Here is a 57,456-nt window from a genome sequence, read left to right on the forward strand (position 1 = left end):
TGAATGGTTTTGTAGTGTTGGTGCGGATGATTGAAAACGGCATCGAGTCGGAGGCTGTTTCCCAATCCTGGCTTATAGGCGAGGTGCCCGACGCGTTGGTATTCGGGCATTTGGATGTAGAGGTATTCCAATGTTTCGGGGTAGGTCATGTTTATTCTTTTACTTAGAAAGCTCGGACAAATATATAACTATAAAGAAAAATGCACTCATTGAGTGCATTTTTTTAACTCTTGTAACGCGAGACTCCTTTAATTCTTCAGTGGAAGTACGGAGTATTGTTTCGAATAACGTAACTGCTGATCAACATAGTTTTCATCGTATGAGATCGTTACATCAGACACCTTGCCGCTTTCGTCGGTCACCAGCTTATAAACCGGATTTACAAAACCTTTGTAGGGAGCCAGGTCCAATCTGGCGTAGCGCTCCAGGATTTCTTTGTGCAACGCCTGATTCACTTTCACACCGTACGATTCCACGAGTTTTTTGCCTGCTTCGAAATCGCCTTCCGACTTGATGCGTTGCACTTCCGAAAGCAGCTTGCCAAATAGATCGCGTAGTTTCGCGTAATCGTTTACTACAACAAATGTTTTGCCGTCTTGCTGCTTTATCTCCACTACGTTTTCGGTTTTTCCGTTTTCGATCACCCAGTTCGATATAAGGGCCCTGTTGCGCATGTGTGCTTGTTCAATGTCTTTTCCGGGCTGGATGCGCGTCAGTTGTGTCATGGCACCGTTCATGATGTACTTGTAATACTCGGCTTTGTATGCCTCCGCATCGGGAAGAAGCTCCAGTTCCACCATTTTTGCGTCGCCCAGGTAATACAAAGCGAACAGATCAGCTCTGGCCTCCTCCAAAGGAGATCCATAGGCTTTCAGTGCATCGCCGTCAATACCGGGAAGTAGTTTGCCCGATCCGTGTCCAAGGCATTCGTGCAAGTCGGTGTGCAGGTTATCGGTTAACGAACCGTATTTTTTCGACAGTTCACGTTCGGCATCACTCCACATGAACTCCTCGTTGAACCCGCTTCCCTGAGCCGCATTATCGTAAGCCGATGTAATGTTGTCGATAGTCACTGATTTTGATCCGTGGTCGCGGCGAATCCAGTTGGCGTTGGGAAGATTTATTCCAATGGGGGTTGCCGGATAGCAGTCTCCTCCCAGGATGGCTGCCGTGATTACTTTTGCCGATACGCCTTTTACCTCTTCTTTTTTAAATTTGTCGTCAATGGGTGAGTGGGTCTCAAACCACTGTGCGTTATCGCTGATAAGTTGCGTACGTTTGGACGCTTCTTCGCTTTTGAAGTTCACCATGGATTCCCAGGTTGCTTTCATTCCCAGCGGATCGGTATAGGTCTCTATAAAACCGTTGACAAAATCTACGCGCGAAGCGGTATCGGTTACCCATTTAACCGAGTAATCGTCGAATGTTTTCAGATCACCCGACCTGTAATAGGAAATCAACGTGTTGATGACTTCTTTCTGCTGCTCATTTTCAGCGACACCGGCTGCTTTTTCCAGCCATCCGATAATGCGCTCAATGGCTTTGTCATACATTCCACCCAACTTCCACACTTGTTCGGATACAACACCGTCTTTTTTCACAACCTTGCTGTTTAATCCGTAGGAAACCGGCGTGAGGTTGTTCGGATCTTTCATTGTGTTGTAGAAATCTTCTACCTCTTTTTGGGTCACCCCTTCGTAGAAGTTCACTGCCGATGTTGCTACAATATCGGCTCCGGCAGACTGGTTCATTCTCTTAGGCATCACGTTGGCGTCGAACATCACCGGAAGGATTTCCTTCAATGTCAAATCGGCTGCCATTCCGTCGCGGAAAGGCATACGGCCGGGGTCCACCCCTTTGACGATCGACACGAAATAGTCCTGCGAAAATTTCGGCAGGATTTTATCTTCGGAATAGTGGTGATGGATGCCGTTTGCCATCCAAATCTGTTTCAGGTAAGTTTCGAAGTTCTTCCAGTCCTCCGAAGATTTGTCGCCCATGTAATTTTCATAAACGCCTTCGCATACCCTACGAATAGTCAGGTTGTACCGGTTATGCTGGTCGAATAGGATATCGCGTCCTTCAAGAGCTGCTTGAGACAGGTAATAGATTAATTCTTTTTGCGCTAAAGGCAAAGTCTTAAATCCCGGGACATAATAACGGAGTATTTCCACATCGGCGAACCGGTCAACTTTATACTGGAAAGTGGAATCCGGCAGATCCGGTTCAGCAGATACCTGCGAGGTTTCTGATTTGTTGCCTGTGCAGGCAGCCAACAGAAAAAGGGTTGATAGCATAAAAAAAACTTTTTTCATTTTTTATTATAGATTTGTTTAGTTTGGATGCAAAGATAATAAATTTAACTTCACAAATTATACGTAAAAATTACGTTTTTTGTTGGAAAATTGTAACTTTGGACTTTCGAAATGATACTTTATCTGTCGTTTTCTGGCCTCTAACGGTTGAATTCTGAATTATATATGATAACGCTCCAACTGATAAACCCGAAAAGCATTGCCGTGATCGGTGCTTCGGAGAACATCGAAAAACCCGGCGGAAAAGCACTTTATAACGTGAAAAACGGAACGTTTGAAGGAGGCCTCTATGCTGTAAACCCAAAGCACGAAAACATTCAGGGTGTGCAAACCTTCAGGAATGTATCGGAACTGCCACAGATCGATCTGGCCATCCTGGCTATTCCGGCCAACCTGTGTGTCCCGGTTATAAAAAGCCTTCTTGAAGAGAAAAATACCAAAGCTGTCGTTGTGCTCTCTGCCGGATTTTCCGAAATGGGACCGATAGGTAAAAAAATGGAGAAAGAGATGGCGCTCCTGGCGGACAAGCATCAGGCAACGCTGATTGGCCCCAACTGCATCGGGGTTATGAATCCATATCATCAGTCGGTTTTCGTCTCTCCCGTACCGAAAATGGAGTGGGGAGGCACAGCACTTGTTTCCAGCTCAGGAGCTACTTGTGTATTTATCCTGGAATCGGCATTGAGCAAAGGGCTTACTTTTTCTTCCGTATTCTCGGTAGGAAATGCAGTTCAAACCTGCGTAGAAGATGTGGTGGAATACCTGAATGAAACGTATGAGGAAGGGAAGTCGCCCCAAACAATCTTGATGTACATCGAAAGCATTAAAAAACCACAACTCCTATTAAAAAATGCGCGGGAACTTATTGGCAAGGGTTGTCGTCTGGCTGCTGTAAAATCAGGAATATCCGATGCCGGAGGCCGTGCTGCTGCCTCCCACACGGGTGCTATGCTGAATTCGGATATGGCAGTTGATGCGTTGTTCCGGAAAGCAGGCATTGTCCGATGCAACAGCCGTGGTGAACTGACGGCCATGGGGGCTGTGCTCCAACATCCCAAACTAACCGGGAAACGTATAGCCATTATCACACATGCCGGAGGCCCCGGGGTTATGCTAACGGATGTTCTCTCTACCGGCGGGATGAAGGTGCCCCGCTTATCCGACGAGCTGATGAGGAATTTGCGTGACGAACTGTTCGAAGGTGCCTCTACTGCCAATCCAATAGATATTCTCGCTACGGGGACAGCCGAACAATTGGAAAAATGCATCCGTTTTTGTGACAGGTTGGAAAGCATTGATGGAATTGTGGTTATTTTTGGTAGTCCGGGATTGTTCTCCAACATTGACACTTACCGGGTAATCCGTGAACAACAGAACAGCTGCCTTAAACCCATATATACCATACTGCCATCTATCCTTAACGCTAAGGAAGAGATGGATCAATTTGTAGATGAAGGCGGAGTATTCTTCGAAGATGAATTTGTGTTGGGTAATGCGCTGCTGAACGAAAGCCGGTATGTTGCGCCTGTTGAGGAGAAAGAGACAGGAAAGCTAAAAAATGAAAAGAAAATTAAAGCTTTATTAAAAGACAGAAAAGGGCTGATAGATAGCCATGTGGGATTTGAGTTGTTGGATCTAATGGGTGTGAGCCGTCCTAGAAATAAATTCATTTCAACGGAGGAAGAAGCAATAAATGCGGCGCAGGAATTAGGTTTTCCGTTGGTGATGAAAGTGGTGGGTCCTGCGCATAAATCAGATGTAGGGGGCGTTGTGCTGGATGTGGTAACCCTGGAGGCCGTTAGAGAAAATTTCAAACGGTTGATCGGAATAAAAAACGCTGCCGGGGTAGAAGTTTGCCAGATGGAACGGGGACTGGAAGTACTTATCGGTGTGAAAAAAGAGCCAGGATTCGGCCATATCATTACGTGTGGCTTAGGGGGGATTTTTGTTGAAATCCTTAAAGATATCCAGTATACGTTGGCACCCGTCACACGGACGGAAGCGTTGCGGATGATCCGTTCGCTGAAGTCATATAAGTTGATCCAGGGTGCCCGCGGAAAAGAGGGCATAAGCGAAGAAGTTTTTGCCGAAGTGATATGTAAAGTATCTGACCTTCTAGTACTTGTTCCTGAGATTGAAGAAATGGACTTGAATCCGCTTATGGGGCGAGGACATCATCTTTCGGCCGTAGATGTGGTGATCAAAATGTGACGGAAAATGTCGTTTATAACCCTGTTGTTCATTGCTGTTTTTCCTTTACACGCACAAGAACCGTCGGATAGTGCCGGTTCCGTTTCTGACGATGGTTTGCACAGAATTCATTTTGTTTTAAACGGACAGATAACCGGATGGGAAACAACGCAACTCTCCAATTCGGTGAATTGGCAGCCTGGTTGCCGTTTTTTGCCTGTATTGCTCGGAAACTTTAGTTGGGGAGAAAATTCAAAACTCGATGCTGAAGCATCTGTCCACCTCTATGGGCTGTTAAATTTTACAGGGTGGGATTATATCAATAAGGAAGGAAAACTAAAACCTTACCGGGTTTGGTTACGCTATTCGGGCAAAAACTGGGAGCTGCGCGGCGGTTTGCAAAAAATCAATTTCGGTACAGCCCGCATGTTTCGTCCGCTGATGTGGTTCGACGCTATGGATGTACGTGACCCGTTGCAACTGACAGACGGCGTGTACGGCATTCTGGGCAAGTATTTTTTCGAAAACAATGCTTCCGTCTGGCTTTGGTCGCTACTTGGAAACAAACGGCCAAAAGGTTGGGAGTTAATCGGTAGTGCCCGCCGTCGTCCCGAAATTGGTGGGCGATTTGAGTTCCCGGCTTTCGCCGGTGAAATGGGCGTAAGTACTCATCATCGAAAAACAGATGTGCACCATTTGTTGCCGGATGTTCCGGAGAATACGCTGCTGGACGAAAACCGTCTCGGACTGGATGGGCGGTGGGACGTGGGGGTTGGCTTGTGGTTTGAAACCAGTTTTACCCGGTTGCAGAAGAATAATTACAAGATGGCACTCCATCAGGATGCCATAAACGTAGGGATGGATTACACTTTCCCGTTAGGAAACGGATTGGGGTTAACGGTGGAGTATTTTCGTTACCATACCGGAGATGGATTTATGCGAAAAGGTATGAACTTGAACGTGATTGGAGAAATGCTCTCGTATCCGGTCTCGGTTCTGGATAACCTGACGGCAATGTTTTTCTATGTCGGTAACGATTTGAATATGTGGTTGAACTATATCAGCTGGGCCAGGACATACGATAAATGGAGTTTTTATCTGATGGGCTTTTGGAATCCTGAGATAAACTTGCCGTTGGGCGGGCAGGCAGGGGGCAAGAATCTGTTTATGGGAAAAGGCATCCAATTAATGGCGAGTTATAATTTTTAGAAACTGTAAGACGCAACATGCGGTTTCTTACGGTGAAAAACTTCGATAAAGATAAAAGCACTAAATTTATGGACAGCAAAAACAACTTGATTGTTGATGTTAACGGACTGGTTAAGAGGTTTCCGATAGGCTTTTCAGGATTCTTTACGGCGTTGAAGGGTATTGACTTAACCGTATCGGAAGGTGAGTTTATGGGCCTGGTTGGGCCAAGCGGTTCGGGGAAAACTACGTTTTTGAACATTATTGGAACACTCGATAAACCGTCTGAAGGTCGGGTAAACGTGTTGGACAAGAACGCAGGGACCCTTACTCCCAGGCAAGCTGCACAGCTGAGGAAGGAGGAAATGGGTTTTATCTTTCAAAGTTTCAACTTGCTACCTGTTTACACGGTTTTTGAAAATGTGGAGTTTCCGTTGTTGTTGCTTAACCTATCTTATGGGGAACGCAAAAAACGGGTGATGGAGACGTTGGAATGGCTGGGATTGACTTCGAAAATAAATTCCCGACCGCCTCAATTATCGGGAGGGGAGTGTCAACGGGTGGCGATTGCAAGGGCGATGGTAAAACGTCCGAAACTGGTATTGGCTGACGAACCGACTGCTAATCTGGATGCTGACAATTCGCACCGCATTCTGAAAACCATGGTGAAACTGAACGAAGAACTGAAAACCTGTTTCATTTTTGCCACGCACGATGAAAAAGTAATCAGCTACCTGAAGCGAATCGTACATTTGGAAGATGGCCGTATTGTAAAAGATATCAGCAGGCAAAAGTCGGAGTTACAATAAGAAAAGTGAGGTATGAAAATATTGAAACTAGTCTTCCGAAACCTCATTGGCAACGGGCTGAAAACGTGGCTGAACGTTTTTGTGCTGTCGATTGCGTTCGTGTTGATCATTTTTATGCAGGCGATTTTGCAGGGCTGGGATAGGCAGGCTATGTCCGATACCGTAAAATGGGAAATTGCCGACGGGCAGTATTGGAATGCGAATTACGACCCGTTTGATCCCTTTACACTGGACAGCGCTGTGTCGATTATCCCGAAACAGCTTGTCAACCAATACGAAACCGGACAAGTTGAGCCTGTTCTGATAGTTGCCGGCACTATTTATCCGTCGGGCCGGAGCATGCCGGTGTTGATGAAAGGCATCCGCTCCGGACAACAATTGCTGGAGCTTCCCACGTCGTTGTTGATGAACCCGACTGACAGCGCCGATATCCCGGCAATTATCGGATCGAATATGGCACACCAGTCTGGACTGACGGAAAACGATATTGTAACGCTACGGTGGCGCGATGCCAACGGTACTTTCGAAGCGCGGGATATTCGCATTGCCGGCGTATTCAGAACATTTGTTCCGACGGTAGACGCCGGGCAGATCTGGCTTCCGCTTGACATATTGCAGAAGATAACGCTGAATTCTGGTAAAGTTAGCCTTCTTGTTAAATCGAAAGAGGTGAGCGTCGTGCCGGTTGACGGCTGGAATTTCAAGGACGTAGATGAACTCACTCGACCGCTGAGGGAGACCTTGCGATCAAAAACCGTTGGACAAAGCGTTTTTTACGTGATCTTCCTGTTGTTGGCTTTGTTGGCTGTTTTCGATACACAAACGCTTTCCATCTTCTATCGCCAGCGCGAGATCGGCACCTTTGTGGCCCTCGGAATGACTAAAAAAGAAGTGATGGGTTTGTTTACGCTCGAAGGGACCATGAATGCTATCCTTGCCATCGCTCTCGGTGCTGTTTACGGCGTTCCCATGTTTCTTTATTTTGCTGTAAACGGTATCCCGATGCCATCCGGCACAAGTGATTTCGGGGTTGCCATAGCCGACAAGATTTATCCGGCATTTCCCCCTAAACTTATTATCGGAACCATCCTGTTTATTATTTTAATCACGGCATGGGTAAGCTATCTCCCTGCCCGGAAAATTGTAAAAATGAATCCGACCGATGCCATCAAGGGGAAAATACAATAAAGTAAACATCCGATGTCAGGCATCAGGTTTCAGAAAATTAGCCATTAGACTTCTGTCAGCGAAGCGGTCTGATACCTGGCATCTAATAAAAAAACTATGTTAAAGTTTCTGTTAAAAGGATTAATGCGGGATCGAAGCCGGAGCCTCTTGCCGGTTGTTGTTGTGACACTGGGGGTGATGATTACCGTGTTCATGCATGCTTATTTGAGCGGTGTGCTTGGCGAGAGTCTGGAAAAAACGGCTAATTTCTCCGAGGGTCACGTAAGGGTGGAAACCAGGGCCTATGCCGATAATTTTTCGCAATTGCCCAACGATCTGGCGCTTGTGGGTGTTGATACGTTGGAAAAAAGCCTTGAAAGGCTCTATCCCGAATACGATTGGGTGCAGCGGATTGATTTCGGTGGGTTGTTGGACGTGCCTGATAGTTCGGGAAATACGAAAATGCAAGGCACGGTGATGGGAAAAGGCGTCGATCTGCTGCAATCGGATGGTGAAGCCACCCGTATGGAACTCAAAAAACTGCTGGTGAAGGGACGGTTTCCTTCCAAAGCCGGAGAAATACTGGTCAGCGATGAACTTTTCGAAAAATTGTACCTAAGTCTGGGAGACAAGGTTACACTAATTTCTTCCACCATGTTTGGCGAAATGGCTATGTACAATTTTACGGTGGCCGGTTCGTTGCATTTTGGAGTAAATGTACTCGACCGGGGAATGATGATTGCCGATATACGCGACGTGAAGGCAGCCTTGAATATGGAGGATGCTGCGGGAACCCTGCTCGGTTTCTCTAAAAACAAGTTGTACAACGATAGACAAGCTGTTGCAACAAAAACAGATTTCAACAAACGGTATGAAAACGACGAAGATAAGTTCGCACCGGTGATGTCTTCCCTTTCGGACAACGGCTTGATGGGTTTCTCTTACGCTTTTATCAAAAATATCGCCGGATTCATCATTCTGGTTTTTATTTTTGCCATGTCTATCGTACTTTGGAATGCCGGTTTGATTAGCGGCTTGAGGAGATACGGTGAGTTCGGACTGCGGATGGCTATTGGCGAAAATAAATCGGAAATTTACAGGTCGCTTATCGGGGAAGCCGCATTGGTAGGAATTATCGGAACTATTTTCGGCTCAATGCTGGGATTATCGGCATCGTGGTTGATGCAGGAATACGGCATCAACGTGGGTAGCATGATGAATAACTCATCGTTGATGATTTCCGACACGTTACGAACACAGATAACTCCTTTCACCTGGTTTATCGGGTTTATCCCAGGAATTTTTTCGACGGTTATTGGAGCCATGTTGTCGGGAGTCGGGATTTATAAACGACAGACGGCTAACTTATTTAAAGAGTTACAGAATTAATTGGAATGCCTCCAAGGCGACCTGGGCAGCCAGGGCAAAATGAGAGTCGTGCGGAAACGGCTACCTGTAGACTGTGTGAAACCTTGAGGCAGGGATAAAAAAGATTTAACAACACTGAAGACATTCAAGCAATGAACAAAAAAACGATAGTAATATTCCTCTCTTTTTTCAGCCCCTTATTGTATGCACAAAATTACCCTTCGGGAAATTCCCTGTTGGACAAGATAGATGCCAATATGTCGTCAGAAACAACTGTCATGACGGCTTCGATGCAGGTGAACAGTGCACGCGCCACGCGTACGATGACGTTGAAAACATGGATGGAAGGCGACAAGAAGGCCTTTACTGAATATCTCTCGCCGGCAAGGGAGAAAGGAACCAAAATGTTGAAGCTCGATAATCAACTGTGGCTTTACTCACCATCGACCGACCGCACCATCCAGATTTCGGGTCACATGCTGCGTCAGTCGGTTATGGGAAGCGACTTGTCTTACGAGGATATGATGAACGATACACCAATGCAGGAGCAATATAATGCCGTAGTTACCGGAGAAGAAACAATAAACGGTAGAAAATGCTGGGTGGTTGACATGACCGCCAGGATAAGCGATATTAATTACTGATGTTTCGCAGTTAAAAATGAAGTTGATAATCAGAGGATAAGAGATAAAAAAAGCAGCATATTTTAGCTAATATATCATTGAAAATGATTATCTTAGCGATGGAAACCAAACCATTAAAATATGCTGCAGGACAAAGATATTAAAAAGATTCAAGAGTTGAAAGCGGACTTTACCCCCGGCAGGGTTTCCGCTGAAGATATTTTTAGCCGCTTCAAGGCGTTGAAGCTAAGCGAAGGTCTTTCTGAGTTCAAATGGTTCAAGACCCGGGGATATGATTTTAAAATGGTCCTGGCCCTGCTGGTCTCCATGGTGGTCAGTTCAGACAAGACGGTCAACTCCTATCTGAACAGCCCCACAGGTGAAGGTTCCACCATGGGCAAGGATGTGTTCTATCGCTTGAAGAACAGTTCCATCATATGCTGGCGGATGCTTATGTGGCATCTTGTGCATCGTTTTCTGACGGTGACGTCCAAAGATAGTGATGTAGATGATACCTCATCCCGTTACCTGATCTTCGATGACACCACCCTGTCTAAAACCGGGAAGCGTATAGAGAAGATCGGGAAGGTATGGGATCATGTAACCAACAGCTACGTGCTTGGATTCAAGCTGTTGGTGATGATGTACTGGGACGGTAAGTCCTCCATACCACTGGATTTCAGTCTTCACCGGGAAAAAGGGAAAAAGCAGGAACGCCCGTTTGGGATGACCAAAAAGCAGATCCGCAAGCAATACAGTTGCAAGCGTATCAAGGACTCGTACACCGCTAAACGTGTGGAAGAACTGGACACGAACAAGATTCAGATGGTCCTGCGGATGTTTTTCACGGCCATCTATCGCGGGCTTCGTGTTGATTACGTCCTGGTGGACAGCTGGTTTACTTGCGATGCGTTGATACAGGCTATCCGGAGTGTGAAGGACAAGGAAGTTCACCTGATCGGGATGTACAAGTTTGCAAAGACTAAGTTTGAGTATCAGGGTAAGAGCCTGACTCACGCCCAGATCAATAACATGCTGGGCAAACCCAGGCGCTGCCGTTCCCTGGGTTACCAGTACAAACAGGCCAGGGTGCTGTACCAAGGTGTTGAGATCTGCCTTTTCTTTAGTCGTCGGGGCAAAAATGACAAATGGAAGGTTTTGTTGACGACGGACACGAAACTGACGTTCAAGGGATTGATCGGGCATTACCAGGTAAGATGGGTTGTGGAGGTGTTCAATCGAGAATCGAAGCAATTGTTGAACCTGGGAAGATGTCAATCCAGTAACTTTGACGCCCAGGTAGCAGAAACGACCATCAGCATGATAGCCTATCTGTTATTGACACTGCGTTTCCGGTACGATAACTACGAGTCGAAAGGGGCACTTTATCGGTCAATGAACGCCGATGTGCTCAGGGAAACACTCGACAGACGGCTATGGGGGCTGTTCATCGAGTTAGTCTGCTCAGTATGCGAGGTATTGGAGATGGATGCCGATGATTTACTTGAAAAAATGTTGGCCAATCCAAAAGCAGAATCCATGATCATTGCACTGTGTTGTTCGGTGATGGTTAAGGACGATTGAGAAATTGTAAAATATAAAATGTTATAGTACAGAGATATAGATAATAATGCATTTCCCTTCTATTTCTTTGTCAATGGTTTGAGGGAAGTGCGAAACATGAGTTAATTATTACTCCCGGAAATTATGGGTCGATCAGGAACGGTTCGTCCCGATCAAGATGCAACTGTTTGCCAAAAGCGGAAAGCAATTGAAGGAGATTGCTTTATCGGATATACGGCAGATACAAGGACGTTGGTATCCAATGAAAACGGTCTACAAGGATGTGCTGAAAGACGGAAAAGGAACAGAGTTTACCATAAGCGAAATTTCGTTCAACCAACGTATTCCCGGGAATGTTTTCAATAAATCGAATTTGAAGTAGAACCATCAGTAACACAATGCCGCTGCTCCCAGAATTCCGGGATGGTTTAGTTCCGATCCCAGTATTTTCAGGTTTTTGATGGAATTGGGGTAGGGAAAGTCGTTCAAGTGTTCGTACATCGATTCTTTAAATAAAGGAAGCGATTTGGCAATCGCACCTCCGAAGATAATGGCTTGCGGATCAACGGTAAGAACAATCATTTTTACCAGTACAGCAATATGTTTTCCATATTCATGCATGATTTCCAACGCTTTTTTATCGTTCTGCCCTACTTTCCGGGCGACTTCATATCCCGTTGTACCGTAGTTGTTTGTGAAGAAAAAGCTTCCACAATATTGCTCGAGGATACCGTCCAGGTAAGGCATTTCTCCAAATTCTCCCGATCCGCAGTTGGCATCGCTCAGCAGGTTCCCTTTTTGTATTATTCCACCGCCCACGCCTGTGCCCAGAGTAATTCCGACAAAATTCTCAAAATCCCGGCCAAGTCCGTAAATACGTTCTCCCTTGGCAAAACAGTTGGCGTCGTTATCGATGTGTACCGGTATGTTGAATTCCTTTTCTAGCAGCTGCTTCAGGTGTACCTCATTCCAATCTTTGATGTTTTGTACGTGGTAAACGATGCCTTGGGTACGATCCACAACGCTCGGGACGCCAATCCCTATGGCATGGATTTTATCGGTTTTCAACTTGCGGATAATGTCTTTCAGCACAGTTAAAGTAACTTCCCCGCCTTCCGGTGCCCGTGTATCGGCCACCTCTTCTTTTACCAGGTTTTGCCCTTCTATTAAACCGCCTTTGATGGTGGTTCCACCCAAATCTATTCCGATGATCTGTTTCATTGTGTTGTATTTTAATGGTTGAGATGTACAAAACTAAGCAATATTGGTGAATTAAACGAATGTTATGGACAAAGTCTCTGGCTTAAGCGGCTTAACAGGTCGTCAAGCCTTAACTTGAGACTGAAGAAGTGAACAAAATTCCGAAAATAACGATAAACAGTGCCGGAAAATGAATAAATTTACGGTTTGGGCAAACCTTAAACCAAGTTATTCGTTATAGTCTGTAGTTTTTACATTTTAAAATCATTCCAAATAATTCACTTTCGTATGTTTTCTGACGAGATGAATGCAGCTAAAGATAAGACCTTATGATTTTTGAAGAGTTCAATCCATCGGAAGATAAGATCCTCAGAATTATCGATAACGATGGTCGTATTTTACGTCCCGACCTATTCCCGGAAATATCCGACGATACTATTGTGAAAGCCTGGAAAGCCATGCTCTTTGAACGGGTAGCCGATGAGATGGCTGTATCCTTTCAACGCCAGGGACGCATGTTCACTTATCCCCCCAACAAAGGACAAGAAGCTATTCATATTGCGGCCGGCAACGTGATACGCGAAAACGACTGGCTCGTTCCTGCTTTTAGGGAAGTGGGGCTAATGTTGGCTAAAGGCGTTACAATGAAAGAGATTTTCCTGTATTACAACGGCAACGAACAGGGGAGTAACTTTAAAAATGCCCCGCGTGTATTACCCATAAACGTTCCTATCGGTACACAGTTGCCCCATGCCGTTGGGATAGGATATTCCATTAAATACAGGAAGGAAGGCGATATTGTGTTTACTTATATTGGGGATGGCGGTACGTCGGAAGGTGACTTCAGCGAAGCGTTGAACTTTGCCGGTGTGTGGCAGGTCCCGGTAGTGTTTACCATACAAAACAACCAGTACGCTATTTCCGTTCCGGTAACCACGCAAACCAAATCCATAAATTTAGCTGTTAAATCGGTAGCGTTTGGCATTCCGGGCATCAAAGTCGACGGAAACGATTTCTTCGCCATGTACCTGGTCTACCAAAAGGCATCGGAACATGCGCGAACCGGTAAAGGGCCGGTGCTTATTGAGGCACTTACGTACAGGTGTGGCGCCCATACCACTTCCGACGATCCCAGCCGCTATCGGACAAAAGAGGAGGAGGCAGCGTGGGAGCTGTCGGATCCGTTGTTCCGGTTGAAAAAATTTATGGAACACAAAGGGATATTTAGGGAGAACGAAGAAAAGCTGAGGGAGCAGTATAAAAAAGAAGTGGAGAAACAATTTCTGGATGCTGAAAACGTTGCCCCGTATGCTTTGGAGGATGTTTTCAATTACATGTATGTGGAAATGCCTGACGACCTGAAAAAACAGAAAGAAGAATATCAACAATTTTTAGCTTGGAAAGGGAATCGAAAATGAGCGTAATGACAATGGTTCAGGCGATCAACAACGCGTTGGATATTAAGCTTGCCGAGGATAACGGTGTTGTGGTTTATGGGGAAGATGTAGGAGTTGTGGGAGGAGTATTCCGGGTAACCGAGGGGTTGCAGAAAAAATACGGTGTGGAGCGTGTGTTCGATTCGCCTCTGGCGGAGTCGGCTATCGTGGGAACAGGAGTGGGTATGGCCCTTTCCGGCTTACGGCCCGTGGTAGAAATGCAATTCGAAGGGTTTTCCTATCCTGCATTTAATCAGATAATTTCCAATGTATCGCGCATGCACAACCGTTCACGCGGAAGGTTCAGGATTCCCATGGTCATCCGGTTTCCCTACGGTGGAGGCATCAATGCCATCGAACACCATTCGGAAAGCCCCGAAGCACTTTATAGCCATATTCCCGGTTTAAAAGTAGTGGTTCCTTCAACGCCGCACGATGCAAAAGGGTTGCTGATATCTGCTATTGAAAGTGACGATCCGGTTATTTTTATGGAGCCCAAACGAATCTATAGGGCCATCAAGCAGGAGGTGGTTACCGGTAAATTTACCATTCCAATTGGAAAAGCCAGCGTGCTTACCGAGGGTACAGATGTTACCGTCGTGGCTTTCGGAGCGATGATTCGCGAATGCCAGCGGGCAATGGTAATGGCGAAGGAGGCAGGTATATCGGTGGAGTTAATCGATCTCCGGACGATCTATCCCATAGACAAGGAGACCATCCGGAACTCGTTGCAGAAAACAGGCCGGTTAGTGGTTGTGGCAGAAGCACAACGATCATTCAGCGTGGGTTCGGAGTTGATAGCCATAGCCAACGAAGAGGCTTTCCTCTACCTGGAAGCTCCTCCAAAAAGGGTGATGGGTTTTGATACCATTATTCCGTTGGCGCAAGGTGAGAAATATTTTATGATAACTCCCGAAAGGATTTTTTATGAAATAGAAAAAACGGTTAAGTTTTAAAAACAGCATGAATGAAGTAACTGTGCGAAGCGAGTAACACGAAGTGAATTTCGCCGTAGGCCAATTACAATTAATGTTCAAACCATAAATGATTAAACGAACTTAAATGAGGTATATTTTTAATTTTCCCGATATAGGAGAGGGACTCGAGGAAGGAACCATCCTGGAGTGGTACGTTACGAAAGGACAGGCGGTAAGTACGGGCGATTCCTTGGTGAAGATGGAAACCGACAAGGTAGTGGCCGATATTCCGTCACCGAGAACGGGAATAGTTGCTGCCCGGTTTGGAGAAGTAGGTGATGTCATAAAAGTAGGCAGCCCGCTAGTTGAAATTGAAATAGAAGGAGTTTTTGCGGAAGAGGCTCAGGCCGAGGCGAAAAGAGGATTTGACCCTGAACCGGAGGAGAAAGCCGAAACGGTGGTGGGTACGATGGAGGTGGCTTCGCGAAATGCTTTTTTGCCTGCGAGCAACGAAGGCACAACGGAGCAGCCTCCCGTAACGGAAAAACCACGCCGTAAAGCTTTGTCTACGCCCGTTGCGCGGGCTATGGCCAGGGATTTAGGCATCGATATAAATGAAGTCTGTGGCACAGGGCCTTCGGGGCGGGTCACAAAAGCAGATGTTGAAAACCATAAGTCCGTCAGAAAGCCATCCTCCCTCCGGGTTTCGGAACAAGAGGACGATGAGGTAACTTATGAGCCCCTTACCCAGATCCGCAAGGCTATTGCCCGGAACATGATCCAGTCCAAGCACAACGCTGCCCACATGTCGTTGTTCGAAGAAGTGGAGATATCCGATCTGGTAAGGGTTCGGGAGAAGTATAAGGGGAAATTTGCCGAAAGAGGGGTTAAGCTGACCTACCTCGCTTTTATTGTAAAGGCTGTCGTCAATGCCCTCAAGCAACACAGGCAGTTAAATTCGCAGATCGACTTGGAGAATGACCGGATGATCTTCAACAACCGCTATAACATAGCGTTGGCCGTGGATACCCCTGCCGGACTGGTGGTCCCTGTTGTTAGGGATGCCGACCGTTTAAGCATTTTTGAAATTGCTCAACGCATCGACGAAATATCGGAGAAAGCCAGAAAAAGAGACCTTACCCTGGAAGACATGAAAGGCGGAACATTTACCATTACCAACTACGGTTCCATCGGAGGAATATTTGCCACGCCGGTGATTAATTATCCCCAGGCGGCTATTTTGGGAGTGGGCAGGATCCTCAAAACCCCTGTGGTGAAAGACGATGCCATTGTTGTAGGCCGTGTAATGGCATTGTCGCTCTCGGTAGATCACCGTATCGTTGATGGGGGAGAAGTTACCCGGTTTATCAACAAGGTAATGGAATATCTTGCCGATCCCATGGCGTTACTGATGGAATAACACACCTTATTTGAAACACAAAACAACTCATAGTATGGATTACGACGTATTGATCATCGGTGCCGGACCATCCGGTTATGTAGCCGCCATCCGGGCGGGGCAGGTGGGTTTGAAAACAGCTATCGTGGAAAAACAGTATATCGGGGGAATGTGCCTCAATTGGGGTTGTATTCCTACAAAGGCTATTCTGGAAAGTGCGAAGAAGTTTAAAAAACTGGGAGAGATTGAGGATTTTGGTATTGATGGAATAGATACCGGTAAAATTGCCTTTAACTGGGACAAGGTGAAGTCAAGGTCGAAACGCATCACCCGGAAACTGACGGCAGGGGTAAATTTCCTGCTTAAAAAAAATGGCATTGAAGTGATAAGTGGAACCGCCCGAATAGGGTCGGACCGCTCTGTGTGGGTTGACGATAAAAAAATTTCGGCAAAGCACATCATCATTGCAACCGGTTCAAAGCCGAAATCGATGGGCGATGCATTCTCCAATGCTCCTGTCGTGGAGATGGAAAACCTGTTTGAAAGGGAGGCTTTTCCGGAGAACATTGTCGTTACCGGTAACCACATTTCCTCGGTCGAGATGGCCCAGTTTTTCAGGCTTATCCATAAAAACGTTACGCTGGTTACCAACAGCGGTTACTTTCTGGACGGATTGGATACCTTTCTTGTCGAGTACATCACGAAGAAACTGGCATCCGATAACATTGAACTGATCACGGATGCCTATCCGGATAAATATGAGGATGGAGGACTGACTGTTGGTGGTAAGAAAGTAAAATGCGACCTGATCGTTAATTGTAATTCGCGCAAGGCAATTATCCCGGAAAGCGAAACACCCCTGCAGCTTACGGAACGCGGATTTATCAAAACAACCGATAATTTCCAGACCAGTATCGATGGGGTCTATGCCATCGGTGATGTCGCCGGAAGAAGTTTTCTGGCACACATGGCTTCGGCTCAAGGGATTCACGTCATAAACGCCATAAAAGGGATACAAGCCCATTTTGATTACTCCACTTATCCGATAAACATGTATACCACGCCCGAAATCGCTCAGATCGGGATGACGGAACAAAAAATTAAGGAGGAAGGTTACGATTACAAAATAAGCGAGTTTCCGCTATCTGCAAATGGGAAGGCACTGATTGAAAACAATACGGAGGGTTTGATCCGGCTGCTTTCCGATAAGAAATACGGGCAGGTCCTGGGGGTTCAGGTTGTGGCTGAGAATGCCACCGATATGATTGCCGAAGCCGGCGCATACCTGAAAGTCGAAGCCACGGTTTACGACGTGGCCCATACCATTCACGCTCATCCCACCGTTTCGGAAATATTTTTTGAAGCCGGTTTCGATGCCATGGACAAGGCCATCCACAAGTGAACGGGAGAGAAAAATTTACTTCCAGAAAACAATTCCTCCCCTGAGGTTGTAAACGGCAGGAAATCCTTTTTTAACCAATACCTTGGCGGCATACATGCTTCGTGCCCCGCTGTGGCAGAAAACGGCTACAGGACAGGATTTATCGAGTTTTTCTATTTCTTGCTCAAAATCCATGGAGGAAACATCCATTAACCGGGCTCTGTTTATGGTGCCTTGCGCATATTCCTGAGCAGTCCGGACGTCTATAAGCTGAACATCCTTACCGGCGATGATTGTTTTGAAATCCGCGGGGTTAAGGGATTGGATTTGACTTCTATGATTTTTTAGGAAAGAAAAAACTGCCATACTTAGAAACTATTTTGGATTTTTTTATGTGACGATTTTTAGTCATTTTTTGACGGATTCGGGCTTTTATTTTCTTAATCCGAATCTACAACCGATTATTGTTGATTTTCAAGAGAAACCCGCATTTCGCATTTCCGGCAATCGAACGAGAGTTTTAATTTGTTCTGTTGATTGATCAGATAGAACGGCTCACGAAAACCGGCTTTCTCTTTGGTCTCACGCGGACACCAACCCAATGCAAACTTGATGCAATGTTTGGTGAACATGAGTGGAACGTTTTTTTGCTGAACTTGTTCAAATGCGGGTTGTAAAATTTTCGTCCGGTGTTGTAAGTAAAAAGAACCGCTGTTGCTGTTGGAGACGTTACCTAAGTAGGTAAGCTCTTTTTCGGGATAAGCGTGTGTTGTGGGTGGGATCGGGCTGCGTTCCTGCCGGTAATTGATTTTTCTGACCGCTAGTAAACCTGAAATCAGTTGTTTACGCCATTCTCCTAGCAGGGAGGAGGGGATGAACCACTCCTTGGAAAACCGGATGTCGATGGATTTTACGCTGAACAGGGTAGTTCCCGTTTTGGAGAGCTGAGTACGGATATTTTCCTGTTGCGGCTTTTGCGCGGTCTGCTTTTCTAGAATTACTGAAAATGTGTAGGAGTGGTTGTCCTCGTCAGAGATTTGTAATGCGAACCCGGTAGGGATCTCTCGGATAAAAATATTCGCAGCAATTTTTCGCTCCGCTGTTTTTTTGGTTAACCAGTTTTCAAAGTCGTGATCGTAATTTCTATACACCTTTGTTCCTGCGCTGAGGCCGGGCATTACGGCCGGAAAAATCCTGCCGCCTTCAGAGCGGTTTACGCGAAAACCATTTAACCCGTCTTTATCCATAAAACACAATCCGTCACCGTTGTTAATGGTGAGTGTTGTGCTTAACGAAAGCCAGTTTCTGCCCACGGTTTTTACCGTTCCTACAAATTCACCGATGGATTTGGGAGATTCGAAAGAGCCGATATCGTGTTGCCTGCCGTTGAAAAGATAGTGGGTAAATCCCCGGTTAAAACTCTTTGATAAATTGGGTGTAAAATTGATTTCGCTTCTTCCCGACGAAGCTTGCACATACTCGGGCCGTTTCCTGAAAATGCTGTCCAATCGCTGCCGGTAGGCAGCAACTACGTTTTTAACATACGTAACGTCTTTCAGCCGTCCTTCTATCTTGAGCGATGAAACGCCGGCATCCAGCAGCTCTTCGAGGTTATCGTACTGATTGAAGTCTTTTAAGGAAAGCAGGTGTGCATTTTTTCGAACAATACGCCCGTCGGCATCCTGCAAATCAAAAGGTAGCCTGCAAATTTGTGCACACTCTCCGCGGTTGGCGCTCCGACCCGTTATGGCTTGGCTGATGTAGCATTGCCCGCTGTAGGAAACACAGAGGGCACCGTGAACAAAAACCTCCAGCGCAATGCTGGTTTGTGACGAAATTTCGGCAATCTGATCCCGGGATAATTCCCGTGCAAGCACTACCTGTGTGAATCCCGCGTTTTCTAAAAACTGCACTTTTTCCACGGTACGATTATCGGTCTGCGTGCTGGCGTGGAGCGGGATAGGAGGCAGGTTCAGTTGCAAAATGCCCATGTCCTGGATGATAACGGCATCGGCGTGTATACGGTATAAATCCCGGATGAGCTTCTCCACCTGTAAGAGTTCATGGTCGTAAAGGATGGTGTTCAACGCAACATACACTTTGGCGTTGTACTGATGCGCAAATTCCACCAACTCGGCAATATCTTCGATACTGTTTCCTGCAGCCATCCGTGCACTGAATCCCGAGATACCTATGTAGACGGCATCGGCACCGTGAAGGATGGCTTCTTTTCCGATCTCCTTATTTTTGGCAGGGGCGAGAAGTTCAACGATTCGTGGAGCTTTCATCTTTCCATTCATCCAGGCGGGGTCAGGTTAAATCCCCTAACTCTTTTATCTTTTTCAAATCAAATGGAGTTGCCTGATATACAAAGTAATTAAGCCAGTTTATAAACAAAAGGTTTGCGTGGCTTCTCCACAAGACAACCGGTTGTTTTTGTGGGTCGTTATCCTTGTAATAGTTTTTGGGGAGTTCCACCGAGTCCAATCCCTTTTGCATATCACGCGTATATTCGTTGTGTAGCGTGAGGGGTGAATATTCAGAATGCCCGGTTACGTAGAACTCACGTCCACCGCGGGAGGCCACGATGTATACTCCTGCTTCTTCAGACTGTGAGAGGATAGTCAGTTCGGGGTGTTGGGAAATCTCCTCGGCAGAAACCGTCGTGTGGCGGCTGTGTGGAGCAAAAAACTCGTCGTCGAATCCGCGGAAAAGCGGGAACGCTTTATCGTTGACGGTATGTGGGAACACTCCAAAAATTTTCTTGTCCAGCGGATATTTCCGGATGCCATAAAAATGATACATCGCCGCTTGTCCTGCCCAGCAGATGTAATACGTGGAGGTCACATGCGTACGGGCCCAATCGAAGATCCCGGTCAGCTCCTGCCAATACCGCACTTCTTCGAACGGCAATAATTCCACGGGTGCGCCGGTAACGATAAAGCCGTCGTAATAGCTTTCTTTTACTTTAGGAAACGTTTTGTAAAACGTCTGCAAATGCTCGATGGGTGTATTTTTAGGCGTATGGGATTTCAATCCCAGAAACTCAATTTCCAGTTGCAGGGGAGAGTTGGATAGCAGCCTTATTAAATCGGTTTCGGTAGTGATCTTAAGCGGCATCAGGTTGAGGATGAGTATCTTCAACGGACGGATATCCTGCGTGGAGGCACGCAGGTCGCTCATCACGAAAATATGTTCCTTGCTCAGGATCTCTATGGCTGGGAGTTTATCGGGTAAATTTACGGGCATATGGTTTATTTAACTCTTATCATTTTTTTTTCTTCACACTCCATCCGAATTTTCCAATATGTTCACCCAGTCCGTAATAATTGCCGTGCGAGTAGGCGAGGAGCCTGGCGTTCTGCATATCGAATTTTCCGGTTTCGGCATCAAAATACTTGTCATCCGCCTGCACGTTTACCACATCGGCGATAAACATGTCGTGCGATCCGAGCGTGATAATTTCCTTTACGCGGCACTCGATGCAGAGCGGGGATTCTTCGATGACGGGAGCGTTTACCGCTACTGCTTTTGCAGGTGTTAATCCCGTTTCGTGGAACTTATTGTAATCCTTCCCCGAGCGTACCCCACACCAGTCGGTGGCCTGAGCCAGTTCTTCGGTGGTGAGGTTGATAACAAACTCCATGTTTCGCTTGATGATTTCGTACGAATGCCGTTCGGGACGAATGGAAATATAACACATCGGCGGATTGGTGCAAAGGGTTCCCAGCCAACTGACGGTGATTATGTTGTACTCGTCGGGATGGCTTCCGCACGATATCATTGCCGCGGGAAGGGGATAGATCAGTGTTCCCGGCTTCCAGTTCTGTTTCATTTGTATTCGTGTTACCCGGCAACTACTTTAAGACGATTTCTTCTTTCTTGATTTTCAATTCGCAATAGTGGCACTGCAACACCACATTTTCTTTGTCCACCACTTCGAAGCGGGTTTTCATCGGTTCGTTATTGGTGATGCATTTCGGGTTATTGCATTTTACAATTTCGATAATTTCATCGGGGAGTGTCACTTTTTTCTTTTCAATCACTTCGTAATCCCGGATAATGTTCAGGTTGACGTTGGGGGCAACCAGTGCAATGCGGTTTATCTCGTCTTCCTTGAAGAATTTGTTGGAGACCTTGATGATTCCCTTTGCACCCATCTTGCTACTTTTTAAGTTATTCCCGATAGTGATCCGGTTATCCAGCTTTTGTAACTGGAGCAAGGCAACCACCTTGAATAACTCCCGGGTCGGAATATGGTCGATTGCCGTTCCGTTCTCCAGTGCCGCTACTTGTAATTCTTTTCCCATCTTGTACGTTTGTTATGATAATCTACCTTATTCAATCCAGACGGATATCCAGCAAATCACAGATGACAGCCTGACGGGTATAAACGCCGTTTTCAGCCTGTTGAAAATAATAGGCTTTTGGATTCTCATCCACATCCTGATTGATTTCTTTCACACGCGGAAGCGGATGGAGTACCTTCAGGTTATCCCTGGAGTTGTTCAACATTTCATTGTGAAGAACATAGATGTTCTTTACCTTTTCGTATTCCATCAGGTCGGTAAAACGTTCGCGCTGAACCCGGGTCATGTAAAGAATATCTGCGGAAGCAATGGCTTCGGATGAAAATTCGGTATATTCCCTGTAGGGGATATTCAGGTTGTCGCAAAACACTTTGTACTTCTCGGGAATTTTTAATTCCTCCGGCGCCACAAAGTTGAACGATGGATGGAAATGGGATAATCCCTGAATGAGTGAGTGCACGGCACGGCCGTATTTCAGATCTCCCACAATGGTAATGGTGAGGTTCTCCATCGTCCCTTGAGTCTCGTAGATGGTGAATAAATCGAGCAAAGTTTGCGTGGGATGCTGGTTGGAACCATCACCGGCGTTAATGATCGGTACCGGAGAGACTTCAGATGCATAGCGCGCCGATCCTTCCAGGTGGTGGCGCATGATAATGAGGTCGGCGTAGTTGCCCACCATCATGATGGTATCTTTCAGTGATTCCCCTTTGGTGGAGCTGCTGGTGGCTGCATCGGAAAATCCGACAATTCTTCCCCTGAGCCGGTTCACGGCCGTCTCGAAACTTAAGCGTGTACGCGTGGAAGGCTCAAAAAACAATGTAGCGCATACCTTTCCCTGCAATAAATCGCGGTTGGGATTGGCTTTGAACGCTGTAGCTGCTTTCAGTATCCGGAGGATATCTTCTTTGCCGTAGTCGCTGATATTTACTAAACTTTTGGCTTTCATGTGACGTGAGGATTTACATCAAACTTCCAGATCCACATCAAACAATTCGTGCCAGGGGAGGCCTTGCTTGTTGAGCTGTTCCATGAACGGGTCGGGATTAAATTCTTCCACGTTAAACACGCCCGGTTTTTTCCATAGCCCCTGCATAAACATCATCGCGCCTATGGTTGCCGGAACTCCCGTGGTATAACTTACACCCTGTGCTCCTGTTTCCTCGTAAGCGGCCTGATGGCTGCAATTGTTGTAGATATAGTATGTCCGCTCTTTTCCGTCTTTAATTCCGCGGATACGGCACCCGATAGATGTTTCGCCCGTGTAGTTTTCTCCCAGTTCGCCCGGATCGGGCAGAACGGCTTTGAGGAACTGGATGGGTACAATCTTCTGCCCGTTATATTCCACCTCGTCGATGCGTGCCATTCCGATATTTTGAATTACGCGTAAGTGCGTGAGGTATTCTTGTCCAAAGGTCATCCAGAAACGTGCGCGCTTGAGGGTTGGAAAATTTTTCACAAGCGATTCCAGCTCTTCGTGATAAATGACGTACGACTCTTTTGGGCCTATGTTGGGATAGTTGAGCGGTTGATGGATCTCGTGCGGTTCGGTCTCTACCCATTTCCCGTTTTCCCAGTATTTCCCTTTCTGGGTAACTTCGCGTATGTTGATCTCGGGGTTGAAGTTGGTAGCAAAGGCTTTGCCGTGGTCGCCCGCATTACAGTCTACAATATCCAGGTAATGTATCTCATCGAAATGATGCTTCGCGGCATACGCCGTGAAAATGCTGGTTACGCCCGGATCAAATCCGCAACCCAGGATGGCTGTCAGCCCTGCCTCACGGAACTTGTCCCGATAGGCCCACTGCCATTTATATTCGAACTTGGCTTCGTCTTTGGGTTCGTAGTTGGCGGTGTCCAAGTAGTTTACCTCACATGCTAAACAGGCATCCATGATGGTCAGGTCCTGGTAGGGCAGCGCCACGTTAATGAGCAGTTCCGGTTTGAATTCGTTGAAGAGCGCTACCAGTTCGGGTACACTGTCGGCATCTACCTTAGCCGTTTGGATGGTAACACCCGTTCTCCGTTTAACATCTTCAGCAATGGCATCACACTTGCTTTTTGTGCGGCTTGCCAGCATAATATCCGTGAAAATCCGGCTGTTTTGAGCTACTTTATTGGCAACAACAGTACCTACGCCGCCTGCACCGATAATCAATACTTTTCCCATTTTTCCTTTTTTTAGATTAATTACATCGGATCTGGAGTTGGCGGTCACCTGTTGCGAGACGCCTGTTCTCCGTTTCCGAGGACACAAATATACGTTTATTTCATCAAATACAACCTGTTTTTCACAGGTATTTAAGCTTCATTTAGAGTTTTAAAGGGTTGTCTATACCAATAATGTTTACCTTTGTATTTCAGAAACGGAAAGACTAAAAGAGCGTTATGATACAAGACGAAATGGAACAATTGAAAGATAACGTAGCCAGTGACAGGGTAGAGAGTTTTTCGCAGCAAGTAACGAACCTGATCAGCGGCTGGTCGAAGGATTTTCTTCACGGTGCAGGTGTCCCGGACACCTACATTGGGGTTATCAACTCTATCTTCCTGTCTGTCATTCTCGTTGTACTCGTGTATGTGATGCAAACGATGTTGCGCAAGCTTATTACGGTTATTCTCAACAAAGCCGTAAAAATAAACCGTCTGACCATCAGCCGCCACTTGATAAACAACAAGTTCCCGAAATACTTGGCGATGATTATCCCCATCAGCATAATTAAGGGAGCTATTCCGATTATCTTTAACGATTTTCCCGTTGCGATGAGGCTTTCGCTCAAAGCGTTCGACCTGTTTTTTGTCTTTTACTTCATGTGGTTGAGTGTGTCGGTTATTAATGCGTTCACAGACACCCTTAAAACAAAAGACAACTTTAAGGATAAACCGGTGGAAAGTTTCGGACAACTCATCCGGATATTTGTCTACGCCATTGGCGCCATCGTCATTATATCTCTTTTTATCGGAAAAACCCCAACCACTATCCTCGCTGGTCTGGGTGCGGCATCAGCCATATTGCTGTTGATTTTTAAGGATACGATTTTGGGCCTGGTGGCGAGTATCCAGGTGTCTTCCAACGACATGGTCCGCATCGGTGACTGGATAACCATGCCCAAGTACGGTGTGGACGGCGACGTGATCAAAATAAACCTTACAACCGTTAAGATCCTGAACTTCGATAAAACCATCACCACTATTCCTCCATACTCTCTAGTTACGGAGGCATTTCAAAACTGGCGCGGGATGACTGAAGCGGGTGGCCGGCGTATCAAGAGAGCCATAAACATAAAACAATCCACCATCCATTATGTAAACGAGGAGGAGCTGGAGCATTTCAGAAAAATACAACTTCTTTCAGGCTATATCGATGAGCGAAAACAAATTATCGATTCGTTCAACGACGCAACGGGTGCTGACAGAAGCCTTCCCCTGAACGGGCGGAATTTTACCAACATGGGCCTTTTTAGAAAATACGTGGAGTTGTATCTGAAAAACCATCCCCAGGTACATCAGGAACTCTTGCTTTTGGTACGCCAGCTGGCTCCTACCGCCCAGGGACTGCCGCTGGAACTTTATCTTTTTACGGCGACTACCAGCTGGACGGAATATGAGAACATCATGTCGGATATTTTCGATCACGTAACGGCGGCTGTCCCCTATTTCGGTCTGGAAATTTTTGAGGATGTATCCAATCCCTTACGGATGTGTTCTGCAAAAACGGATACGGAAAAGATGCCGGTACCGGTAAAAAAGTAGATGAAAGCCAATAATGGGACAAATAAACAGGGGTTAACTTTGCAATGTTTTGTACCTTTGCATTTCATTTACAATAAAAATTTATGCGAAGTTTCGGAAGCGATAATAATTCGGGTGTCCATCCGCTGATGATGCAGGCGATAATCGACGCCAACAAGGATCATACGATTGGTTACGGTGACGATGTTTGGACACGGGAAGCGGAAAAGGCAGTGAAACGACTGATTGGAAAAGAGGATATTGAACCCCTTTTTGTTTTTAACGGTACCGGTGCAAACGTTACTGCTTTGCAAGCCTGCACGTTGCCTTTTCATCACATCATTTGCGCCTCCACCGCCCATATCGCGGTGGACGAGTGCGGTGCTCCCGCCAAATTCACCGGTTGTGCGTTGAAGGAAATGGTAACGTCCGACGGAAAACTCACTCCCGGGATGGTCCGCCCGTTGTTGCACGGATTTGGCGTAGAACATCATTCCCAGCCGAAAGTGATCGCCATCTCGCAAACCACCGAGATGGGCACGGTTTATACGCCCCGGGAAATAACACTGCTGGCAGATCTCGCACACGAACACGGTATGTACCTTTTTGTCGACGGGACGCGCATGGCCAATGCCTGTGCTTTTCTCAATGTTTCGGTGAAAGCGATGACGGTAGATTGCGGGGTGGATATCTTTACTTTTGGAGGGACGAAGAACGGACTAATGGTAGGCGAAGTACTTGTTCCGCTGCGTGAAGAACTGGCGGAAAACATAAGGTATTACCGCAAGCAGGCTTCCCAGTTGTATTCCAAAATGCGGTTTATATCGGCACAGTTTATTCCCTACTTCAACGAGGGTATCTGGCTGGAAAACGCACAAAATTCGAATGCTGCGGCACAAAAGCTGGCAGCCGGGATGCGAAAGGCCGGAGTTAAGCTGACGCAGGAAGTTCAATCGAATGCCGTATTTTTTACTCTTTCGGAAGAAGAAACAACTCAGCTTCGTGAGCGCTATTTCTTTTACGACTGGGATGTGGAGCAGAACGAAAGACGCCTTGTCTGTTCGTGGGATACTACGGAGGAAGATCTTGCAGGCTTTGTTTCCTATTTGAGGACTATCGTTAAATAACAATATATTTTGGAAGATTATAAATTCGAAACAATAAAATCATAAAATTATAAATTGAATATGTTTGACTTTCTGGATGTTTATCCCTGGCTTTTGCCGGTTATGATATTTTTCGGGCGGATTTTTGATGTGTCGCTGGGTACGTTACGCATCATTTTTGTATCGAAAGGTGAAAAATACATAGCCCCTGCCATCGGTTTTTTCGAAGTGTTTATCTGGGTGGTTATCATATCGCAGATACTTACCCGTGCCAATGACCTGGTGGCTTACCTGTCGTATGCCGCCGGATACGCTTCGGGAAATTATATAGGTATTCTTCTCGAGCAACGGATTGCCTACGGCATTATACTGTGCCGTATTTACACGCAGAAAAACGGTATGGAGCTGGTGCAGGTCCTGAACAAGATGAATTTCGGGGCAACGATGACGCACGGTAAAGGGTCGACCAATGAAGTGGATATAATTGAAACCGTTATCGATCGTAATCAAATGAAAGCCCTTGAAGATACGCTTACCGGTTTTGATGCCAATATCTTTTACGTGATTGAGGATGTGCGTACAAAACAGAACGGCATCTTTGCCAAAAGAAAAAATATCCTTACCCGGTGGAGGGTAGGGAAGTGAGGCCTAGAACTTATCCGTAAGCATATTGACCGTTCCTTTCCACGAACAGCCCAAACAGTACAACAGGGAAGTGTCGAATCCGTCCAGTGATTCGGCTTCGTGGATGGGATGTATTTCTTTATCTTCGGTAACGGTTACCACTAACCGTTCGCCTACCGCGTTCAGAACGTAGAACCGCCGGATTTTGCATTGGGGACAGAGGAGATTCTTCATACCCGTTTCGCTTCCTGCCAGATTTGTTCCATTTCGTCCAGCGTCATCTCTTTCAGTGAACGCCCCTGTTCCTTTACTTTCTGTTCCATGTAATTGAAACGGTAAATAAATTTTTGGTTGGTCCGTTCCAGCGCGTTGTCGGGATTAACCTGGTAGAGCCTGGCTGCATTAATAAGGCTGAAAAGTACATCGCCGAATTCTTGTTCGGTCCTCTCTTTGTCCAGATTCTCAATCTCGGTTTCCAATTCACCGATCTCTTCCTTTACTTTGTCCCACACATCGTGACGCTTATTCCAATCGAAACCTGAATTCCGGGCTTTATCCTGGATGCGGTACGCTTTTACGAGTGAGGGCAGAGAAGGGGGAACACCTTCTAGCACAGTGCCGTTTCCACCCTTTTCCTTAAGCTTGATTTGTTCCCACGATTTCTCGACAAAACTGGCCGAGTCAGCGTGTAAGTCTCCAAACACGTGCGGATGGCGAAAGATGAGCTTGTCACAGATAGCGTGGCAAACATCGGCAATATCAAAAGCTTGTTTCTCTTCGCCGATTTTGGCATAAAACACTACGTGCAGCAACAAGTCTCCGAGTTCTTTTTTTATTTCCAGGTCGCTGTTGTTGATGATGGCCTCGGCGAGTTCGTACGTCTCTTCTATGGTGTTGGCCCGCAGACTTTCGTTGGTTTGCGCATTGTCCCACGGGCATTTTTCGCGCAGTTCGTCCATTATGTCGAGCAATCGTCCGAATGCTTCCAGTTTTTGTTGCCGGGTGTTCATGGATTTATTTTTTGAAATTTCTCAGTCCTGTTTCGAGGAAATTTACGTAATTGACAATGTTTTCATCGAAAGCGTGTGCCGGTGCAACCGGTTTTCCGGAATGATCCAGGATGACGTAGTAGGGTTGCGATTGCGCGGCAAATTTGTGCCGTTGCAGGTAACTCCATTTGTCACCAACGGTTTTCAATTTGGTTTTCCTCCCGTTTTCTTCCACTTCGGTCATTTCGGGCAATTTGGCCCTTTCGTCCACCATCAGTGTGATGTACACGAATTCGTTGTCGATCAATCCCTTTACCCGTTCATCCACTAAGACCGTAGCATCCATTTTGTGGCAGTTCACGCATCCGTGTCCCCCGAAGCTGACTAACGCGGGTTTTCCGGTCTGTGCAGCGACCGCCATGCCGGTCTCGTAATCGGTATAAACCGTGTTGAGCGAGACTTCGTTCAATTTAAAATCTTGTGTGGATAGCGGAGGCAGGATAGAACTGATGGGCTTAAGGGGTGCACCCCACAATCCCGGAACAAGGTATAGGGCGAAAGCAAACGAAAAGAGGGAGAGGAACAGCCGGGGAATAGTCACGTGAGGAACATCGCTGTCGCCGTGGAATTTCAGTTTTCCCAGCAGGTAGAATCCCAGGATGCCGAAGATCACGATCCACAGGACCAGGAATATGTCGCGGTTGAGAATTCCCCATCCGTTTGACAGATCGGCTACCGACAAGAATTTCATTGAAACGGCCAACACAATGAACCCGAGCACTACCTTCACGGAATTGAGCCAGCTTCCCGATTTCGGAAGCGTTTTCAGCCACGACGGGAAAACAGCGAATAACGTGAACGGTATGGCTAAAGCAATGGCAAAGCCAAGCATTCCGATAGCGGGGGCCAGGTAACTTCCTTGTGTGGCAGCCTCTACAAGCAACCATCCGATGATCGGGCCAGTGCATGAGAAAGAAACCAACGCCAGCGTGAAAGCCATGAAAAAGAGGCTTATCAGGCCTGAGGTGCTGTCTACTTTGCTGTCCATCTTGTTGGTCCACGATGCCGGAAGCACCAGTTCAAACGCTCCCAGGAAAGACATGGCGAAAACGAGCAGCAACGCAAAGAAAATAAGATTGAACACGGCGCTCGTTGCTATGTTGTTAAGTGCGCTTGCTCCGAAAATGGCGGTGATAATAAGACCCAACGCAACGTATATAAAGATGATGGAGGCCCCGTACAGGGTTGCGTCGGCAACGGCTTTTCTACGGACTTTTTTGTTCCTGTTCAGAAAGAAGCTGACGGTGATGGGAATCATCGGCCAAACGCAGGGGGTAAGCAGTGCGGCAAAACCCCACAGCAACCCTTTCAGGAAAATGCTCCAAAGCGATGAGCTGCCGTCGTGTTGTGTGCCAAAAGTGTTCAATTCTTCGGTAACGGGTGTCCAGAGCAACTCTTTGTCAACCGAAATGGGTACTGCTGCCGGTGAGGAAATTAGTGAAGAGTCCTGTGAAAGGTTTCCGGTAGGGAGAACTGCGGTGCCGGGAGCCTCTGTCTCGGATGCTGCGGTTGATGCAGTTGCGGTAACCGTCTTAGGCAGATCCGCCGAGGTAAAAGAAAATTCATTGGGCAGCGGGGGAGTGCAACTCTTATCATCGCAAGCCTGAGCGCGTACATCGCCTGTGATGAGGAAGCTACCTTTGTCGGTAACTTTTATGCGTTGAATGAATCTCGCAGAGTTGTCAAAAGTCCCGATATTCATTTGAAAGACAGGGTCGTACTTAACTGTTGCCTGTTTTCCTGTGGCATTAAAATCACCTACGGCTTCCGCCCCTTTTATTTCATCGAAGTTCAATGAAGTGGGGTAGGGTCCGTTATCGGGAATTTTTGAGTCGTACATATGCCAGCCTTGCTGGATGGTTGCATCAGCGATCAGCTCAATTTCGCCATTTCCCTTGTCTTGCAGGCTGAACTTCCAGCTGATAACATGTTGTGGAAATGCCTGAGATAACACAAAGAGCAAAAATAATGAAGTAATTGTTCTTTTGAAATTCATTATCCGGTGGTTTTACGGTTTAACGCACAAAGATAGTAAAAGTTGAATAAACATCTTACGGATAGCGGGGTTATAAATCGAAAAAATGAGTTATAAACTCCCGAACCATCTCTTTTTGAACCAAAAGGCTACGTTGACCAATGCAATCATTACCGGAACTTCCACCAAAGGGCCTATAACCGCAGCAAAAGCTTCACCCGAATGGATGCCGAATACAGCAATGGCCACCGCAATAGCCAGTTCAAAATTATTGCTTGCTGCCGTGAACGAAAGGGTGGTGGACTGCTCGTAATTTGCTCCCGCTCTCTTGCTCATGTAGAAAGAAACCACAAACATGATCACGAAGTACAGTATCAGGGGAATGGCAATACGGACCACATCCAGCGGCAGTTTTACGATGTACTCGCCTTTCAGTGAAAACATGACAAAAATAGTGAATAACAATGCGATAAGCGTAAACGGACTGATTTTAGGAACAATTTTCCGGTTATACCAGTTCTCGTCCTTTACCTTAAGGCTGATATAGCGGGTAAGAAACCCTGCCAGCATGGGGATTCCCAAATAGATAAGGACGCTTTTTGCAATTTCCGCCATCGTTATGTTGGCTACCGAGTCGTTGGTGGGTAACCCAAACCATCCGGGCAGGACGGCTATGAAAAAATAGGCGTATAACGAAAAGAAAAGGATTTGGAACAGTGAGTTGAAAGCCACCAATCCGGCGGCATACTGACGGTCACCGTGAGCCAGGTCGTTCCATACGATCACCATGGCAATGCATCGGGCCAACCCGATGAGGATAAGACCGTACATATAATCGACATTGAACTGCAAAAACAAAATGGCCAGAAAGAACATCAGGACGGGACCGATGATCCAGTTCTGGACCAGCGATAAACCTAAAATCCGGGTGTTTTTGAAAACATCCCCCAGTTCTTCGTATTTTACTTTTGCCAAAGGTGGATACATCATGATAATCAGTCCGATGGCGATGGGGATATGGGTTGTTCCGACGGACAACGAATCCCAAAAACTGGCGATTGAGGGGAACAGCCATCCCGATAACACTCCGGAGAGCATCGCCATAAAGATCCAGAGCGTAAGGTAGCGGTCGAGTATTTTTAGTTTTGCTTTCATGCTTTACAATTGAGCTTTGATTTCTTCATCGTAGAGTTTTCTGAATGCTTCCTTTATCTCATGGCGAACACGGCGAAACTCGCTTTCTATAAATTCGGGTGTGCCGACGGCGTGGCTCGGATCGTCAAAGCCGATATGCAGCCTTTTCTTTACTTTTCCGGTAAATGCCGGACACACTTCGTTAGCGCCGCCACAAACGGTAATTACATAATCCCACGCATCGTTGAGGTATTTGCCTACCGGGTCGGATGTGTGGTGGCTGATGTCGATACCCACTTCCGCCATCGCTTTCACCGCACCGGGATTTAATTTCCCCGATGCCTCTGTTCCTGCTGAACAAACCGTGATATCCGGATTGAACGATTGCAGGAAACCGTGTGCCATCTGACTGCGGCAACTGTTCCCTGTACAAAGAATTAATATTTTCATACTGATTTGATTTTTAAAATGTTATTAATGTCTTTTAAACTGTGAATTTGAATATATAAGGACTTCCATTGTCAAAATTTTTCATGTAATTATAACGACTTATAGCCGGATACGGTAATGCTGAAAATTCCTGTTTCTCCTTTTTTGAAATCGTTGATTTCTTCCTCAGACATATATTTCGAAAGAACTTTATAGGGAATTGGTATTGGCTTCAACTTGTGAATTGCTACGTTCTCAAAACCGTTGTCATGGATGATATTGATATATTGATCCCGCGTAATGGCACCCGAAACACATCCTACATACATTTCTGCATCAGAGCGCAGGGTTTCAGGCAACTCACCTTTGGTCACTACATCGGAAACACAAAAATGTCCTCCGGGTTTCAGTACGCGAATCATTTCAGCAAATGCTTTGTGCTTATTGGGCACCAGATTTAGAACGCAGTTCGATACAATCACATCAAAATCGTTGTCAGAAAAAGGCATTTCTTCGATGTCGCCTTGCACAAATTCCACATTCATGAATCCGAGTTTCCGATTGTTTTCAATAGCTTTGGCAACCATCATGTCCGTGAAATCCAGACCCACGATTTTGCCTGTTTCTCCCACAATGGCGCGGGCTACAAAGCAATCGTTTCCGGCACCGCTTCCCAAGTCGAGCACACAGTCGCCAGTTTTCAGATTGGCAAACTGAGTAGGGAGTCCGCACCCCAAGCCCAAATCTGCATCGAGATTATAGCCTTCTACTGTGTTGTAGTCATCTCCAATCATGCTGAATTCAATTTTCTCACAACAACCCGAAGTTCCGCAACAGGATGATTTAATCTTATCATTTGACAAGCTTTGTTTGGCTATTGAACCATATTTTTCCTTTACAACCACTTTTAAATCTTTAGCATTCATATATTTAATTTGATTTTAGCTTTGCTTAATTATAAACTTCCAAAAATTAATCCGGATAGGGTTGACAAAATAATGACTAACGCAGCATAGACAACTGTTTTCTGTGTTCCAATAATTCCACGGATAACCAATAAATTTGGCAAAGACATCGATGGCCCTGAAAGTAACAGTGCCAATGCCGGACCTTTCCCCATTCCCGAGGCGATTAATTCCTGAATAATTGGAACTTCTGTAAGTGTGGCAAAATACATAAACGCACCCACAACGGAGGAAAGAAAATTCGATTTGAATGAGTTTCCGCCCACAGCCCAGGCAATCCATTCGTTCGGAATTATTCCGGGAATAGCCACATTATCGTGCGTGGAACCCAGCAAAAATCCGGCAATGACCACGCCTATTGCCAATAAGGGAACAATTTGTTTCGTAAACTCCCACGATGAAAGAATCCACTTCTTGTTTTCTTCGTCGTCCGCTTTGTCCGTTAATCCAAGGAATGCGACGGCAGCAATTCCTATTACCATTGAAATGACTGGATTCCTGAAAATAAATGTACTTACGGCTGTAACCACTACGGCAGCAACTACTTTCCATGTTTTCATCTTCAGAATGAAAATCAGGGCTGTAGCCAGTACCAGACTAAAAACACCGGTAATGTACCACTTGTTTTCCCATATAAAATGCCAAAAGCTGTTTGTGTCGTCTGATGTGGGTTTTCCCCAATTGGCAAAAACCAAAATCAGTACCAGTGTGAAAAAGAAAATAGATGTTTGCCACAACGGTCGTTTTTCGGGTTCAGGAATAATGTTCATCTGTTCATCGGCCCGTACTTTTTCCTCTTTTCGGTAAATGAACGCCATAATCAACCCGATGATAATGCTGAACGAAACGGCTCCAATAACGCGTGCTGCTCCCAATTCCCAACCTAAAATTCGGGCGGTAAGAATTATAGCAAGAATGTTAATGGCAGGACCTGAATATAAAAAAGCGATAGCGGGTCCTAATCCGGCACCACGTTTATGAATACTCGAAAACAAGGGTAAAATCGTGCAGGAACAAACCGCCAGAACAGTTCCCGAAACAGCAGCCACCGTATAGGCAACCCATTTTTTTGCTTTTGCTCCAAAATATCTGATAACGGAGCCTTGACTGATAAAAACCGAAATAACTCCCGCTATTAAAAAAGCGGGTAACAAACAAAGTACCACGTGCTCCCGGGCGTACCATTTCGATAAATCGAAAGTGGCATCCATGGCCGTGTTGAACACGTTGCTGTGAATAGGCAAGAAATATATCGCCAAGAACACAACAACAAAAGTGACAAGTATCTTAAATTCTTTTCTGATTTCCATTTTCTAAAAATAAAAGCTGTACGTGTAATAAATTCCTATAATGATAAAGATTAAGGCAATGGCTTTACTAAACCATTTTTCGAATTTCTGAACGCTGTTGTAAAACCGCCCAACTTCGGCAAAACTGAAAGCCAGTAGCCACGCCACAATAATTACAGGCAATGCTGTTGCTATAGCAAATACAACTGGGAAAAAATATCCTCCTGCTTCCATTGCCGACATCGGTATAAGCATTCCGAAGTAGAATATTCCGCTTGTCGGACAAAATGCCAAGGCGAAAAGTACACCCAGCCAAAGTGTACCCCAACCACCTTTTTTTCTGATTTTTTCAGAGTTTTTCCCACTGAACCCGAATTTGGGCAAATTCAGCTTGTGTCCGTACAACATAAACAGCCCGATAATAATTAATAGTGGGCCGATAATGACACCGCCGAATTTCGCAATGAACTTTTGAATTCCGTAAAGGCTTGAACCTTGTTTGAGGATGAAAATCAGAATGATGCCTAATGCCGTGTATGAAACTATTCTGCCCAATGTGTATAGTAACCCGTTTCTGAAAATTCTTTTTTTATCTTCAATGTCTTTACTTATGTAGCCAATAGCGGTAATGTTGGTAGCTAGCGGACAAGGACTGATTGCGGTAAGCAACCCGAGAATGAATGCCGTAATAAACGGAATGTTACTGCTTTCGAGTAAGTTTTGAAGAAACTGCTCCATATAAGGATTAATTGGCCAAAAATTCGTTTATTTTTTCGCTTAATCCCCTTTTGAAGGCATCGGGATTGTTGCGGACATTGGTAAAAGCAAACTCTGTGAGATTGTTTACTGATTCCTGATCTTTTTTCCAGTCGTTGACAAAAAGCGATGACCACGCCACTTCGTACCTGTCGGCGATGGCCTTATTTTCCGGCTTGGAGATATCCACTATTTTGAATATCAATTTTTTGCTGTTAATGGCGTCGGCGAAACTGCTTTCGATCAGACTTTTGGTTTCTGCTTCGATGGCTTGACAGGTTGGACAACGCTGTGTGCCGTGAAAATAAATTACCTCCACCACGTCGCCCGATGGAGCAAATTCATCTGTGGATTGATTGGTGGTTTGTTCCGCTTTTTTATTTTGATTACAACTTATCGTGAATAGTCCGATAAGGCAGATAAAGATTAACTGTTTCATTGCGCTACTTTTTCAATAGATTTTTTACTTGTTCGAGTGATAATTTTTTTCCTGACGATACCACTTTTTCGTTGATAACCAATGCCGGAACGGAGAACACATTGTACTGCATAATTTTTACCATGTCTTCTTCCTTTACCACTTTTGCCTCAATACCGAGTTCTGAAACTGCTTGTTGTGTGGTTTCAAACAGCGCTTTACAGCTCGGACATCCTGTTCCTAAAATTTTAATTTCCATAATTTCTGTATTTTATTGATTTTATTGTTTATAGTTCGTCAAACAACGAACATTGTTTGTAAAAAATTTTTAGCAATTATTTTTGATTTCCGATGCGAAAAAGTTTCCAAACAGGTTGCGGGCAATTTCCCAGTTCTCTTTGTTGATGCAATACTTCACTTTGGGAGTTTCAATTTCACCCTGAATAAGCCCGGCGTTTTTCAACTCTTTCAGGTGTTGCGATACGGTTGCCTTGGCATTGGGAAACACATCGTGGATATCGCCGAAATAACACGACTCCTGCGACAGCAAAAACTGGATGATCGCCACCCGGGTAGGATGTCCCAGCGCTTTAGCGAATACTGCAATTTGTTTGTCTGTTGCTTGTTGGGTGCCCTCTTTTTTCTTAGCCATAGCAATTTGTTGTTCGCAAAAGTACGAACAATATGTGGATCTGCAAATTTTTTTTCAAAAAAAAGAGGTTTTTATAAAATAAACATCAACCTCCTGAGAGGTGAATATTTGGATATTTGTTCTCAGATAGGTTTCCTAATAAAAAATGAGGGTGAAATCACATTGTGATACACCCTCGTATAAGTTTTCCGGTAACGAAAATCACTTAAAGACCAATACGCGTTTTTCCAATGGTTCGTGCGTTTTTTCTCCCGGTCCGGACAAGGGAGTCCCGAAAGGCATTTGCGCGACAAGTTTCCAGTCTTGGCTAATGCCCCATTCCTTTTGGATGCTTTCGTCGATAAGCGGATTGTAATGTTGCAGCGATGCGCCAAATCCTTCGTTTTCCAACGCCATCCAAACCAGTATTTGGTTTATGGCGGTAGAATGTTCGCTCCATTGTGCAAATTTTTCGCTGTATGAGGGCATGTTACCTTGCAAGCCTTTAACCACCGACAGGTCTTCGAAAAAGAGTACCGTACCGTATCCGGCGAGAAAAGAACCGTTCACTTTTTCTTCGGTTTTTTTCCACGCCTCCTCCGAATGGCTTATCTTTTTTAATTCAGCTTTGGTGAGTTCCCATAATTTTTTGTGGTTTTCGCCCAGAAGCAATACCATTCTTGCCGATTGCGAATTGAAAGGTGATGGGGCCCAATAAGCTACGTATTCAATTATTTTCTGTATTTCTTCATCTGAAACCGGGGACTCGTCGCCCAATTGATAATAGGTTCTTCTATCTCTGATAGAGTCTTGCAGGCTTTTATTTTTCATATTTTTATGTTTATATTTATGGATTTCATTATATAACAAAAATAGTATAAAAATGTTTTTCGTATAGATTAAATCTATACTATGGGGCGATGAAAAAGTTTTCAACACACTTTGTTGATAAACTCATTATAATAAAAGCGTCAAAAATTGGGATGTTTAAAATTTACGGGATAACTTTGAAGTCTTTTTGGAAAAGATCTTGTATAACAAAATGGAGAAACAGAAGCGACAAAGAAACACAAAAATCATTGAAAAGACTGTCATTGTACCCGAAATCGGAAAATTGCCGCCACAAGCACCGGAACTGGAAGAAGCTGTTTTGGGAGCATTGATGCTTGAAAAAGACGCTTATTCGGTGGTGAGCGATATATTAAAACCCGAAAGTTTTTACAATCCCGTTCACAACATAATCTTCGGAGCCATCCAAGGCTTGGCAGTTCAGCAAAAACCGGTGGATGTCCTCACCGTGGTGGAAGAATTAAAACGGCGGGGTGAACTTCAATCTGCCGGGGGAGCAGTCTATATTGCCGAGTTATCTGAAAAGGTGGCATCAGCAGCGCATATCGAATACCATTCCCGGATTATTGCCCAAAAATACTTGGCCCGGGAATTGATTTCATTTTCTTCTGAAGTGACGCAGCAGGCTTTTGATGAAACCATTGATGTGGATGATTTGATGCAGGAGACGGAAGGACGCCTTTTCGAAATTTCACAGCGAAACGTAAAAAAAGATGTTATTCAGATTAATCCCGTTATCAAGGAAGCGATGAAGATTATTCAACTCGCTGCAAACCGAAAAGATGGGATGAGCGGTATTCCTACCGGATTTAACCAATTGGACAAGCTGACCATGGGATGGCAAAATTCCGACCTTATCATTATTGCCGCCCGGCCCGCCATGGGAAAAACGGCTTTTGTGCTTTCCATGGCGAAGAATATAGCCATCAATTTCGAACATCCTGTGGGTTTTTTCTCGCTTGAGATGTCCAATGTACAACTGGTAAACCGTTTGATTGTGAATGTTTGCCAGATAAAGGGTGAAAGCATCAAGAGCGGAAGGTTGTCGCAAGACGAGTGGGATCGGCTGGATATTAAAATTAAAGAACTTTACGATGCACCGATATTTATTGATGATACCCCCAGTTTATCGGTGTTTGAATTGCGAACCAAGGCCCGTCGACTGGTGCGTGAGCATAATGTGAAGATTCTGGTCATTGACTATTTGCAGCTGATGAATGCCAGCGGGATGAGTTTTGGTAGTCGTGAGCAGGAGGTCAGCATGATATCCCGGTCGCTGAAAGGTTTGGCAAAGGAGTTGAACATTCCCATAATTGCGTTGTCGCAATTAAATCGTGGTGTGGAGAGCCGCCAGGGTAACGAAGGAAAACGTCCGCAACTTGCCGACCTGCGTGAGTCGGGAGCCATTGAACAGGACGCTGACCTGGTTTGTTTTATTCACCGGCCTGAATACTATCGGATTACGGAGGATGAAAGTGGAAACTCACTCATCGGTATGGCAGAAATAATTGTGGCAAAACACCGTAACGGGCCGACAGGTATTGCTACCATGCGTTTTGATAACGAGTATGCCCGGTTCGAAAACCTGGACGATCATAACACCAGCCGAAAAAGAACCAACTACATTGAACGCACTTCAAGGATGAATTCAAGGCAATCTGACAGAGAGTCAGAGGCTGTTCCCGAGATGACTTCGACCGATTTCATGACCGAAAACAGAAAAGAAGAACTCCCTTTTTAAAAAATTCAAGAATGAAATAACAATGAACAAAGTTCAACATTTTTTTTCAATACTTATCTTGCCTGCATTTGTTATGTTTGCGGTTTCTTGTGACAGTGTGAATTCCGATGCAAAGAAGGCGGCTACCTTTACCAATAAATCCATTGAAAAGACCAGCCAGTTGAAGTTGGAAGAAGCAGAAAAGCTGTACAGAAAATCACAGATAATCATTAAAAAGTACGAGTCGCACCGGAAAGGGGAAAAATTCAGTAAACTTTACCAACAATACCGTGACGAAGGAAAAATCAATCCTCAAGAACAGAATCGCCGATAAAGTTGTTATCACTTTAATTAACACAAGCGAAGACACATAAATAATTATTATTTGTAATTTTGCCCTTTACTAGTTTTTATTGGAAAATTTAAAACAAACGGAATGCATACGTCACTCGGAATGAGAAAAATATTGTTGTTCTTCCTCCTGGCTGTTCTCTTCACAGCGGTTAGTGCTGCCCAAACACCGGCATATGAAAAAATCACTACAAACGGGCAATCCTTTTATAAGTACAAAGTTAAATCGGGCGAAGGATTGATGGCCGTTTCGCGGACTTTCAACGTCACGGTAGACGAAATCCTGAAGCATAATCCGACAGCCGGATCAGGGTTGAAAAACGGCCAGGAACTGCTGATACCGGTCCGGAAGGGCGCTCCGCTAGATCAAACCCGTCAGCAACTCCCTCTTGACCAAAACCACACTTTCCGCCATACCATAGCCAGGGGAGAAACCCTGTACGGTATTGCACAGATGTATAACACGAGTGTTGACGAAATTATTCGTTATAATTCAGGCCTGACAGAAAATATTGCCGAAGGGCAGGTTATTGTTGTGCCGCAGCAGAGATCGCTTTCCTCGACCCACGAGAACTACCGCTATCATACTATTCTTCCGAAAGAGACGCTCTATTCGGTATCCAGAACCTATTCGTTAAAACCCGAGGACCTGATCGCTGCCAATACCGGTTTGTCCGTAGAAACTTTCCAAATTGGAAAAACCATCCGGATTCCTTTCTTTCAGATGCAGGCCGATTTTATTCCGTACGAACAACAGACGCAAAACATAACTCATAAAGTAAAAAGGGGAGAAACACTCTATTCTATTTCACAGGCTTACGACGTTCCGGTTGAATCGATTGAAAAAGCAAATCCCATACTTGCTGCAGGATTGAAAACAAATATGGAGTTGATCGTCCCCGTAAAAGTTGCCCGGTTGGATGAAAATGCCCGCACGAGGGAAATTGAGGCGAACCGCCTACTCAGCCTGAGCAACGAAGCGCAAAGGACAGACGTGATCAGGGTGGGCCTTCTCCTTCCTTTTCTGGATAAGTCAGGAGGGCAACATTTGAGGTTGCAGGAATATTACGAAGGATTTTTGTTGGCTGTGGATAAGATGAAAAAAGAAGGAGCCAACATCGAGGTGTATGTTTTTGAGATCGGTAGCCGGGCAAAACTCGAAAGTTTGCTGGGAACCCTGGAGATGGAATCACTGCATCTGTTGATCGGGGGCATGACGGATGACCAGATTAGGATCATTTCCGATTTTTCTAAAAAACACAACATCAAGTACATCATTCCGTTTTCTTCGAAAAACAGTGAGGTTCAGAATAACAACCACATCTTCCAGGTAAACTCGCCCCAGTCCTACTTTTATTCCAAGGCATCCGGAGTGTTTATGGAAACATTCAGGAATGCAAACGTAGTTATCGTGAATGCTCCCGGACGATCCGACAAGGCTGATTTTATTTCTACCCTGAAAGCCGATTTGAAACGGAAAAACATCCGCTACCAGGAACTTTCACTTACCTCAAACCTCTCAACGGACATGCTACCGTTGCTTCAGACCAACGGGGAAAATGTAGTTGTTCCTACTACCGGAGATTCCGGGTCACTTCGCGAAATTTTTGATGCCCTTGAGAAAGTGCGTCAAGCCCGGCAGGGAATTATCACGCGATTGTTCGGATATCCGGAATGGCAGACTTACAACACAGAAGTCAAGAAATCGTTACACGAGTACGGAACCTATTTCTACACATCGTTCTATGTAGATGAACAGGATGTGGAGACCCGGCAATTCGTGGAAAACTTTAAACAGTGGTACGGCCGTGACCTGATCAATACCTATCCCAAATACGGTTTGTTCGGATACGATACCGGAATGTTTTTCCTGAATGCTGTTTATCGTTATGGAACAAATTTCGAACAACGAATAAACCGGATACCGTCGAATTCACTCCAGTTTTCTTTCAAATTTGACCGGGTTAATAACTGGGGAGGGTTCATTAACACCGGATTGTATCTTATTCATTACGATGCAGGAAACGTTGTACACAAAATCAATAAAAGCCGCTAAATGAAACGTTTGTTGCCGGGAATTTTGTTGTTTATCCTTTCCTCTGTGCAGGTTTTTGCACAAAAAAATGATTTTGAGAAAGAGTTTTATATCGGAGTGGGAGGGGGAGCACTTATGTCGACAGTTGATTTTGTTCCGGCTATTTTACAGAAATCTTCTCTGGGTATTCACGGTGGCATTTCGGCAAAATACATTTCGGAAAAAAACCTGGGGTTATTGCTCGAATTGAATTATGCCCAACGAGGATGGACAGAGGATTTTCCCCCCGAAAACGGATTTGCATACAATAAAACGTTGCACTACCTGGAGGTTCCTTTTATGACACATATCTACTTCGGCAATAATGTCCGGTTTATTATCAATGCGGGACCACAACTCGGTTTTTTGTTGGGAAGCTCTGAAAACATGAACGAGGCTTTGTCTGCCGATGTGGCCGCCAGAAGAGAAGAAAATCCCGATGGACAAATAGGCATGCAATATGTTCTGGAACCCCGGAGTTTTGATTATGGTCTTGTAGGGGGTGTTGGAATGGAACTGAAAACCGGAGCAGGTAATGTGGAGCTCGAAGGCCGATATTATTTCGGGTTGGGCGATATTTTTGAAAACAGGAAGACACAAGAGAATTTCTTTTTTAACCGTTCCGCTCACCGCATCATTGAGGCGAAGCTTTCCTATTTCTTCAAAGTAAAGTAACGTTCAATTTCGTTGGGAGTAAACTGCAAAAAAGGAGTAAAAATTTTTAGTTTTTAATTGGTCAATCAAAAAAAATGGTGTACTTTTGAACAAAAATATATGAATATATGTTCATATGTTGATTTGATAAAAAAACAATGGAGTTTAGCATGCTGGAAATAAAGGAACAAAAGGTGGATAAAGCGCAATTCGAAGAGGCAGCGTACATGCTGAAAGCCTTGGCAAATGAAATCAGGTTAAGTGTGATTACCTTGTTGTCTAACGAGAAGGAAAAATCGGTATCTGAGTTGCAGGAAGCTATTGATTGTGAACAATCGCTGCTTTCGTATCACTTGACCGACATGCGTGCAAAAGGTATTTTAAACTGCCGCAGAAGCGGAAAAAATTGTTTTTATTCCATCAGAAACAGTCGGGTAATCCAATTGTTGAGCTGTATCATAGATTGTAATTGACAAGAATTGAACATGAAGGATTTTTTTACAAGACACGGATTGAAAGTTGCGGGAGTCATTGTTGGTGCCATCGGAGGTTACCTGTATTACTATTTCGTTGGCTGCGGCACGGGCAGTTGTCCCATCACTTCAAATCCGTGGAGAATGACGATTTACGGTGCCATTTTGGGACTGCTAATTTTTGATATTTTTAAGAAAGAAGAAGGTAGAGGCAAAGAGATAAAGAACATTAAATAAAGAAATTATATACAAAACAAACAACAATATGAAAATTAAACTTATTATCGCCGCACTTGTGACATCGTTTATGTTTGCCGCGTGCAGCAATAACACCGGCAAATCAACATCATCGCCACAGGCAGCTGTAACTCAACAGGAAACTAATTTAAATAAAACAAATATGACTAAAACAATTCATTTAACAAAAGCTGATTTTCTAACGAAAGTTGCAAACTACGAAAAAAATTCCCAAACATGGGAATACCTGGGTGATAAACCCGCTATTATAGATTTTTATGCCGATTGGTGTGGTCCGTGTAAAATGGTAGCCCCTATACTGGAACAACTGGCTGCAGAATACGAAGGACAGATTTACATTTATAAAGTGGATACCGAAGCAGAGCAGGAACTGGCTGCCGATTTTGGAATCCGCAGTATCCCGACGTTGCTTTTCGTCCCGATGAACGAAGCTCCGCAAATGGCACAGGGTGCATTACCGAAAGATGCTTTTAAGCAGGCTATCGACGAAGTTTTACTCAAAAATTAAGTTCAGGATCATGGACAAAATGTTTTTCGAGAGTAAAAGCAGGTATGCCTTCGACGAGACGGTTGAAAGACTCGACAATATCATCGCTGAAGCAGGATGGCGTGTTACGCACACCCACGATCTGAAAGAGACGATGAATAAGAACGGGTATGAAGTTCTTCCTGTAAAAGTCATAGAACTCTGCAATCCGAAATATGCTTACCGCATGCTTTCGGCCGACGAGTTGAGAATTTATGGAAACATGATGCCCTGTCGCATTTCTGTACACGAAAAAGCCGATGGGAAGACCTATGTTTCACGCATGAACTCGGCCTTGTTTGCTTCGCAGATCGGTGGTGTAGTGGAGGAGGTAATGAGTGGTGCGTATCACGATGCCGAAAGCTTTGTGGCGCAAATTGCAGAATAGCGCTTGAAATTTATTTTTGTTTTAATAACTTGTTATGAATGAAAAGCGGGTGCACTCGGGATGAGTGTGCCCGCTTTGCCTGAATTCACGATTATATATTCATCCAACGGGTGATAGCCGTGAAAATATTTTCTCTTTCTTTCACCGGTTTTTCTTCAACTTGCTTTGGGGCAAGTACCTTTAATCCCTTGTGGTACATTTTCACTTCAATGTCCTTTTCGGTATTCACCGGTTCCCCGTCAACGTGCAATATGCCTGGTTTTTTTCTTTTAATGATGAGGTTGCTGGTGACTAACGAGATCATCTTGCTGTTTTTATCGATATTCCGGGTAAAAAGTTGCAGCGTGGTTTGTGGAATTTCATTGGGATTAAGCGGCTTCAGTATAGATACATTCATTTTCCCGTCTTCCATATCGGCACCGGGTGCAATGTATACTTCGTTCCCGTATTGGGAGGCATTGGCACAGGTAAGAAGAAATGCCCGTTCGTTAAGTGTACCTTCGTCGTGCGTGATTTCGTACTCTTCCGACCTGAACTCGACCACGCCTTCCACAATGTTGCGGACGTAGCCCAGGGGGCCGCGTTTTTTTTCTTCGGCAAACTTGTCGCTGATAAACGCATCAAATCCAACGCCGCAGGTGCAAAAGAAAATATGCCCGTTGGCAGAGCCGTAATCGATGGTTCGGACATTGCCTTCGAGTATGGTTTGTATGGCTTTTTCTGAATCTATGGAGATATGCAGGTCGCGTGCCAGTCCGTTCCCCGATCCAAAAGGAATGATTCCCAGAATGGTATCGGTATTCACCAGGGCTTTTGCCACTTCATTTACCGTGCCGTCGCCTCCGACAGTCAGCACATAAGCAAATTTGTTCTTCACAGCCTGTTTGGCAATTTCAGTGGCATGCCCGGGATAGCCGGTGATCCGGATAATTACATCGAATTGGGTTTGATCGAATGCGGAGGCCACTTCTTCAGGGATATTTTTCTTCGATTCTGTTCCCGATACCGGATTGATTATGACGCAAACGCGGGTTTTCTCCATATCTTGTATTTTGTACAAAAATAAGATAAAAACTGTTTCTCCGGTATTTTAATGATTATTTATTTGCCCTTTCGGGCATTGTTGAGTACTTTTGCAGCTTACAAACAAAAAAGTTTTCCGGCTTACAGGATGCCTTTATTCAACAGGTACCCGTTGTTTTGTTAAGACTATTGCTGCTGAAATGAATCGGCCTGCCGGCTGGCAGGTAAGATGAAGCCGGATAACAACTATTCAATGTATGACAAACCCCGACAGTTTAATTTTTGATATGGACGGAACCCTTTGGGACAATGTTGATTCTTACGTCATTGTCTGGAATAAGGGATTGGAAATAAATGGTTATCGTTCACGGGTTACCCGTGACGACCTACTGGGCCTTATGGGAAAAGAAGCGCGTGTCATGCTCGACGCTGTTCTCCCCAGTGCGTCAAGAGCGGCTCAGGATGAGTTGTTTGACGAGGTTGTCCGGCAATACCATTTGCTGGTCCCCGTTATGAAACCGCATATTTACGAAGGTGTTTATGAGGGATTGGAGAAATTATCGAAAAAATATCCGTTATTTCTGCTCAGCAACTGTGAGAAAGGAGGCTTGGTAAACTTTATGAAGCACACCGGAACTGCACACCTCTTTACCGATTATATGGAGCATGGAGAAAACCTGAAACCCAAGTCGTTTAATATGAAACTACTCAAGGAACGGAATAACCTGCAATTTCCTTTGTATATAGGTGATACCGATTCGGACAGCAAAGCTTCTTCAGAGGCCGATGTGCCGTTTGTGTTTGTGACTTACGGATTTGGGAAAACAGACAAGTATACCTACACATTCGATTCGTTTCCACAGCTTGTCGAATTCTTTTTAAATATATAGTTTGTCCTTGTTCTGGGGTACAGGTATGTGTTTTGAGCTCTTTTATTCTTTATTCTAAAAAATATGCAAAGCAGCTTTATTCTTATCGTTATAGCCGTCTATTTCCTGTTGCTGATGTTCATTTCCCACCTCACTAGCCGGAAGGGGTCGGACAACGATGCTTTTTTCCGTGCCAACAAATCATCCAAATGGTACATTGTGGCGTTCGCTATGATCGGAACGTCTATTTCGGGTGTAACGTTTGTATCTGTCCCGGGAATGGTCCGTAGCCTCGATATGACCTATATGCAGATGGTACTGGGATTCTTTTTTGGATATCTGGTCATTGCCTACGTACTTTTACCGTTGTATTACAGGCTGAACCTGACAACCATATACGGTTATCTTGAACAGCGTTACGGACAACGATCCTATAAAACCGGGGCGTGGTTTTTCCTGCTTTCTAAAATTGTGGGTGCAGCCGCCCGGCTATACCTGGTCGCGTTTATTCTTCAGTCGTTGGTTTTTGATGCCTGGGGTGTTCCCTTTGTTGTAACGGTTGTCGGGATTATTCTCATTATATGGCTGTACAGCCATAAAAGCGGCATCAAAACCATCATATGGACGGATTGGGTTCAGACCCTGCTTTTTCTGACTGCCCTGGTACTGATCATCTGGCAGGTAATGGCACGCCTTGATTTTAGTTGGGGCGACACATTTCGGGCAATAAGCGAGAGTCCGCATGCGCGTATTTTCGTGTTTGACGATTGGGCAAGTACGCAAAATTTCTTCAAACAATTTTTCAGCGGGATGTTTATTACCATTGTGATGACGGGGTTGGATCAGGACCAGATGCAGAAGAACCTGACGATAAAGAACCTGAAAGATGCCCAGAAAAATGTGGTCTCCTATGGCCTTGCTTTTGCCCCGATCAACCTGTTGTTCTTGTCGCTGGGTGTTTTGCTTCTTATTTATGCGCAGCAAAACGGAATTGTACTTCCCGAAGTGTCCGACAATATTCTTCCGGTCATTGCCAGTCAGCACCTGGGACAAGTGGTATTGGGAATTTTCATAACGGGGATTGTGGCGGCTGCCTTTTCAAGTGCCGACTCAGCGCTGACAGCACTCACTACATCGTTTTGCGTAGATATCCTGGAGATGAAAAAGACCGACAATCCTGATACGGAGCGTAAGAACGTAGCAACACGCCGCCGGGTACATCTGGTTATAAGCGTTATTTTTGTTCTTATTATCCTGCTGATAGAGGCCATCGGTTCCGACAGCATCATCACTGCGATTTATAAACTGGCCTCTTATACCTACGGCCCGCTGCTCGGATTGTATTTCTGCGGATTGTATACCCGGGTAAAGCCTGTCGACAAATGGGTGCCGTACATTGCCGTCGCTGCACCGGTTATCTGTTTTGTTTTTGAAACCGTGATGAAACAGGTTTTGGGCTACCAGGTGGGTTATGAACTCTTGCTTGTCAATGCTGCACTTACCGGAACCGGCCTTTGGATATTGTCGTTAAACAACTATAAACCTTTAACCCTCAACCCGTAACCCTATGCTTATCAAATCTGCCGAATTTATCATCAGTAACACCGATTACCTGAAGTGTCCGCAGGACGGAAAGCCTGAATATGCTTTTATCGGACGTTCCAATGTTGGAAAATCATCGCTTATCAATATGCTGACCAACCGGAAAGGATTGGCCATGACCTCATCCACACCTGGAAAAACGATGCTGATCAACCATTTTCTGATTAACGGAGAATGGTATCTGGTAGATTTACCGGGATACGGCTATGCCCGACGTGGAAAGGAAAACCGGGATCGGTTGCAACAGATAATCGAAGATTACGTGCTGGAACGTGAAGCGCTGACCTCACTTTTCGTGTTGGTGGACAGCCGCCACGAGCCTCAGAAAATAGATTTGGAGTTTATGGAATGGCTGGGCGAAAACGGTGTTCCCTTCGGCATTGTTTTTACCAAAGGCGATAAGCAGGGACCCGTTCGCCTGCAGCAAAACGTGGATGCTTACAAACAGAAATTGCTGGAAAGGTGGGAAGAACTTCCACCCGTCTTTGTTACCTCCTCCGAAAAAAAATTGGGTAGGGAAGAGTTGCTCGATTATATTGAGAAAATAAACAAACTTCTTCGTTAAATAATTGAAAACCTTATTGATATTCGATTAATCTGTCGGAGAAAGGGGCGGCTTATCCCGTGTCGAGAATTTTTTACGGAAACCAGAAGGACTATGCCCGGTGTTCTTTTTGAAAATCCGATACGCATTTCTCACATCGTTAAACCCGGCCTCAATAGCGATATCCAACGAGCTTTCCTGAGTTGTCAATAATTTATAAGAGAAAAATTCTATTTTCTTGTCTATTATAAATTGATAAATGGAGGTGCCCATGGCTTCTTTGAACTTTTTTTCAAGGCTTCTTCGGCCCAGCGGAACCATTTGTGTCAGTTCATCGATGGAGAGATCAGAAGCGAAATTTTTTTCAAGATGTTCAATTATCTTTAAGATATATTTGTTTGCAATATTGTATTTTTCTGTAGATTGCCGTTGTTCAATACGTATTGGCTTCTTGATGATGTTGAAAGGAATATTTTTTTTGTTTATAATCAGTTTATGAAGTTTCTTGCCAGCAACATATCCGATATTTTCGTCATCGGTCACTATGGATGAGATGGACGGATAGGATAAGTTACAGATAAGCTCGTCATTATCTACACCCAGTAAAGATATTTCATTCGGGATGTCGATATGGTTTATTTTACACATTTCGGCCACCTGCAGAGCAAAATAGTCGTCACAAGCAAAAACGGCAACCGGCTTTGGAAGGGAAGATAACCATTTATTTAATTTTATGTGACTTCGGCTCCATTGACTGTTGGTTAGATATTCCGATTCAAAATAGTAATAGTTTCCTCCTAATTTTTCTACTTCGATACGGTACCCCTCCGCTCTGCCTTTTGACCACAAAAAATTTTTATTGCCATAAAAAGCAAAATTCTTAAACCTTTTTTGGGCAAAAAAATTAGCGGCGATCGCACCCACTTCCATATAATCACCGGAAATTTTTGAAAACCAATCGGCATTATCTTCATAGTTTTGAAGAAATACAGGAATATCCAGTTTTTTTAAAAATTTAATTTCACGGTATTCCCATTGAACAATAACCGCATCGATCCCCCATTCTTTAATTTGCTCTAAGACCCCCTCTTCACCGTACAACATTTTATAATACAGAGGCAACCGGTAAAATATCCAAGGGCCGTTTTCATGGGCATAACGAACCAGCCCGGACAGAAAACGACGGCTAAACTCAGTGGCAGAATCTATAAGGACAAGTATTTTAATCATTGCTTATTGTTGGAATTTATTTACCCGAATTTAAATCAACGTTCTCATAGTAACACTAGAAACCGTAGAATGTTCCATAATTGTGATTATTTCTATGAATATATTCGTGATAAGCCACATTGGATTCGTTAATTATATCATAAGATGTTGTAACGGAGACTATCTTTGCTAAAAGATAAACCGGTTACACCAGAATACGGATAAGGTTCATGGGAAAAACCGGAAAAGGGTATTTATCTTGAAGCAGATGAAAATGTTTATTGATGAAACTTTATAATTAAGATAAGAAATGACAACTGAAATTAAACAATTCAAGAAAGAAAATCTTACGGTTCGTATTTTTACGGACGAGGCTTCTGCCGGAAAAGGCAGCGCGGACTTTGTGGCCAAACATTTGAATTACGCTATTCGGGCCAAGGGGCATGCTAATCTGATCTTAGCCACCGGCGCATCGCAATTTGCCTTTATCGAGGCAATAAAAACGCTCCCCGTCGATTGGAGTAAAATTACCGTATTCCATTTGGATGAGTATAGGGATTTGCCCGAAACCCATCCGGCCAGTTTCCGAAAATACCTGAAAGAAAGAATCCTCGATGAAGTAAAACCATATCAGGTTAATTACATTCATGGCGATGCCAAGGATATTGAACGTGAAATAGCCCGCTATGAAGAACTGTTGAAAGCTGCCAAGATTGATGTAGCATGCATAGGTATTGGGGAGAATGGGCATATCGCCTTTAATGATCCCGAAGTTGCCGATTTCAACGATCCGCAATTGGTGAAAATAGTGCAGTTGGATGATATCTCACGCCGGCAGCAATTGGGAGAGGGATGGTTCTCTACTCTCGAAGAGGTACCTAGAGAAGCTGTTAGCCTGACAATTCCTGCCATCATGCGTTGTAACGTAATCAGTTGTATGGTGCCGGATAAGCGAAAAGCCAATGCTGTTTACAATACACTGAATGCGGAAATAACGACGGCATGCCCGGCGACGATTTTAAGGAGGCATCCTTATACAGTACTGTTTTTGGATGGAAACTCCGCCTCTCAATTAAAATAAAAATAGATTTCTCCATGCAAATCAATAGAAGAAATTTCCTTAAAGCGGCAGGAGTTGCAACTGTATCTGCCATGCTGCCGACCAAAGGGATAAGCCGTGAAATACCTGCGGAGAAACAACAGTCGAGCAAGTCTTTAGAAAAAATATACCGTGAAGCCTATAAAAAACATTCGCAAAAATTTAATATGTGCGGGTATACTGCACCCAAACTGGAAACAGTAAGAGTGGGGTTTGTAGGCGTGGGGAACAGGGGAAGTGCGGCCGTAGAAAGAATCAGCCGCATTGACGGAGTTAAAATTGTGGCCATTTGCGATGAACTTTCCGAGCATGCGGAGAAAGCCAAAGCGCGTATTCAAACACCTGGACATCCGGCCCTTGTTTATTCGGGAAAAGAAGATAGCTGGATGGAGATGTGCCGGAGAGATGATATTGATCTTGTATATGTTGCCGCCCCCTGGGAATGGCATGCACCCATTGGGGTATATTCCATGAGGCAAGGCAAGCACGTGGCACTGGAAATCCCAGTCGCAACCACAGTAGAGGATTGTTGGCAATTAGTAGAAACTTCAGAGGAAACCAAAAAACATTGTGTGATTCTGGAGAACTGTTGTTACGATTTTTTTGAATTACTGACTTTGAATCTCGCACGCAATGGTTTTTTTGGAGAAATAGTGCATGCGGAGGGAGGATATATTCATGAAATAGGGGAGAGCTTATTCTTCAGGGGAAAGCCCGGAAGAAGCTGGAGGCTTAAGGAAAACATGAGAAGAAACGGAAATCTCTACCCTACACATGGATTAGGGCCCGTGGCTCAAATCATGAATATCAATCGGGGGAACCGGATGGAATATATGGTGTCGATGTCATCCGATGATTTTTTGATGAATCAATATTCCCAAGAACTATCCCTGAAGGAAGATTATTTTAAGCAGTTTGAAGGAGCCTCATTCCGAGGGAACATGAATAGCTCGATCATCAAAACAATCAAAGGGCAAACAATCCTTATTCAGCACGATATCACCACGCCTCGCCCTTATTCACGATTACATACCATAAGCGGGACAAAAGCAACAGCGCAGAAATATCCTCTTCCTCCCCGCCTATCCATGGCTGGAGACCACAAAGAGTGGCTGTCTGAAGATAAATTCGAGGAAATTGAACGGAGATATAATCCACCCATCATCAAGAAAATGCAAGATATTGCCAAGGAGATTGGCGGGCACGGAGGAATGGACTTTTTGATGGATTGGAGATTGATTGATTGTTTAAGGAATGGCCTGCCTGTCGATATGGATGTGTACGACGCAGCGTCGTGGAGCGTGATAGGTCCGTTAAGCGAATGGTCGGTCGCCAATCGATCGGCACCGATCGATATCCCGGACTTTACGAATGGAGCATGGAAAAAAAATCAACCCCATGATATTTCTTTAAAGCATGGAGGAACTACGGGCGTTGTCACCAAATAATATTTCCTTTATGAACAAAAAAGTTTTTTATATCTCGATGGGTATTTTGGCCGTGATGTATTTTGTCATCGGCTTGGTGTCATGGGTTAACGCCATCCTTATCCCTTATTTTAAGATTGCCCTTGAACTGACACACTTTCAGTCCTATTTCGTCACTTTTGCCTTTTATATTGCCTATTTTGTGATGGCCGTCCCGTCGGGTTTATTATTAAACAGGACGGGATATAAGAAAGGAATCATGTACGGATTTTTATTCCTGTCGTTAGGTGCCCTTATCTTTATCCCGGCAGCACTTATGCGGCAATATGCGGTTTTTCTTGTGGGATTGTATTGCCTCGGAACAGGGCTTGCTATCCTTCAAACGGCAGCAAACCCTTACGTCACCATAGTCGGGCCGATAGATAGTGCTGCGCAGCGAATGAGTGTGATGGGCATTTTTAACAAATCTGCAGGCATTATTGCTCCTTTACTTTTTGCAGCGGTAGTGTTCAAATCGACTGATGACGGAACTTTTGCGTTACTTGAGTCAGGCGCGCTTTCCGAAACGGAGAAAAACATTATTCTTCAGGAACTCATCAGGAGGGTAATTATGCCCTATTCTATTCTTGCCGTTCTTTTGGTATTGGTGGGTTTCGGTATAAGGTATTCAGTACTGCCGGAGTTAGAAGAGAAAGAGGATAAAGCTCAAGAGCAGAATAGTGATTTACCGCCGGTTGCAGGCACACCAAGAAAATCTCTTTTGGATTATCCCTACCTCGTTTTTGGAGCTATTGCGATTTTTCTACACGTAGGGACCCAGGTAGTGGCAATAGATACCATCATCAATTATGCCGGTTCGATGGGGATCGGCTTGTTGGATGCGAAGTTTTTCCCTTCTTATACGCTTCTGTGTACAATTATCGGTTATTTGCTGGGTATCTTGCTTATCCCCCGGTTTATTCCGCAAAAAGCCGCTTTAAAATTCTGTACCGTACTGGGGTTTCTTCTTTCTTTAGGGGTAGTGTTTGCTAACCAACCCGTTTCACTATTCGGGCATACAGCAAACATCTCGATATGGCTCCTAGCCTCGATAGGATTTCCTAACGCATTGATATATGCCGGTATCTGGCCCTTGTCGATTCATGGCTTGGGAAAATTAACCAAGACAGGTTCTTCTCTTTTGATTATGGGATTAAGCGGAAATGCCATACTACCCTTGATCTACGGTGCGATAGGAGATCAGCACGGTTTAAGAGCAGGGTATTGGGTATTGATCCCGTGCTTTATCTATTTGGTGTGGTTTGCTTTTTATGGGCATACCATCAATGACTGGAAGAGAGAAAGAAAACAGTAAAATAATTTGCCGTTATGTGCGGAACTCCCCAGGTGTCCCAGGCAATCTGGGTGGGTTCGCCCCCCTCCTGAGAACATGACGGAGTGTATATAAACAACAGGAAAACAGGTATTAACCGTAAAGAGCATATCGTTCTCATAACCCAACACTGTCCCGGTAAAAATCCAGCGACTGGAAAATCAGGTCCTTTCCAGCAACCCGATTGATCTGTATATCCCCGACACCGGACAGGAGCGTGAAGTTGACGGAAGACGCGTTTGCGTTCTTCTTGTCGTGTGTCATAATGTCGTAGAGGTGTTCGTAATCGTCGCAATCCAAGGCAAATGCACCGTAATTCCGGTGGATAAAACGAACGGTTTTTTGCAGTTCCTCTTTGGGAAACCCGCATACGCGATGCGACAGATACAACTCCGAGATTAGCCCCCACGCCACGGCATAACCGTGCAAGACGGGCCTCTCCGTTTCCAGGGCAAAGCTCTCAAAAGCGTGTCCGACAGTATGTCCGAGGTTCAACGCCTTGCGGATATTGTGCTCAAACGGGTCTTTTTTTACAATCTCTTCCTTGATGGAGACCGAACGGAAAACTGCATCGGTAAGCCATTCGTAATCAATATCTCCAGCATCGAAAGTCAGCAGCTTTTTCCACTCTGCCTCGGAGTTGATAAGTGCGTGTTTAAGCATTTCGGAAAAACCCGAAAGAATGTCTTTACGGCCGAGCGAGGAAAAGAAGCGTGAAGAGATTAACACACATGCTGCCGGATAAAATGCCCCTATTTCGTTTTTGAATCCTTCAAAATTGATTCCGGTTTTTCCGCCGACGGCAGCATCTACCGCTCCCAACAAGGTAGTGGGAATGTTGATGTATGTGATTCCACGCTTGAATGTAGCTGCTGCGAACCCGCCAATATCGGTGACCATTCCTCCGCCCAGGTTTATCAACAACGAATGGCGTGTTGCACCGTTTTGGGTCAGGTGCTTCCAGATGTGTGCCAGGTTTTCGAGCGTTTTGTTGGTGTCGTTTGCCGGAATTACAACCCGGCTTACATCCTTAACAGCAATCCAGGGGTCAAGCAGGGGAAGGCAAAGGTTCGCCGTATGTTCGTCTGTCAGCACAAAAAGTTTATCGTGCTTGATTTCCGCCACTATTTTTTCGATATCGCTTATCAGGTTGGTGCTTTTGATGATTCGTTGCATGTTCATTTCTATATGTTGGTGTGCCAATGTATTAATGTGCTCCTTGTTCTTAAATTATGCATTATTACTCCTTGTTCAGTGCCTTATAGAGTTCATCCTGGATGCGTTCCCTGATTTTCAACGTCGATAATCGATTGGGAGAACGCTCGGGAAAAACCCGGTTCGACAAAAAGATGTAAATCATCTTGTTGTCGGGATCCACCCAGAAACTGGTTCCGGTAAAACCCGTGTGGCCATAAACGGAGACAGGGGTAAGCGGACTGGTAGGGCTTGCATTGTTGTTCCGAGGGTCAGGTTTGTCGAATCCCAATCCACGGCGGCTGTTGCTGCTTTTTGTTTTGGTAAACAGGTTCACGGTCTCTTCGCTTAAAAATCTTTCCCCACCGTATTCTCCTCCGTTCAGCCACATTTGGGAGAGTTTTGCCAGGTCGTTGGCGTTGGAGAATAATCCGGCATTACCCGAGATCCCGCCAAACAAGGCTGCTCCTTCGTCGTGGACATACCCCCTTAATTGCTGTTTTCGAAAAAAAGGATCATTCTCGGTGGGAGCAATGTTGTCCACCGGCATGTGGTCTAACGGACGGAATGTCAGTGTTTCCGCACCCAGTTTTTTGTAGAAGTTGTCTTTTACGAAGTTGTCCAGATCGGTTTTGGAAATGTGCTCAATGGCTTCTTTCAGCAACATAAAATTCAGACAGCTATACCGATAGGTCTTTGAGCGAAGTTCGGTGGCGATCACCTCTTTCAGCAAGGCCTGGTGCATTTTGTTGCTCGCATACAGATCCCTGGCCACAGGTAAGTGAAAGGTCCCGGAAGGTTTATCCGAGATGAACGACGGGATAAACGCGTAGTCGGTCCGGCCCCACGCACCGGCATAACGGACGTGGTGGAGTGTCGACTTTCTTCCGAACAGCGGTCCGTTAAAACTGTTCGGATCTATGGCCGTTGTGTAATAAGGAATAAAAGAAACAATTCCCGTTTCGTGAAAAAGTGCGTCACGGATGGTTAGGTTTGCTTTGTTGGTTCCCCGAGTTTCGGGTACAAATTTCCCGATATTGTCTTGCAGCCGGATCTTTTTCTCATCGTACATCTTCATGATCGCCGGAACAGTGGCTGCTGCCTTGGTTATCGAGGCCAGGTCATAAACGGTTTCGGCGTCAACTTTTGCCCCGGAAGAGTATTCCATATTGCCGAATCCTTTGTTGTAAATAACTGTCCCGTCTTTTACCACCATTACGTAACATCCGGGATAGGCCCGCTGGCGGATGCCTTCGAGCGCGATTTTTTCCACATCCTGCAGGCTTTCGGACAACATTCCGACTTCTTCGGGAAGCGAGTAGGAGAGACGTGTCTTTTGGGTGCCGATACCACTGTTAACTTCAAATCCTCCTGCTGAAACAGGCAGTTTCCCCGAGAAGCCAATGCCTCCGAAAACGGCTTGTGCTGCACTCATCTGGGCAAAATCGGTGTTGTCGTAAGCCACTACGACTGAGGATGCAAGGTCAGTAGCCGGTTTTAAATTATCGAGTGTGTACGGTGAATCGAACAATACCAGAACCGATTTTGCAGCGTTTTTTATCATTTGTTGAAGCGCGGTCGAGCCGCCTGCAGGAACGGAGTGCACAGAGATCAGAACGATATCGAACTCTTTCAGTTTGTCGGATAATGGCGCTATGCTATCGACAGTAATTACTTGAAAAGTGTTAACCCCGGCATATTTTTTCAACCATTTCTGAAAGGTGTTTTGCTCCGGGGTGCCAATCGCCACGGCGGCAATCCGGTTTTTATCCAATGCCCTTACCGGCAGGATAGAATCGTTGTTTTTAACCAGTGTAATGGCCTTGTCATAGATTTTTCGTTGTGTCCACTCACCTTCCGGAGCGTGTATGTTGCGGTTTAACGTACGGATGTCTATCGGTTTAACGTGATGAACACCGAGTATGTATTTGTATGTCAGTATTTTTCTTACTTTTTCTTCGAGCAGAGCCGGGGAAATAACTCCTTTTTCAACCGCCTGTTTCACCTGTTGAAATTCCTTCTCCTGATTGATTACCCCCAGAATCACATCGTTTCCGGCCAGCAGTGCTTTTACGCTCATATCGGGTTGATTGGAAACCCCTTTCATCGCCATCCCGTCGGTAAAAGTAAGCCCGGTAAAACCCATCCGGTCCTTCAGCAGTTTCTGCCCCACGTTTATCGATAATGATGCCGGTAATCCATTTGTGTTCAGTACGGGAACGTTCAGATGCCCGAGCATCATCCCCGACAGTCCTGCATTGACGTATTGCTGGAAAGGATGTAATTCCACCGAGTCTAGCCGGGCTAAATCGTGGCTTATGGTCGGCAAGGTCCGGTGCGAATCTTCCGATGTGTCGCCGTGACCGGGAAAGTGTTTGGCAACCGCCATCACACCGTTTTCTTCCATTCCCCTGGCAAAGGCGATACCTTGTCGGGCTACGTTGGCGGGAAGTTCGCCGAAGGACCGTGAACCTATGACCGGGTTGTCGGGATTGCTATGCACATCGATGGACGGGGCAAAGTTAATGTGGATACCCATTTCACGACATTGCCGGGCAACCTCTTTTCCATACTGCTTCAGCGTTTCTTCATCGTGAATAGCACCGGTGATCAGGTTTCGCGGAAAACGAGGTGCATCCCTCAGGCGCATGGAGAGTCCCCACTCACCGTCCAGCGCCACAAAAAGCGGTGTTTTGGCTATGCTTTGGAGGTAGTTGGTCATTTCGGCCTGCATGGCCAGCGTACCCTTCGAAAACAATACCCCCCCGATTTTCTGGTTGTTTATATAACCCGCAATTTTTGTTTTCCAGCTGCTCTTCGATTCCACGACAGGCATAAAAAGCTGGCCGATCTTTTCGTCCAGGCTCAGGCTGTTGTATACGGAATCCACCCATGGGTTCAATTCTGTTTTGTCGGCCTGCCGATAGAGATTGGTTTCGGTTTGAGCGGTAAGTACTGCGGTGAATAAATAAAATGTAAAAAACAGGATATCTCTTTTTTTGAACATGATCGGTTTATTTGTATCAACTTCAGACATTAAGGTTCGGAGCGGCAATCTGTCCTCAACTTATTACTTCACTTTCTCGAGTTCTACATCAATTCTTCCGACATAGATTCCTCTTCCTGCTGTTTGAAAAACCATAACATCTTTGTTGTCGATATTTTTCAACATATCCGGAGTTTTCATATTGGTGTGGCTGTGGCCGCCGATAACAATATCAATGTTTCTAGTTTGTTCCACCAATCGCTTATCGGCTGTGTAACCCAAGTGCGACAGGCAGATAACCATATCGCACCGGTCGGTTGTCTTCAGCTTTAAAGCCAGTTCGTTTGCCACCCGTTCCGGTTGAAGGAATTTCATTCCGTCGTAATTACCCGAAGCAATCAGTCCCTTGGGCTGAATATTGATAGCGATCACACCAATTTTCACCCCGTCTTTTTTAAATATAAGGTACGGTTTGATCAAATTGTTCAGCGGTGTGCCGGAAAAATCGTAATTACTGCTGATGATGGGGAATTTTGCCCGGCGTACAACTTTTTCCAATGCTTCCAGTCCGTAGTCAAATTCATGATTTCCAAGCGTAACGGCATCGTAACGCATCATATTCATGGCTTCTGTCTCCACCTCACCTTTGAAAAGGTTAAAGTAGGGTGTCCCCTGCAAAAAATCCCCGGCATCGAAGAGTAAAACATTTTTATTTTCTTTTCGTACCTGTTCGATGTAGTTCATCCTGCGGACAACTCCTCCCTTGTTCCCGGCAATGCGGTCAGATTCAGGAATAGGCTCGATGCGGCTGTGTGTATCGTTTGTATGAAGAATGACAATGCTCTTTTGCCCGAAGGCAACGGT

Annotated in this window: 55 protein-coding genes and 1 pseudogene (2 of these 56 only partly in view); 29 read left to right on the forward strand and 27 right to left on the reverse strand. The window is 45.1% G+C overall.

Features of this window, described 5'->3' with window-relative positions:
• A protein-coding gene (locus AACM02_RS08335; protein ID WP_332455600.1) for a folylpolyglutamate synthase/dihydrofolate synthase family protein crosses the window boundary here: on the reverse strand, positions 1-149 show its start. It extends 1,138 nt beyond the left edge of the window; only the first 149 of its 1,287 coding nucleotides appear in the window; it begins with the start codon at positions 147-149; the stop codon falls past the left edge of the window.
• Between the two features lie 99 nt (positions 150-248).
• The gene (locus AACM02_RS08340) at positions 249-2,297 is read right to left on the reverse strand and encodes a dipeptidyl-peptidase 3 family protein (RefSeq protein ID WP_339116673.1); all 2,049 of its coding nucleotides are present in this window, start codon (positions 2,295-2,297) and stop codon (positions 249-251) included.
• Positions 2,298-2,480: 183 nt separating this feature from the next.
• Here AACM02_RS08340 and AACM02_RS08345 point away from each other — a divergent pair, with 183 nt between their 5' ends.
• The 8 genes and pseudogenes from AACM02_RS08345 to AACM02_RS08380 all read left to right on the forward strand — a co-directional run.
• Positions 2,481-4,526, forward strand: a complete 2,046-nt coding sequence (locus AACM02_RS08345) for an acetate--CoA ligase family protein (protein WP_339116674.1) — start codon at positions 2,481-2,483, stop codon at positions 4,524-4,526.
• Between the two features lie 6 nt (positions 4,527-4,532).
• Entirely contained in the window at positions 4,533-5,714 is a 1,182-nt protein-coding gene (locus tag AACM02_RS08350) for a hypothetical protein (protein WP_339116675.1), read from the forward strand.
• 68 nt (positions 5,715-5,782) lie between these two features.
• A complete protein-coding gene (locus AACM02_RS08355; RefSeq protein ID WP_332455603.1) occupies positions 5,783-6,502 on the forward strand; it encodes an ABC transporter ATP-binding protein in 720 nt (239 codons plus the stop codon).
• 12 nt (positions 6,503-6,514) lie between these two features.
• Positions 6,515-7,690, forward strand: coding sequence for an ABC transporter permease (locus AACM02_RS08360; protein ID WP_332455604.1), 1,176 nt, complete (start codon positions 6,515-6,517; stop codon positions 7,688-7,690).
• A gap of 96 nt (positions 7,691-7,786) precedes the next feature.
• Positions 7,787-9,058: an ABC transporter permease gene (locus AACM02_RS08365; RefSeq protein WP_332455605.1), complete on the forward strand. Its 1,272-nt coding sequence runs from the start codon at positions 7,787-7,789 to the stop codon at positions 9,056-9,058.
• 131 nt (positions 9,059-9,189) lie between these two features.
• Positions 9,190-9,681 (forward strand): outer membrane lipoprotein-sorting protein, encoded by a 492-nt coding sequence (locus AACM02_RS08370; RefSeq protein WP_339116676.1) that lies wholly within the window; start codon positions 9,190-9,192, stop codon positions 9,679-9,681.
• Positions 9,682-9,801: 120 nt separating this feature from the next.
• Positions 9,802-11,244, forward strand: a complete 1,443-nt coding sequence (locus AACM02_RS08375) for a transposase (RefSeq protein ID WP_339115938.1) — start codon at positions 9,802-9,804, stop codon at positions 11,242-11,244.
• 112 nt (positions 11,245-11,356) lie between these two features.
• Positions 11,357-11,605 (forward strand): annotated as a pseudogene (locus tag AACM02_RS08380) (outer membrane lipoprotein-sorting protein); the annotation flags it as partial.
• A gap of 5 nt (positions 11,606-11,610) precedes the next feature.
• Here the strand turns inward: AACM02_RS08380 and AACM02_RS08385 are convergent.
• Positions 11,611-12,444 (reverse strand): ROK family protein, encoded by an 834-nt coding sequence (locus tag AACM02_RS08385; protein ID WP_332455607.1) that lies wholly within the window; start codon positions 12,442-12,444, stop codon positions 11,611-11,613.
• Positions 12,445-12,752: 308 nt separating this feature from the next.
• Between AACM02_RS08385 and pdhA the strand changes: the two genes are divergently transcribed.
• The 4 genes from pdhA (at position 12,753) to lpdA (ending at position 17,577) form a co-directional block, all read left to right on the forward strand.
• The gene (pdhA, locus tag AACM02_RS08390) at positions 12,753-13,841 is read left to right on the forward strand and encodes a pyruvate dehydrogenase (acetyl-transferring) E1 component subunit alpha (protein ID WP_332455608.1); all 1,089 of its coding nucleotides are present in this window, start codon (positions 12,753-12,755) and stop codon (positions 13,839-13,841) included.
• Positions 13,838-14,815, forward strand: coding sequence for an alpha-ketoacid dehydrogenase subunit beta (locus AACM02_RS08395; RefSeq protein WP_332455609.1), 978 nt, complete (start codon positions 13,838-13,840; stop codon positions 14,813-14,815). Before pdhA ends, AACM02_RS08395 begins: the two co-directional genes overlap by 4 nt.
• Positions 14,816-14,921: 106 nt before the next feature.
• Positions 14,922-16,196: a dihydrolipoamide acetyltransferase family protein gene (locus tag AACM02_RS08400; RefSeq protein ID WP_339116677.1), complete on the forward strand. Its 1,275-nt coding sequence runs from the start codon at positions 14,922-14,924 to the stop codon at positions 16,194-16,196.
• Between the two features lie 34 nt (positions 16,197-16,230).
• Positions 16,231-17,577: a dihydrolipoyl dehydrogenase gene (gene lpdA / locus AACM02_RS08405; protein WP_339116678.1), complete on the forward strand. Its 1,347-nt coding sequence runs from the start codon at positions 16,231-16,233 to the stop codon at positions 17,575-17,577.
• A gap of 15 nt (positions 17,578-17,592) precedes the next feature.
• On the opposite strand, the gene AACM02_RS08410 is transcribed toward lpdA, so the two are convergent.
• The 7 genes from AACM02_RS08410 to AACM02_RS08440 all read right to left on the reverse strand — a co-directional run bounded on the left by AACM02_RS08410 (position 17,593) and on the right by AACM02_RS08440 (position 24,036).
• On the reverse strand, positions 17,593-17,922 hold the full coding sequence (locus tag AACM02_RS08410) for a rhodanese-like domain-containing protein (protein ID WP_332455612.1): 330 nt from the start codon (positions 17,920-17,922) through the stop codon (positions 17,593-17,595).
• 95 nt (positions 17,923-18,017) lie between these two features.
• Positions 18,018-19,844 (reverse strand): U32 family peptidase, encoded by a 1,827-nt coding sequence (locus AACM02_RS08415; protein WP_339117448.1) that lies wholly within the window; start codon positions 19,842-19,844, stop codon positions 18,018-18,020.
• Between the two features lie 22 nt (positions 19,845-19,866).
• On the reverse strand, positions 19,867-20,805 hold the full coding sequence (gene metA / locus AACM02_RS08420; RefSeq protein ID WP_214063042.1) for a homoserine O-succinyltransferase: 939 nt from the start codon (positions 20,803-20,805) through the stop codon (positions 19,867-19,869).
• A 19-nt stretch (positions 20,806-20,824) separates the two neighbouring features.
• Complete coding sequence (locus AACM02_RS08425; protein ID WP_332455614.1) at positions 20,825-21,391, reverse strand: flavin reductase family protein; 567 nt, start codon at positions 21,389-21,391, stop codon at positions 20,825-20,827.
• A gap of 22 nt (positions 21,392-21,413) precedes the next feature.
• Complete coding sequence (gene pyrI, locus AACM02_RS08430) at positions 21,414-21,866, reverse strand: aspartate carbamoyltransferase regulatory subunit (RefSeq protein ID WP_214063040.1); 453 nt, start codon at positions 21,864-21,866, stop codon at positions 21,414-21,416.
• Positions 21,867-21,897: 31 nt separating this feature from the next.
• A complete protein-coding gene (gene pyrB / locus AACM02_RS08435; protein WP_214063039.1) occupies positions 21,898-22,815 on the reverse strand; it encodes an aspartate carbamoyltransferase in 918 nt (305 codons plus the stop codon).
• Between the two features lie 18 nt (positions 22,816-22,833).
• Positions 22,834-24,036: a saccharopine dehydrogenase family protein gene (locus AACM02_RS08440; RefSeq protein WP_339116679.1), complete on the reverse strand. Its 1,203-nt coding sequence runs from the start codon at positions 24,034-24,036 to the stop codon at positions 22,834-22,836.
• 218 nt (positions 24,037-24,254) lie between these two features.
• Between AACM02_RS08440 and AACM02_RS08445 the strand changes: the two genes are divergently transcribed.
• The 3 genes from AACM02_RS08445 to AACM02_RS08455 all read left to right on the forward strand — a co-directional run bounded on the left by AACM02_RS08445 (position 24,255) and on the right by AACM02_RS08455 (position 27,349).
• On the forward strand, positions 24,255-25,619 hold the full coding sequence (locus AACM02_RS08445; protein WP_339116680.1) for a mechanosensitive ion channel domain-containing protein: 1,365 nt from the start codon (positions 24,255-24,257) through the stop codon (positions 25,617-25,619).
• A gap of 83 nt (positions 25,620-25,702) precedes the next feature.
• Complete coding sequence (locus AACM02_RS08450; protein ID WP_339116681.1) at positions 25,703-26,725, forward strand: aminotransferase class V-fold PLP-dependent enzyme; 1,023 nt, start codon at positions 25,703-25,705, stop codon at positions 26,723-26,725.
• Positions 26,726-26,785: 60 nt separating this feature from the next.
• The gene (locus AACM02_RS08455; RefSeq protein WP_214063036.1) at positions 26,786-27,349 is read left to right on the forward strand and encodes a DUF2179 domain-containing protein; all 564 of its coding nucleotides are present in this window, start codon (positions 26,786-26,788) and stop codon (positions 27,347-27,349) included.
• A 3-nt stretch (positions 27,350-27,352) separates the two neighbouring features.
• On the opposite strand, the gene AACM02_RS08460 is transcribed toward AACM02_RS08455, so the two are convergent.
• The 12 genes from AACM02_RS08460 to AACM02_RS08515 form a co-directional block, all read right to left on the reverse strand.
• Positions 27,353-27,562 (reverse strand): hypothetical protein, encoded by a 210-nt coding sequence (locus AACM02_RS08460; RefSeq protein ID WP_214063035.1) that lies wholly within the window; start codon positions 27,560-27,562, stop codon positions 27,353-27,355.
• Positions 27,559-28,338, reverse strand: coding sequence for a nucleoside triphosphate pyrophosphohydrolase (mazG, locus tag AACM02_RS08465; protein WP_339116682.1), 780 nt, complete (start codon positions 28,336-28,338; stop codon positions 27,559-27,561). Before mazG ends, AACM02_RS08460 begins: the two co-directional genes overlap by 4 nt.
• A 4-nt stretch (positions 28,339-28,342) precedes the next feature.
• Positions 28,343-30,373, reverse strand: a complete 2,031-nt coding sequence (locus tag AACM02_RS08470; protein ID WP_339116683.1) for a cytochrome c biogenesis protein CcdA — start codon at positions 30,371-30,373, stop codon at positions 28,343-28,345.
• A gap of 90 nt (positions 30,374-30,463) precedes the next feature.
• A complete protein-coding gene (gene arsB, locus AACM02_RS08475) occupies positions 30,464-31,507 on the reverse strand; it encodes an ACR3 family arsenite efflux transporter (protein WP_071137053.1) in 1,044 nt (347 codons plus the stop codon).
• A gap of 3 nt (positions 31,508-31,510) precedes the next feature.
• Positions 31,511-31,936 (reverse strand): arsenate reductase ArsC, encoded by a 426-nt coding sequence (locus tag AACM02_RS08480; protein WP_214062982.1) that lies wholly within the window; start codon positions 31,934-31,936, stop codon positions 31,511-31,513.
• An 89-nt stretch (positions 31,937-32,025) separates the two neighbouring features.
• Positions 32,026-32,841, reverse strand: a complete 816-nt coding sequence (gene arsM, locus AACM02_RS08485; RefSeq protein ID WP_339116684.1) for an arsenite methyltransferase — start codon at positions 32,839-32,841, stop codon at positions 32,026-32,028.
• Between the two features lie 29 nt (positions 32,842-32,870).
• On the reverse strand, positions 32,871-34,190 hold the full coding sequence (locus AACM02_RS08490; RefSeq protein WP_339116685.1) for a permease: 1,320 nt from the start codon (positions 34,188-34,190) through the stop codon (positions 32,871-32,873).
• A gap of 3 nt (positions 34,191-34,193) precedes the next feature.
• Complete coding sequence (locus AACM02_RS08495) at positions 34,194-34,907, reverse strand: aromatic aminobenezylarsenical efflux permease ArsG family transporter (protein ID WP_339116686.1); 714 nt, start codon at positions 34,905-34,907, stop codon at positions 34,194-34,196.
• 7 nt (positions 34,908-34,914) lie between these two features.
• Positions 34,915-35,364 carry a nitrophenyl compound nitroreductase subunit ArsF family protein gene (locus AACM02_RS08500; protein ID WP_339116687.1) on the reverse strand — a complete coding sequence of 150 codons (450 nt, stop codon included), beginning with the start codon at positions 35,362-35,364 and terminating at the stop codon, positions 34,915-34,917.
• A gap of 4 nt (positions 35,365-35,368) precedes the next feature.
• Complete coding sequence (locus AACM02_RS08505; RefSeq protein WP_339116688.1) at positions 35,369-35,602, reverse strand: thioredoxin family protein; 234 nt, start codon at positions 35,600-35,602, stop codon at positions 35,369-35,371.
• A gap of 69 nt (positions 35,603-35,671) precedes the next feature.
• Positions 35,672-35,995, reverse strand: a complete 324-nt coding sequence (locus AACM02_RS08510) for a metalloregulator ArsR/SmtB family transcription factor (RefSeq protein WP_339116689.1) — start codon at positions 35,993-35,995, stop codon at positions 35,672-35,674.
• Positions 35,996-36,196: 201 nt separating this feature from the next.
• A complete protein-coding gene (locus AACM02_RS08515; RefSeq protein ID WP_339116690.1) occupies positions 36,197-36,805 on the reverse strand; it encodes a nitroreductase family protein in 609 nt (202 codons plus the stop codon).
• A 211-nt stretch (positions 36,806-37,016) separates the two neighbouring features.
• Here AACM02_RS08515 and dnaB point away from each other — a divergent pair, with 211 nt between their 5' ends.
• The 8 genes from dnaB (at position 37,017) to AACM02_RS08555 (ending at position 43,267) form a co-directional block, all read left to right on the forward strand.
• Positions 37,017-38,564, forward strand: coding sequence for a replicative DNA helicase (gene dnaB / locus AACM02_RS08520; RefSeq protein WP_339116691.1), 1,548 nt, complete (start codon positions 37,017-37,019; stop codon positions 38,562-38,564).
• Positions 38,565-38,586: 22 nt separating this feature from the next.
• A complete protein-coding gene (locus AACM02_RS08525; protein ID WP_214062377.1) occupies positions 38,587-38,877 on the forward strand; it encodes a hypothetical protein in 291 nt (96 codons plus the stop codon).
• Positions 38,878-38,979: 102 nt separating this feature from the next.
• Positions 38,980-40,950, forward strand: a complete 1,971-nt coding sequence (locus tag AACM02_RS08530; protein WP_339116692.1) for a LysM peptidoglycan-binding domain-containing protein — start codon at positions 38,980-38,982, stop codon at positions 40,948-40,950.
• On the forward strand, positions 40,951-41,643 hold the full coding sequence (locus AACM02_RS08535; protein ID WP_339116693.1) for a porin family protein: 693 nt from the start codon (positions 40,951-40,953) through the stop codon (positions 41,641-41,643).
• A 149-nt stretch (positions 41,644-41,792) separates the two neighbouring features.
• The gene (locus tag AACM02_RS08540) at positions 41,793-42,095 is read left to right on the forward strand and encodes a metalloregulator ArsR/SmtB family transcription factor (RefSeq protein WP_339116694.1); all 303 of its coding nucleotides are present in this window, start codon (positions 41,793-41,795) and stop codon (positions 42,093-42,095) included.
• Positions 42,096-42,107: 12 nt separating this feature from the next.
• Positions 42,108-42,332, forward strand: a complete 225-nt coding sequence (locus AACM02_RS08545) for a DUF6132 family protein (protein ID WP_339116695.1) — start codon at positions 42,108-42,110, stop codon at positions 42,330-42,332.
• A 28-nt stretch (positions 42,333-42,360) separates the two neighbouring features.
• Positions 42,361-42,861, forward strand: a complete 501-nt coding sequence (gene trxA, locus AACM02_RS08550; RefSeq protein WP_214062382.1) for a thioredoxin — start codon at positions 42,361-42,363, stop codon at positions 42,859-42,861.
• A 10-nt stretch (positions 42,862-42,871) separates the two neighbouring features.
• Positions 42,872-43,267, forward strand: a complete 396-nt coding sequence (locus AACM02_RS08555) for a DUF302 domain-containing protein (protein ID WP_339116696.1) — start codon at positions 42,872-42,874, stop codon at positions 43,265-43,267.
• 91 nt (positions 43,268-43,358) lie between these two features.
• On the opposite strand, the gene AACM02_RS08560 is transcribed toward AACM02_RS08555, so the two are convergent.
• Positions 43,359-44,309, reverse strand: coding sequence for a diacylglycerol kinase family protein (locus AACM02_RS08560; protein ID WP_214062383.1), 951 nt, complete (start codon positions 44,307-44,309; stop codon positions 43,359-43,361).
• Positions 44,310-44,547: 238 nt separating this feature from the next.
• Between AACM02_RS08560 and AACM02_RS08565 the strand changes: the two genes are divergently transcribed.
• From AACM02_RS08565 to yihA, 3 genes are all read left to right on the forward strand, one after another.
• The gene (locus tag AACM02_RS08565) at positions 44,548-45,180 is read left to right on the forward strand and encodes an HAD family hydrolase (RefSeq protein WP_214062384.1); all 633 of its coding nucleotides are present in this window, start codon (positions 44,548-44,550) and stop codon (positions 45,178-45,180) included.
• Between the two features lie 63 nt (positions 45,181-45,243).
• Positions 45,244-46,722, forward strand: a complete 1,479-nt coding sequence (locus tag AACM02_RS08570; protein ID WP_339116697.1) for a sodium:solute symporter — start codon at positions 45,244-45,246, stop codon at positions 46,720-46,722.
• A gap of 4 nt (positions 46,723-46,726) precedes the next feature.
• Positions 46,727-47,326 carry a ribosome biogenesis GTP-binding protein YihA/YsxC gene (yihA, locus tag AACM02_RS08575; protein WP_214062386.1) on the forward strand — a complete coding sequence of 200 codons (600 nt, stop codon included), beginning with the start codon at positions 46,727-46,729 and terminating at the stop codon, positions 47,324-47,326.
• Between the two features lie 27 nt (positions 47,327-47,353).
• On the opposite strand, the gene AACM02_RS08580 is transcribed toward yihA, so the two are convergent.
• Positions 47,354-48,535: a DNA-binding transcriptional regulator gene (locus tag AACM02_RS08580; RefSeq protein WP_286849256.1), complete on the reverse strand. Its 1,182-nt coding sequence runs from the start codon at positions 48,533-48,535 to the stop codon at positions 47,354-47,356.
• Between the two features lie 289 nt (positions 48,536-48,824).
• On the opposite strand from AACM02_RS08580, the gene AACM02_RS08585 reads away from it, so the two are divergent.
• The 3 genes from AACM02_RS08585 to AACM02_RS08595 are packed head-to-tail and all read left to right on the forward strand — an operon-like array spanning position 48,825 to position 52,394.
• Entirely contained in the window at positions 48,825-49,595 is a 771-nt protein-coding gene (locus tag AACM02_RS08585) for a glucosamine-6-phosphate deaminase (protein ID WP_286849254.1), read from the forward strand.
• A gap of 14 nt (positions 49,596-49,609) precedes the next feature.
• Positions 49,610-51,061 carry a Gfo/Idh/MocA family oxidoreductase gene (locus AACM02_RS08590; RefSeq protein ID WP_286849252.1) on the forward strand — a complete coding sequence of 484 codons (1,452 nt, stop codon included), beginning with the start codon at positions 49,610-49,612 and terminating at the stop codon, positions 51,059-51,061.
• A 10-nt stretch (positions 51,062-51,071) separates the two neighbouring features.
• Positions 51,072-52,394, forward strand: coding sequence for a sugar MFS transporter (locus AACM02_RS08595; protein WP_286849250.1), 1,323 nt, complete (start codon positions 51,072-51,074; stop codon positions 52,392-52,394).
• Between the two features lie 135 nt (positions 52,395-52,529).
• Here AACM02_RS08595 and aroB read toward each other — a convergent pair whose 3' ends face one another.
• The 3 genes from aroB to AACM02_RS08610 all read right to left on the reverse strand — a co-directional run.
• Positions 52,530-53,594, reverse strand: a complete 1,065-nt coding sequence (gene aroB, locus AACM02_RS08600) for a 3-dehydroquinate synthase (RefSeq protein WP_339116698.1) — start codon at positions 53,592-53,594, stop codon at positions 52,530-52,532.
• Positions 53,595-53,652: 58 nt separating this feature from the next.
• Entirely contained in the window at positions 53,653-56,613 is a 2,961-nt protein-coding gene (locus AACM02_RS08605; RefSeq protein ID WP_339116699.1) for a glycoside hydrolase family 3 N-terminal domain-containing protein, read from the reverse strand.
• 63 nt (positions 56,614-56,676) lie between these two features.
• Positions 56,677-57,456, reverse strand: partial view of a metallophosphoesterase gene (locus tag AACM02_RS08610; RefSeq protein ID WP_339116700.1) — the 3' portion only. Its footprint extends 111 nt past the window's final position; the window shows 780 of its 891 coding nt (coding positions 112-891); its start codon lies beyond the right edge, outside the window — the gene reads right to left on this strand; it ends in the stop codon at positions 56,677-56,679.

Source organism: Petrimonas sp. (genome assembly GCF_963921705.1).
In the GTDB taxonomy this organism is placed as follows: domain Bacteria; phylum Bacteroidota; class Bacteroidia; order Bacteroidales; family Dysgonomonadaceae; genus Petrimonas; species Petrimonas sulfuriphila.

Excerpts from the sequence above, each read along its gene's own strand:
- AACM02_RS08340 (WP_339116673.1), bottom strand. The coding sequence starts at position 2,297 with ATGCTATCAACCCTTTTTCTGTTGGCTGCCTGCACAGGCAACAAATCA.
- AACM02_RS08345 (WP_339116674.1), top strand. The coding sequence starts at position 2,481 with ATGATAACGCTCCAACTGATAAACCCGAAAAGCATTGCCGTGATCGGT.
- AACM02_RS08350 (WP_339116675.1), top strand. The coding sequence starts at position 4,533 with ATGTCGTTTATAACCCTGTTGTTCATTGCTGTTTTTCCTTTACACGCA.
- AACM02_RS08355 (WP_332455603.1), top strand. The coding sequence starts at position 5,783 with ATGGACAGCAAAAACAACTTGATTGTTGATGTTAACGGACTGGTTAAG.
- AACM02_RS08360 (WP_332455604.1), top strand. The coding sequence starts at position 6,515 with ATGAAAATATTGAAACTAGTCTTCCGAAACCTCATTGGCAACGGGCTG.
- AACM02_RS08365 (WP_332455605.1), top strand. The coding sequence starts at position 7,787 with ATGTTAAAGTTTCTGTTAAAAGGATTAATGCGGGATCGAAGCCGGAGC.
- AACM02_RS08370 (WP_339116676.1), top strand. The coding sequence starts at position 9,190 with ATGAACAAAAAAACGATAGTAATATTCCTCTCTTTTTTCAGCCCCTTA.
- AACM02_RS08375 (WP_339115938.1), top strand. The coding sequence starts at position 9,802 with ATGCTGCAGGACAAAGATATTAAAAAGATTCAAGAGTTGAAAGCGGAC.
- AACM02_RS08385 (WP_332455607.1), bottom strand. The coding sequence starts at position 12,444 with ATGAAACAGATCATCGGAATAGATTTGGGTGGAACCACCATCAAAGGC.
- pdhA (WP_332455608.1), top strand. The coding sequence starts at position 12,753 with ATGATTTTTGAAGAGTTCAATCCATCGGAAGATAAGATCCTCAGAATT.
- AACM02_RS08395 (WP_332455609.1), top strand. The coding sequence starts at position 13,838 with ATGAGCGTAATGACAATGGTTCAGGCGATCAACAACGCGTTGGATATT.
- AACM02_RS08400 (WP_339116677.1), top strand. The coding sequence starts at position 14,922 with ATGAGGTATATTTTTAATTTTCCCGATATAGGAGAGGGACTCGAGGAA.
- lpdA (WP_339116678.1), top strand. The coding sequence starts at position 16,231 with ATGGATTACGACGTATTGATCATCGGTGCCGGACCATCCGGTTATGTA.
- AACM02_RS08410 (WP_332455612.1), bottom strand. The coding sequence starts at position 17,922 with ATGGCAGTTTTTTCTTTCCTAAAAAATCATAGAAGTCAAATCCAATCC.
- AACM02_RS08415 (WP_339117448.1), bottom strand. The coding sequence starts at position 19,844 with ATGAAAGCTCCACGAATCGTTGAACTTCTCGCCCCTGCCAAAAATAAG.
- metA (WP_214063042.1), bottom strand. The coding sequence starts at position 20,805 with ATGCCCGTAAATTTACCCGATAAACTCCCAGCCATAGAGATCCTGAGC.
- AACM02_RS08425 (WP_332455614.1), bottom strand. The coding sequence starts at position 21,391 with ATGAAACAGAACTGGAAGCCGGGAACACTGATCTATCCCCTTCCCGCG.
- pyrI (WP_214063040.1), bottom strand. The coding sequence starts at position 21,866 with ATGGGAAAAGAATTACAAGTAGCGGCACTGGAGAACGGAACGGCAATC.
- pyrB (WP_214063039.1), bottom strand. The coding sequence starts at position 22,815 with ATGAAAGCCAAAAGTTTAGTAAATATCAGCGACTACGGCAAAGAAGAT.
- AACM02_RS08440 (WP_339116679.1), bottom strand. The coding sequence starts at position 24,036 with ATGGGAAAAGTATTGATTATCGGTGCAGGCGGCGTAGGTACTGTTGTT.
- AACM02_RS08445 (WP_339116680.1), top strand. The coding sequence starts at position 24,255 with ATGATACAAGACGAAATGGAACAATTGAAAGATAACGTAGCCAGTGAC.
- AACM02_RS08450 (WP_339116681.1), top strand. The coding sequence starts at position 25,703 with ATGCGAAGTTTCGGAAGCGATAATAATTCGGGTGTCCATCCGCTGATG.
- AACM02_RS08455 (WP_214063036.1), top strand. The coding sequence starts at position 26,786 with ATGTTTGACTTTCTGGATGTTTATCCCTGGCTTTTGCCGGTTATGATA.
- AACM02_RS08460 (WP_214063035.1), bottom strand. The coding sequence starts at position 27,562 with ATGAAGAATCTCCTCTGTCCCCAATGCAAAATCCGGCGGTTCTACGTT.
- mazG (WP_339116682.1), bottom strand. The coding sequence starts at position 28,338 with ATGAACACCCGGCAACAAAAACTGGAAGCATTCGGACGATTGCTCGAC.
- AACM02_RS08470 (WP_339116683.1), bottom strand. The coding sequence starts at position 30,373 with ATGAATTTCAAAAGAACAATTACTTCATTATTTTTGCTCTTTGTGTTA.
- arsB (WP_071137053.1), bottom strand. The coding sequence starts at position 31,507 with ATGAAAGCAAAACTAAAAATACTCGACCGCTACCTTACGCTCTGGATC.
- AACM02_RS08480 (WP_214062982.1), bottom strand. The coding sequence starts at position 31,936 with ATGAAAATATTAATTCTTTGTACAGGGAACAGTTGCCGCAGTCAGATG.
- arsM (WP_339116684.1), bottom strand. The coding sequence starts at position 32,841 with ATGAATGCTAAAGATTTAAAAGTGGTTGTAAAGGAAAAATATGGTTCA.
- AACM02_RS08490 (WP_339116685.1), bottom strand. The coding sequence starts at position 34,190 with ATGGAAATCAGAAAAGAATTTAAGATACTTGTCACTTTTGTTGTTGTG.
- AACM02_RS08495 (WP_339116686.1), bottom strand. The coding sequence starts at position 34,907 with ATGGAGCAGTTTCTTCAAAACTTACTCGAAAGCAGTAACATTCCGTTT.
- AACM02_RS08500 (WP_339116687.1), bottom strand. The coding sequence starts at position 35,364 with ATGAAACAGTTAATCTTTATCTGCCTTATCGGACTATTCACGATAAGT.
- AACM02_RS08505 (WP_339116688.1), bottom strand. The coding sequence starts at position 35,602 with ATGGAAATTAAAATTTTAGGAACAGGATGTCCGAGCTGTAAAGCGCTG.
- AACM02_RS08510 (WP_339116689.1), bottom strand. The coding sequence starts at position 35,995 with ATGGCTAAGAAAAAAGAGGGCACCCAACAAGCAACAGACAAACAAATT.
- AACM02_RS08515 (WP_339116690.1), bottom strand. The coding sequence starts at position 36,805 with ATGAAAAATAAAAGCCTGCAAGACTCTATCAGAGATAGAAGAACCTAT.
- dnaB (WP_339116691.1), top strand. The coding sequence starts at position 37,017 with ATGGAGAAACAGAAGCGACAAAGAAACACAAAAATCATTGAAAAGACT.
- AACM02_RS08525 (WP_214062377.1), top strand. The coding sequence starts at position 38,587 with ATGAACAAAGTTCAACATTTTTTTTCAATACTTATCTTGCCTGCATTT.
- AACM02_RS08530 (WP_339116692.1), top strand. The coding sequence starts at position 38,980 with ATGCATACGTCACTCGGAATGAGAAAAATATTGTTGTTCTTCCTCCTG.
- AACM02_RS08535 (WP_339116693.1), top strand. The coding sequence starts at position 40,951 with ATGAAACGTTTGTTGCCGGGAATTTTGTTGTTTATCCTTTCCTCTGTG.
- AACM02_RS08540 (WP_339116694.1), top strand. The coding sequence starts at position 41,793 with ATGCTGGAAATAAAGGAACAAAAGGTGGATAAAGCGCAATTCGAAGAG.
- AACM02_RS08545 (WP_339116695.1), top strand. The coding sequence starts at position 42,108 with ATGAAGGATTTTTTTACAAGACACGGATTGAAAGTTGCGGGAGTCATT.
- trxA (WP_214062382.1), top strand. The coding sequence starts at position 42,361 with ATGAAAATTAAACTTATTATCGCCGCACTTGTGACATCGTTTATGTTT.
- AACM02_RS08555 (WP_339116696.1), top strand. The coding sequence starts at position 42,872 with ATGGACAAAATGTTTTTCGAGAGTAAAAGCAGGTATGCCTTCGACGAG.
- AACM02_RS08560 (WP_214062383.1), bottom strand. The coding sequence starts at position 44,309 with ATGGAGAAAACCCGCGTTTGCGTCATAATCAATCCGGTATCGGGAACA.
- AACM02_RS08565 (WP_214062384.1), top strand. The coding sequence starts at position 44,548 with ATGACAAACCCCGACAGTTTAATTTTTGATATGGACGGAACCCTTTGG.
- AACM02_RS08570 (WP_339116697.1), top strand. The coding sequence starts at position 45,244 with ATGCAAAGCAGCTTTATTCTTATCGTTATAGCCGTCTATTTCCTGTTG.
- yihA (WP_214062386.1), top strand. The coding sequence starts at position 46,727 with ATGCTTATCAAATCTGCCGAATTTATCATCAGTAACACCGATTACCTG.
- AACM02_RS08580 (WP_286849256.1), bottom strand. The coding sequence starts at position 48,535 with ATGATTAAAATACTTGTCCTTATAGATTCTGCCACTGAGTTTAGCCGT.
- AACM02_RS08585 (WP_286849254.1), top strand. The coding sequence starts at position 48,825 with ATGACAACTGAAATTAAACAATTCAAGAAAGAAAATCTTACGGTTCGT.
- AACM02_RS08590 (WP_286849252.1), top strand. The coding sequence starts at position 49,610 with ATGCAAATCAATAGAAGAAATTTCCTTAAAGCGGCAGGAGTTGCAACT.
- AACM02_RS08595 (WP_286849250.1), top strand. The coding sequence starts at position 51,072 with ATGAACAAAAAAGTTTTTTATATCTCGATGGGTATTTTGGCCGTGATG.
- aroB (WP_339116698.1), bottom strand. The coding sequence starts at position 53,594 with ATGAACATGCAACGAATCATCAAAAGCACCAACCTGATAAGCGATATC.
- AACM02_RS08605 (WP_339116699.1), bottom strand. The coding sequence starts at position 56,613 with ATGTTCAAAAAAAGAGATATCCTGTTTTTTACATTTTATTTATTCACC.